The 56044-nt window shown below is 66.6% G+C and carries 61 protein-coding genes (2 of these 61 running past the window's edge); 41 read left to right on the top strand and 20 right to left on the bottom strand.

Annotated features, from left to right (window positions below):
* The 11 genes from OG716_RS13065 to OG716_RS13015 form a co-directional block, all read left to right on the top strand.
* Positions 1-163 carry the end of an aromatic ring-hydroxylating dioxygenase subunit alpha gene (locus OG716_RS13065; RefSeq protein WP_405137911.1) on the top strand. 1124 nt of this gene lie to the left of the window's left edge, so only the last 163 of its 1287 coding nucleotides appear in the window; the start codon falls outside the window, past its left edge; it ends in the stop codon at positions 161-163.
* Positions 160-495 carry a hypothetical protein gene (locus OG716_RS13060; RefSeq protein ID WP_405137910.1) on the top strand — a complete coding sequence of 112 codons (336 nt, stop codon included), beginning with the start codon at positions 160-162 and terminating at the stop codon, positions 493-495. Before OG716_RS13065 ends, OG716_RS13060 begins: the two co-directional genes overlap by 4 nt.
* Entirely contained in the window at positions 492-1331 is an 840-nt protein-coding gene (locus OG716_RS13055) for a TauD/TfdA dioxygenase family protein (RefSeq protein WP_405137909.1), read from the top strand. The genes OG716_RS13060 and OG716_RS13055 overlap by 4 nt, the downstream gene beginning before the upstream one ends.
* Positions 1332-1368: 37 nt before the next feature.
* The gene (locus OG716_RS13050) at positions 1369-2640 is read left to right on the top strand and encodes an aromatic ring-hydroxylating dioxygenase subunit alpha (protein WP_405137908.1); all 1272 of its coding nucleotides are present in this window, start codon (positions 1369-1371) and stop codon (positions 2638-2640) included.
* Between the two features lie 26 nt (positions 2641-2666).
* Positions 2667-3002 (top strand): hypothetical protein, encoded by a 336-nt coding sequence (locus tag OG716_RS13045; RefSeq protein ID WP_405139659.1) that lies wholly within the window; start codon positions 2667-2669, stop codon positions 3000-3002.
* Positions 2999-4252 carry an amidohydrolase family protein gene (locus tag OG716_RS13040; protein WP_405137907.1) on the top strand — a complete coding sequence of 418 codons (1254 nt, stop codon included), beginning with the start codon at positions 2999-3001 and terminating at the stop codon, positions 4250-4252. The genes OG716_RS13045 and OG716_RS13040 overlap by 4 nt, the downstream gene beginning before the upstream one ends.
* Before the next feature lie 9 nt (positions 4253-4261).
* Positions 4262-5713, top strand: coding sequence for an aldehyde dehydrogenase (locus tag OG716_RS13035; RefSeq protein WP_405137906.1), 1452 nt, complete (start codon positions 4262-4264; stop codon positions 5711-5713).
* Between the two features lie 295 nt (positions 5714-6008).
* A complete protein-coding gene (locus tag OG716_RS13030; protein ID WP_405139657.1) occupies positions 6009-6503 on the top strand; it encodes a hypothetical protein in 495 nt (164 codons plus the stop codon).
* Positions 6504-6636: 133 nt separating this feature from the next.
* Positions 6637-6825 carry a ferredoxin gene (locus tag OG716_RS13025; protein WP_405137905.1) on the top strand — a complete coding sequence of 63 codons (189 nt, stop codon included), beginning with the start codon at positions 6637-6639 and terminating at the stop codon, positions 6823-6825.
* Positions 6826-7042: 217 nt separating this feature from the next.
* Positions 7043-8320 carry a cytochrome P450 gene (locus OG716_RS13020; RefSeq protein ID WP_405137904.1) on the top strand — a complete coding sequence of 426 codons (1278 nt, stop codon included), beginning with the start codon at positions 7043-7045 and terminating at the stop codon, positions 8318-8320.
* A 50-nt stretch (positions 8321-8370) separates the two neighbouring features.
* Complete coding sequence (locus OG716_RS13015; RefSeq protein WP_405137903.1) at positions 8371-9207, top strand: mycofactocin-coupled SDR family oxidoreductase; 837 nt, start codon at positions 8371-8373, stop codon at positions 9205-9207.
* Positions 9208-9287: 80 nt separating this feature from the next.
* Here OG716_RS13015 and OG716_RS13010 read toward each other — a convergent pair whose 3' ends face one another.
* The 12 genes from OG716_RS13010 to OG716_RS12955 all read right to left on the bottom strand — a co-directional run bounded on the left by OG716_RS13010 (position 9288) and on the right by OG716_RS12955 (position 18966).
* On the bottom strand, positions 9288-10430 hold the full coding sequence (locus OG716_RS13010; RefSeq protein ID WP_405137902.1) for a thiolase family protein: 1143 nt from the start codon (positions 10428-10430) through the stop codon (positions 9288-9290).
* Between the two features lie 33 nt (positions 10431-10463).
* Complete coding sequence (locus OG716_RS13005; RefSeq protein ID WP_405137901.1) at positions 10464-10880, bottom strand: Zn-ribbon domain-containing OB-fold protein; 417 nt, start codon at positions 10878-10880, stop codon at positions 10464-10466.
* 63 nt (positions 10881-10943) lie between these two features.
* On the bottom strand, positions 10944-11981 hold the full coding sequence (locus tag OG716_RS13000; protein ID WP_405137900.1) for a 2Fe-2S iron-sulfur cluster-binding protein: 1038 nt from the start codon (positions 11979-11981) through the stop codon (positions 10944-10946).
* Between the two features lie 32 nt (positions 11982-12013).
* Positions 12014-12862 carry an acyl-CoA dehydrogenase family protein gene (locus OG716_RS12995; RefSeq protein ID WP_405137899.1) on the bottom strand — a complete coding sequence of 283 codons (849 nt, stop codon included), beginning with the start codon at positions 12860-12862 and terminating at the stop codon, positions 12014-12016.
* Between the two features lie 3 nt (positions 12863-12865).
* Complete coding sequence (locus OG716_RS12990; protein WP_405139655.1) at positions 12866-13954, bottom strand: acyl-CoA dehydrogenase family protein; 1089 nt, start codon at positions 13952-13954, stop codon at positions 12866-12868.
* A gap of 14 nt (positions 13955-13968) precedes the next feature.
* A complete protein-coding gene (locus OG716_RS12985) occupies positions 13969-14385 on the bottom strand; it encodes a nuclear transport factor 2 family protein (RefSeq protein WP_405137898.1) in 417 nt (138 codons plus the stop codon).
* Positions 14372-15583, bottom strand: coding sequence for an amidohydrolase family protein (locus tag OG716_RS12980; protein ID WP_405137897.1), 1212 nt, complete (start codon positions 15581-15583; stop codon positions 14372-14374). The genes OG716_RS12985 and OG716_RS12980 overlap by 14 nt, the downstream gene beginning before the upstream one ends.
* The gene (locus OG716_RS12975; RefSeq protein ID WP_405137896.1) at positions 15580-15900 is read right to left on the bottom strand and encodes a DUF1330 domain-containing protein; all 321 of its coding nucleotides are present in this window, start codon (positions 15898-15900) and stop codon (positions 15580-15582) included. The genes OG716_RS12980 and OG716_RS12975 overlap by 4 nt, the downstream gene beginning before the upstream one ends.
* A 32-nt stretch (positions 15901-15932) precedes the next feature.
* Positions 15933-16262: a hypothetical protein gene (locus OG716_RS12970; RefSeq protein ID WP_405137895.1), complete on the bottom strand. Its 330-nt coding sequence runs from the start codon at positions 16260-16262 to the stop codon at positions 15933-15935.
* Complete coding sequence (locus tag OG716_RS12965) at positions 16243-17514, bottom strand: aromatic ring-hydroxylating dioxygenase subunit alpha (RefSeq protein WP_405137894.1); 1272 nt, start codon at positions 17512-17514, stop codon at positions 16243-16245. Before OG716_RS12965 ends, OG716_RS12970 begins: the two co-directional genes overlap by 20 nt.
* A 4-nt stretch (positions 17515-17518) precedes the next feature.
* Complete coding sequence (locus tag OG716_RS12960; RefSeq protein WP_405137893.1) at positions 17519-18049, bottom strand: carboxymuconolactone decarboxylase family protein; 531 nt, start codon at positions 18047-18049, stop codon at positions 17519-17521.
* Between the two features lie 86 nt (positions 18050-18135).
* Positions 18136-18966: an SDR family oxidoreductase gene (locus OG716_RS12955; RefSeq protein ID WP_405137892.1), complete on the bottom strand. Its 831-nt coding sequence runs from the start codon at positions 18964-18966 to the stop codon at positions 18136-18138.
* Positions 18967-19040: 74 nt separating this feature from the next.
* Here OG716_RS12955 and OG716_RS12950 point away from each other — a divergent pair, with 74 nt between their 5' ends.
* From OG716_RS12950 to OG716_RS12915, 8 genes are read left to right on the top strand one after another with little or no spacing between them, the layout of a single operon-like run.
* On the top strand, positions 19041-20618 hold the full coding sequence (locus OG716_RS12950) for a methylmalonyl-CoA mutase family protein (RefSeq protein WP_405137891.1): 1578 nt from the start codon (positions 19041-19043) through the stop codon (positions 20616-20618).
* A complete protein-coding gene (locus tag OG716_RS12945; protein WP_405137890.1) occupies positions 20618-21055 on the top strand; it encodes a cobalamin B12-binding domain-containing protein in 438 nt (145 codons plus the stop codon). Before OG716_RS12950 ends, OG716_RS12945 begins: the two co-directional genes overlap by 1 nt.
* Complete coding sequence (locus OG716_RS12940) at positions 21040-21996, top strand: LLM class F420-dependent oxidoreductase (protein WP_405137889.1); 957 nt, start codon at positions 21040-21042, stop codon at positions 21994-21996. Before OG716_RS12945 ends, OG716_RS12940 begins: the two co-directional genes overlap by 16 nt.
* Complete coding sequence (locus OG716_RS12935; protein ID WP_405137888.1) at positions 21993-23039, top strand: CaiB/BaiF CoA transferase family protein; 1047 nt, start codon at positions 21993-21995, stop codon at positions 23037-23039. Before OG716_RS12940 ends, OG716_RS12935 begins: the two co-directional genes overlap by 4 nt.
* 9 nt (positions 23040-23048) lie before the next feature.
* Complete coding sequence (locus OG716_RS12930; protein ID WP_405137887.1) at positions 23049-24452, top strand: class I adenylate-forming enzyme family protein; 1404 nt, start codon at positions 23049-23051, stop codon at positions 24450-24452.
* Entirely contained in the window at positions 24430-25335 is a 906-nt protein-coding gene (locus OG716_RS12925; RefSeq protein WP_405137886.1) for an acyl-CoA dehydrogenase family protein, read from the top strand. Before OG716_RS12930 ends, OG716_RS12925 begins: the two co-directional genes overlap by 23 nt.
* Complete coding sequence (locus OG716_RS12920; RefSeq protein WP_405137885.1) at positions 25322-26410, top strand: acyl-CoA dehydrogenase family protein; 1089 nt, start codon at positions 25322-25324, stop codon at positions 26408-26410. Before OG716_RS12925 ends, OG716_RS12920 begins: the two co-directional genes overlap by 14 nt.
* 2 nt (positions 26411-26412) lie before the next feature.
* Entirely contained in the window at positions 26413-27180 is a 768-nt protein-coding gene (locus OG716_RS12915; RefSeq protein WP_405137884.1) for an enoyl-CoA hydratase/isomerase family protein, read from the top strand.
* A 111-nt stretch (positions 27181-27291) separates the two neighbouring features.
* On the opposite strand, the gene OG716_RS12910 is transcribed toward OG716_RS12915, so the two are convergent.
* Complete coding sequence (locus OG716_RS12910) at positions 27292-28056, bottom strand: SDR family NAD(P)-dependent oxidoreductase (protein ID WP_405137883.1); 765 nt, start codon at positions 28054-28056, stop codon at positions 27292-27294.
* A 51-nt stretch (positions 28057-28107) separates the two neighbouring features.
* Between OG716_RS12910 and OG716_RS12905 the strand changes: the two genes are divergently transcribed.
* The 3 genes from OG716_RS12905 to OG716_RS12895 are packed head-to-tail and all read left to right on the top strand — an operon-like array spanning position 28108 to position 31583.
* Positions 28108-29544, top strand: coding sequence for a class I adenylate-forming enzyme family protein (locus OG716_RS12905; protein WP_405137882.1), 1437 nt, complete (start codon positions 28108-28110; stop codon positions 29542-29544).
* Complete coding sequence (locus tag OG716_RS12900; RefSeq protein WP_405137881.1) at positions 29537-30682, top strand: thiolase family protein; 1146 nt, start codon at positions 29537-29539, stop codon at positions 30680-30682. Before OG716_RS12905 ends, OG716_RS12900 begins: the two co-directional genes overlap by 8 nt.
* Positions 30683-30695: 13 nt before the next feature.
* Entirely contained in the window at positions 30696-31583 is an 888-nt protein-coding gene (locus OG716_RS12895; RefSeq protein ID WP_405137880.1) for an ArgK/MeaB family GTPase, read from the top strand.
* Positions 31584-31689: 106 nt separating this feature from the next.
* Here OG716_RS12895 and OG716_RS12890 read toward each other — a convergent pair whose 3' ends face one another.
* Both OG716_RS12890 and OG716_RS12885 read right to left on the bottom strand, forming a co-directional pair.
* Complete coding sequence (locus tag OG716_RS12890) at positions 31690-32508, bottom strand: acyl-CoA thioesterase (RefSeq protein ID WP_405137879.1); 819 nt, start codon at positions 32506-32508, stop codon at positions 31690-31692.
* 46 nt (positions 32509-32554) lie between these two features.
* Positions 32555-33211, bottom strand: coding sequence for a TetR/AcrR family transcriptional regulator (locus OG716_RS12885; protein ID WP_405137878.1), 657 nt, complete (start codon positions 33209-33211; stop codon positions 32555-32557).
* 175 nt (positions 33212-33386) lie between these two features.
* Here OG716_RS12885 and OG716_RS12880 point away from each other — a divergent pair, with 175 nt between their 5' ends.
* From OG716_RS12880 to OG716_RS12810, 15 genes are all read left to right on the top strand, one after another.
* The gene (locus tag OG716_RS12880; protein WP_405137877.1) at positions 33387-34385 is read left to right on the top strand and encodes an acyl-CoA dehydrogenase family protein; all 999 of its coding nucleotides are present in this window, start codon (positions 33387-33389) and stop codon (positions 34383-34385) included.
* A complete protein-coding gene (locus OG716_RS12875) occupies positions 34369-35544 on the top strand; it encodes an acyl-CoA dehydrogenase family protein (protein ID WP_405137875.1) in 1176 nt (391 codons plus the stop codon). Before OG716_RS12880 ends, OG716_RS12875 begins: the two co-directional genes overlap by 17 nt.
* 13 nt (positions 35545-35557) lie before the next feature.
* Entirely contained in the window at positions 35558-36073 is a 516-nt protein-coding gene (locus tag OG716_RS12870; protein ID WP_405137874.1) for a hypothetical protein, read from the top strand.
* Between the two features lie 61 nt (positions 36074-36134).
* Entirely contained in the window at positions 36135-37502 is a 1368-nt protein-coding gene (locus OG716_RS12865; protein WP_405137873.1) for an ABC transporter substrate-binding protein, read from the top strand.
* The gene (locus OG716_RS12860; RefSeq protein WP_405137872.1) at positions 37502-39622 is read left to right on the top strand and encodes an ABC transporter permease subunit; all 2121 of its coding nucleotides are present in this window, start codon (positions 37502-37504) and stop codon (positions 39620-39622) included. The genes OG716_RS12865 and OG716_RS12860 overlap by 1 nt, the downstream gene beginning before the upstream one ends.
* The gene (locus OG716_RS12855) at positions 39600-40313 is read left to right on the top strand and encodes an ABC transporter ATP-binding protein (RefSeq protein ID WP_405137871.1); all 714 of its coding nucleotides are present in this window, start codon (positions 39600-39602) and stop codon (positions 40311-40313) included. Before OG716_RS12860 ends, OG716_RS12855 begins: the two co-directional genes overlap by 23 nt.
* Positions 40310-41017, top strand: a complete 708-nt coding sequence (locus OG716_RS12850) for an ABC transporter ATP-binding protein (protein WP_405137870.1) — start codon at positions 40310-40312, stop codon at positions 41015-41017. The genes OG716_RS12855 and OG716_RS12850 overlap by 4 nt, the downstream gene beginning before the upstream one ends.
* The gene (locus OG716_RS12845; protein WP_405137869.1) at positions 41014-41385 is read left to right on the top strand and encodes a hypothetical protein; all 372 of its coding nucleotides are present in this window, start codon (positions 41014-41016) and stop codon (positions 41383-41385) included. Before OG716_RS12850 ends, OG716_RS12845 begins: the two co-directional genes overlap by 4 nt.
* A complete protein-coding gene (locus OG716_RS12840; RefSeq protein ID WP_405137868.1) occupies positions 41357-41668 on the top strand; it encodes a hypothetical protein in 312 nt (103 codons plus the stop codon). The genes OG716_RS12845 and OG716_RS12840 overlap by 29 nt, the downstream gene beginning before the upstream one ends.
* A 32-nt stretch (positions 41669-41700) precedes the next feature.
* On the top strand, positions 41701-42879 hold the full coding sequence (locus OG716_RS12835; protein ID WP_405137867.1) for an acyl-CoA dehydrogenase family protein: 1179 nt from the start codon (positions 41701-41703) through the stop codon (positions 42877-42879).
* A complete protein-coding gene (locus tag OG716_RS12830) occupies positions 42880-43647 on the top strand; it encodes an SDR family NAD(P)-dependent oxidoreductase (RefSeq protein WP_405137866.1) in 768 nt (255 codons plus the stop codon).
* Positions 43647-44897 (top strand): CaiB/BaiF CoA transferase family protein, encoded by a 1251-nt coding sequence (locus OG716_RS12825; RefSeq protein ID WP_405137865.1) that lies wholly within the window; start codon positions 43647-43649, stop codon positions 44895-44897. Before OG716_RS12830 ends, OG716_RS12825 begins: the two co-directional genes overlap by 1 nt.
* 39 nt (positions 44898-44936) lie before the next feature.
* Positions 44937-45773, top strand: a complete 837-nt coding sequence (locus OG716_RS12820; RefSeq protein WP_405137864.1) for an enoyl-CoA hydratase/isomerase family protein — start codon at positions 44937-44939, stop codon at positions 45771-45773.
* Positions 45766-46911: a thiolase family protein gene (locus tag OG716_RS12815; protein ID WP_405137863.1), complete on the top strand. Its 1146-nt coding sequence runs from the start codon at positions 45766-45768 to the stop codon at positions 46909-46911. The genes OG716_RS12820 and OG716_RS12815 overlap by 8 nt, the downstream gene beginning before the upstream one ends.
* A 10-nt stretch (positions 46912-46921) precedes the next feature.
* Complete coding sequence (locus OG716_RS12810) at positions 46922-48070, top strand: acyl-CoA dehydrogenase family protein (protein WP_405137862.1); 1149 nt, start codon at positions 46922-46924, stop codon at positions 48068-48070.
* 21 nt (positions 48071-48091) lie between these two features.
* On the opposite strand, the gene OG716_RS12805 is transcribed toward OG716_RS12810, so the two are convergent.
* From OG716_RS12805 to OG716_RS12785, 5 genes are read right to left on the bottom strand one after another with little or no spacing between them, the layout of a single operon-like run.
* The gene (locus tag OG716_RS12805) at positions 48092-48937 is read right to left on the bottom strand and encodes an NAD(P)-dependent oxidoreductase (RefSeq protein WP_405137861.1); all 846 of its coding nucleotides are present in this window, start codon (positions 48935-48937) and stop codon (positions 48092-48094) included.
* A gap of 11 nt (positions 48938-48948) precedes the next feature.
* Positions 48949-49770: an NAD(P)-dependent oxidoreductase gene (locus tag OG716_RS12800; RefSeq protein WP_405137860.1), complete on the bottom strand. Its 822-nt coding sequence runs from the start codon at positions 49768-49770 to the stop codon at positions 48949-48951.
* A complete protein-coding gene (locus OG716_RS12795) occupies positions 49770-50333 on the bottom strand; it encodes a DoxX family protein (protein ID WP_405137859.1) in 564 nt (187 codons plus the stop codon). Before OG716_RS12795 ends, OG716_RS12800 begins: the two co-directional genes overlap by 1 nt.
* 19 nt (positions 50334-50352) lie before the next feature.
* Positions 50353-51072 (bottom strand): SDR family NAD(P)-dependent oxidoreductase, encoded by a 720-nt coding sequence (locus OG716_RS12790; RefSeq protein WP_405137858.1) that lies wholly within the window; start codon positions 51070-51072, stop codon positions 50353-50355.
* Positions 51069-51875 carry a TauD/TfdA dioxygenase family protein gene (locus OG716_RS12785; RefSeq protein ID WP_405137857.1) on the bottom strand — a complete coding sequence of 269 codons (807 nt, stop codon included), beginning with the start codon at positions 51873-51875 and terminating at the stop codon, positions 51069-51071. Before OG716_RS12785 ends, OG716_RS12790 begins: the two co-directional genes overlap by 4 nt.
* 268 nt (positions 51876-52143) lie before the next feature.
* On the opposite strand from OG716_RS12785, the gene OG716_RS12780 reads away from it, so the two are divergent.
* The 4 genes in view from OG716_RS12780 to OG716_RS12765 are tightly spaced (at most 34 nt apart) and all read left to right on the top strand, a layout consistent with a single transcriptional unit that may run on beyond the window.
* On the top strand, positions 52144-53604 hold the full coding sequence (locus tag OG716_RS12780; protein ID WP_405139653.1) for an aldehyde dehydrogenase family protein: 1461 nt from the start codon (positions 52144-52146) through the stop codon (positions 53602-53604).
* On the top strand, positions 53601-54806 hold the full coding sequence (locus OG716_RS12775) for a CaiB/BaiF CoA transferase family protein (RefSeq protein WP_405137856.1): 1206 nt from the start codon (positions 53601-53603) through the stop codon (positions 54804-54806). The genes OG716_RS12780 and OG716_RS12775 overlap by 4 nt, the downstream gene beginning before the upstream one ends.
* A gap of 34 nt (positions 54807-54840) precedes the next feature.
* The gene (locus OG716_RS12770) at positions 54841-56022 is read left to right on the top strand and encodes a Zn-ribbon domain-containing OB-fold protein (RefSeq protein ID WP_405137855.1); all 1182 of its coding nucleotides are present in this window, start codon (positions 54841-54843) and stop codon (positions 56020-56022) included.
* Positions 56019-56044, top strand: partial view of a thiolase C-terminal domain-containing protein gene (locus OG716_RS12765; protein WP_405137854.1) — the start only. Its footprint extends 1135 nt past the window's final position; only the first 26 of its 1161 coding nucleotides appear in the window; the start codon lies at positions 56019-56021; the stop codon falls past the right edge of the window. Before OG716_RS12770 ends, OG716_RS12765 begins: the two co-directional genes overlap by 4 nt.

Here is a 56044-nt window from a genome sequence, read left to right as displayed (position 1 = left end):
CGGCATGCTGACCGGCACCCAGACCGCGCTGGAATCGGCGTACCGCACCGCGGGATTGACCAGCTTCCCGGTCAACGACCAGGAAATCCTGGTCAAGCATTTCCACAAGGCCGTCGCCGACTGGGTCGATGAGCACCTGCGCGAACAGGAGGCGCGGCGATGAGCGGCCCACTGCTACCGCCGGCTTTCGCCGATCTCGAGGGGTTCGCCGAAACCTGGTGCCTGCCTACCGAAACCGAACGCTACGCCCGCCGGATAAGCAGCTCCATGCCGGAGCTGATCACGTTCTACGACGCCTTCTTCCCACGTCTGGAAGAAGCCATCTCCTACTGCGACAAGTTCCCGCTCGACGATCTGCCCGAGGACGCCCTGGCGCTGCTGCGGTTGATCTACTCGCTGGTCATGGTCGCCATGGCGGTCGAAATCTTTCAGCAGCCCACGCCGGTCGACAGTGCCGACGCCGAACTCGAACGGATCAAGGAGCCGCACCCGTGACCATCACCATAGACAAGCTCGGACACGAGGTGGGCGCCGAGATCACCGGCCTCGATCCGGCGCGGCTGCTGTCGGACGACTCGATCCCCGCCGCCGTCATGGGAGCCCTGGAAGAGCACGGTGTGCTCGTGTTCCGGGATCTGCACCTGGATCCGGAAACCCAGGTCGCCTTCTGCCGCAAGCTCGGCGAGGTGGACACCTCTCCCGGTCACCATCCGGTCGAGGGCATCTACCGGGTCAGTCTCGACACCACCAAGAACTCCTCGGCCGGTTATCTGCGCGCCACCTTCGACTGGCATATCGACGGCTGCACCCCCGAGGACGACGCCTACCCGCAGATGGCCACGATGCTCACCGCCAAGGCGGTGGCCGCCAGCGGCGGTGAGACCGAATTCGCGAGCACCTACAAGGCTTACGAGAATCTCGCCCCCCAGGAGAAGCTCTCGCTGGCCCCGTTGCGCGTAGTGCATTCGCTCGAGGCATCTCAGCGCCTGGTCACGCCCGATCCCACGCCAGAGCAACTGGCGGCTTGGCGCAAGCGCCCCACCAAGGAACATCCGCTGATCTGGACCCATAAATCCGGGCGGCGCTCGCTGGTGCTCGGCGCATCGACCGACCACGTTATCGGGATGGCAGGGGACCGTAGCCGTGCAGTGCTGGATGGCCTGCTGGCGCGCTGCACGGCGGCCCCGCGTGTCTACACACACGAGTGGTCCGTCGGGGACACCGTGATCTGGGACAACCGTGGCGTCATCCATCGGGCCGCTCCCTATCCGACCGACTCCCCCCGAGAGATGTTGCGCACCACCGTGCTCGGCGAGGAACCGATCCGGTAGCAGCGGCCCGTCACCCATTCATACCCCAGGAGTACTCATGCCTCGTTGGCCCAAGCCCGCCGAGGGCAGCTGGACGCAGCACTATCCCGAACTGAGCACCGAGCCGATGTCCTACGAGGACTCGATCGCTCCGGAATTCTTCGAACTCGAGCGAGACGCGATCTTCAAACGCGCGTGGCTCCATGTCGGGCGCATCGAACAACTACCGCGCACCGGAAGCTATTTCACGAAGGAGATTCACGCCGCCCACACCTCGGTGATCATCTCGCGTGATCGGGACGGCGAGATCAACGCCTTCCACAATATCTGCCGCCATCGCGGGAACAAGCTGGTGTGGAACGATTTTCCGCGCGAGGAGACCTCCGGAACCTGCCGGCAGTTCACCTGCAAGTACCACGGCTGGCGCTATGGGCTCGACGGCTCGCTGGCGTTCGTGCAGCAGGAGGAGGAATTCTTCGACCTCGACAAGAGCAGTCTCGGACTCGCGAAGGTGCACTGCGAGGTGTGGTCGGGATTCATCTTCGTGAACCTCGCGGCCGAACCGCGGCAATCCCTGCGAGAGTTCCTGGGCCCCATGGTCACCGGGCTCGAGGGGTATCCCTTCGACAAGCTGACCGAGCGCTATTCCTACAAATCGGAGGTCGGCGCCAACTGGAAGCTGTACATGGACGCTTTCCAGGAGTTCTATCACGCGCCGATTCTGCACGGGAAACAAACTCCGGACAATTTCTCGATCGCCGCGCAGCAGGCGGGTTTCGAGGCGCCCCACTATCAGCTCGACGGTCCGCACCGTCTGGTCAGCACCTCCGGGGTGGTCACCTGGGAGCTCGATCCCTCGATGCGCAAACCGATGGAGGACATCACCCGCGGTGGGCTCTTCGGGCCTTGGGACACACCGGATCTGGGGGAGATGCCCGCGGGTCTCAATCCGGCCGGCTGCGAGCCGTGGGGTTTGGATTCGTTCCAGCTGTGGCCGAACTTCGTGATCCTCATCTGGTCCGGCGGGTGGTATCTGACCTATCAATACTGGCCGACCTCCCATAACACCCACATCTTCGAGGGCAATCTCTATTTCCCGCCGGCCCGCACCCCGCGCGACCGGATCGCACAGGAGATGTCCGCGCTGACCTTCAAGGAATACGGACTCCAGGACGCGTCCACGTTGGAAGCGACCCAGATGATGCTCGAATCGCGTGCGGTCAGCACCTTTCAACTCAACGACCAGGAAATTCTGCTGCGGCACCTGCACAAGGTGGCCGCCGACTGGGTCGGCGACTATCAGCGCGAGCGCGCGGAGGCCCGGCAGTGAGCGATGCGACCATGAGCGAAGAAACCATGACCGAACCACTGTTGCCCGGCGAATTCGCGGATCTGGAGCCGTACGCGACGGTGTGGTGCCTGGCCGGGGAACCCGAACGCTACGACCGGCGCCTGGCCAGTTCCATGGCCGATATGCAGCGGTTCTACGACGCGATCACGCCCCGGGCCGAGGCCGCGATCGCCTACTGTGACAAATTCCCGCTCGAAGACCTGCCCGAGGACGCCAAAAACCTGATGTACCTGCTGTATTCGATGATCATGGTGTCCTTCCCGGTGGAGGTGTGGCGCCAGCCGCGGATACCTGATTCGGGATCCTCCACACTGACCTGCGTCATCGAGCCGACCCTGTGAGCGAGAACATCACGGTCCTGCGTGCCGCGCGCTGGGTCGACGTCGACACCGGGCAGGTGCACACCCCTGCGGTCATCGTCATCGAAGGCAACCTGATCAGCGCCGTCGATCCCACGCGGCTGCCGCTCGATGCCGAGGTTATCGAGCTGGGCGACGTGACACTGCTGCCCGGATTGATGGATATGGAGATCAATCTGCTCATCGGCGGACCCGACACTCCCACGGGACTGCCCAATCCCATGCACGGGGTGCAGGACGACCCGGTGTATCGGACGCTGCGGGCCACCATGAACGCGCGCACCACGCTGCACGCGGGATTCACCACCGTGCGCAATCTCGGTTTGATGGTCAAAACCGGCGGCTATCTGCTGGACGTCGATCTGGGACGCGCGATCGAGCAGGGCTGGGTCGAGGGCCCGCGCATTGTCGGTGCGGGACATGCCATCACACCGACCGGCGGCCACCTCGACCCGACGATGTTCCAGCGGCTCGCACCCCACATCATGCCTCTGAGCGTGGAGGAGGGCCGTGCCAACGGCGTCCCGCAGGTGCGTGAATCGGTGCGCTACCAGATCAAGTACGGTGCCGGAGTCATCAAGATCTCTGCCTCCGGTGGGGTGATGTCGCACGGTACCGTCGCCGGTGCGCAGCAGTACTCCGACGAGGAACTCGTGGCGATCGTGGACGAAGCCCATCGCGCCGGGGTCCGGGTCGCGGCGCACGCTCATGGTGACGCCGGTATCCGAGCCTGCATCAACGCGGGCGTGGACTGCATCGAGCACGGCTCACTGGCCAGCGACGACACCATCGCCATGATGGTCGAGCACGGCACCTTCCTGGTGCCGACCAGCTATCTGTCCGAGGGGCTCGATGTCTCCAAAGCCGCTCCCGCACTGCAGAAGAAGGCCGCCGAGGTCTTTCCGCGGGCACGGGAGACGCTGCGTAAGGCGATCCGGGCCGGAGTCAAAATCGCCTGCGGCACAGACGCTCCCGCGGTGCCGCACGGTGACAATGCCAAAGAGCTCTGGGCGCTCGTCGACCGCGGGATGACACCCCTGCAAGCCCTGCGGGCGGCGACCGTCACCGCCGCGGAACTGCTGGATGTCGATGACCGCGGCCGGCTCGCACCCGGGCTGCTCGCCGACATCATCGCGGTACCGGGTGATCCCACCGCTGATATCACCACCGTCCAGGACGTCCGCTTCGTCATGAAGGACGGCCGGATCCACAAGCACATCCCGTCCGTATGAGGTAACCAGATGCGCGGTACAGACAAGCTTTTCATCGGCAACGAATGGGTCGTTCCCAGCGCCACCGGCACGATCGAGGTGATCTCGCCACACACCGAACAGCCGATCGCACGGGTTCCGGCACCCGGTCCCGCGGACGTCGATCGTGCGGTCTCGGCCGCCCGCGCGGCCTTCGACACCGGACCGTGGCCGCGCCTGGACCCGGGTGAGCGCGTGGCGCTGGTGCGCAGGCTGGCTGAGTTCTACAGCACCCGCGTGGACGATATCGCCGAGTTGATCACCACGGAAATGGGTGCGCCGCTGACCTTCTCGCGCTCGGCGCACGCGCGGCTGCCCGGGGCGATGATTCGCGCCTTCGCCGATATCGCCGCAGAATACCCGTGGAGCGAGTCCCGGCCGGGCTTCCTCGGCTCGGACGTACTGGTATGCAAGCGACCGGTCGGTGTGATCGGCGCGATCATTCCCTGGAATATGCCGATGTTCCTGACGGTGGCCAAACTGATTCCCGCCCTGCTGGCCGGATGCACCATCGTGCTCAAACCGTCCCCGGAGACTCCGCTGGACGCGAACCTCATGGCCGAGCTGATCGAACAGGTCGGTCTGCCACCGGGGGTGGTCAGCGTGCTGCCCGGCGACCGCGAGGCCGGCCGGTATCTGGTCTCGCACCCGGGCGTGGACAAGGTGTCGTTCACCGGATCCACCGCCGCGGGAAGACAAGTCGCCGAAGCATGTGGATCCGCGCTGCGCAAGGTCGGTCTCGAACTGGGTGGCAAATCCGCCGCGGTGGTCCTGGACGATGCCGACCCGCAGGACTTCGCGACCGGTATGATCGTGGCCGGCCTGATGAACAGCGGCCAGGCCTGCGTCGCGCAGACCCGGATTCTGCTGCCCCGCAGCCGCTATGGCGAATTCGTCGACGCACTGGTCAGCATGATCGAAAAGCTCACCGTGGGAGACCCTTTCGATGCGGCGACCCAGATCGGTCCCATGGTTTCGCACCGTCAGCAGCAGCGCGTGCGCGGATACATCGAGCAGGGACAGCGCGAAGGCGCTCGGCTGTTGGTCGGTGGAACCAGCCTGCCCGACGGCATCGAGACTGGCTGGTATGTCCGCCCGACGCTGTTCGTCGATGTGGACAATGCCATGCGCATCGCACAGGAGGAGATCTTCGGGCCGGTGCTGAGCGTGCTGCCCTATGACGACGACGCACATGCCGTCCGGCTCGCCGACGCCACCGAATATGGCCTGTCCGGCTCGGTCTGGACCCCCGATATCGACCGAGGTCTGGCGGTGGCCCGCCGGATCCGCACGGGAACCCTCGGTATCAATCAGCCCTACAGCATGGATCCCTTCGCACCCTTCGGTGGTGTGAAGAGCAGCGGTATCGGCCGCGAGTTCGGCCGCGAAGGGCTCGATGGTTTCCTGGACACCACCTCGATTTCGATCCGATCCGCACCCTGAGATGTGACGGCCCGAGTGGGGTCGAAGGCCCGGCGAAAGGCCACCGTTAGTGGGAGCGTGTCGTGATTGTTTCTCTTGTTGACCTTCTGCCGAACCCGGTGTTAAGTAAATCACGCTATAGCCCAGCACGCGGTCTGATATCCGTTTCAGGAGATTCTCATTTCCGCTGATATCGACCCAGCTCATCGATGAGATGGAGACTCACATGGCTACCCGATTGGTGAACTCCTTTGCGCCGCAGGAAGACGACATGGCGTCGGTGAATGCTGCGCTGGAGTACGTTCAGGCCCGCGAGCTGCGCTATCGCCTGGCGATTCTGGGTCCGAATCCGCTGGCGGTGGTGCGCAATGCGGGCGGCTGGATCTTCGACCGGGTACTGGCGGGGTGGGAGGTGTGGGTCGTGGTGGCCGAATGCGACGATCCCCGCCCGGTCCAGATTCTCGGTGCGGAGGTGCTGGGGCTCGAATCCTGCCTGAACTCCAATCCGGAGGCGCGGCCGCACTCGCTCGCTGTGGACACGGCGCTGTTCGATACCGACGCGCGCATCAGGTCCGGTCTGCTGGACAGCCTCGACGCCGCGCAGTTCGAAGTCGCCCTGTGGGGCGAGCAGTGGCCCGCGGAACTCGATTGTCGCGTCGGGAGTCCGGTGCAGTACCGGATGAGTTCCGCTGCAAGGGCTTTCAAGCAGCGGGCGTATTCGGCCGCGCTGTTATCGGATCCGGTGGGCACCGTGGAGACTTTCCGTGTCGGATCGCCTTCCCTGGCCGCCGATCTGCTTCCCTCCTGTTGATCGCACCGGCCCTTCGGCGTTGACGCGCAGCCCACTGTGTGGAACTCTCACACTCGAATATGAGAGTGTAATTCTCGCACACGGTCGCCGCAAGGCCGCAGTGCTGCGGGGACGGCGCGGAGGAGGGTGTTCTGTGAAGGTCAGCATCGATACGGATCGTTGTCGTGGCTTCGGTGTTTGTGTGTCGCTGTGCCCGGAGGTGTTCACCCTCACCGACTATGGCTACTCCGAGGTGAAGGTGGAGGATGTGCCCACTGAACTGCAGGGCGCGGTGACCGAGGCCGTGCAGGCGTGCCCGGAGCATGCGATCGAACATACGTGAGGCCCTGAGGTCTGGGTTTTCCTCCGGCATCCGGCCGGGACGGCACGCCGTCCCGGCCGTTTTTATGTGCCTATCGGCGGGTTATGGGCTGGTCGGGCCCTGTTTTTCTGTGCTCGGCGCGGTGTCGCTACGCCTTGCGAGAATGCTATTCTCAACTGAGAAGATGAGGGTTACCATAAATTCGAATCTCCCTTACCGATGGCAGGAGCTGCCCAGGATGACTGATTTCGACACAGTCGACTACTTCACGGACCAGGCGTTGGTTCCCGATCCCCATCCGTATTACGACCACCTGCGCGCGCAATGCCCGGTGACCCCGCTGCCGCACCGCGGGGTATACGCGGTGACGGGATACGAGGAAACGGCCGAGGTGACGAAGGATGCGGGCACGTTCTCGTCGATCATCGCCGTCGGCGGCCCGTTCCCGCCCCTGCCGTTCGAGGTCGAGGGCGATGATCTGGGTGAGCTGATCGACCGGCATCGGGACAAGATGCCGATGTTCGAGCACATGGTGACCATGGACCCGCCGCAGCACACGAACGCGCGGTCGGTGCTGAACCGGTTGCTCACCCCCGCACGCCTGAAGGAGAACGAGGAGTTCATGTGGCGGCTGGCCGACCAGCAGCTGGACGAATTCCTCGCCGACGGGAACTGTGAATTCGGCGCCGCGTACGCCAAGCCTTTCTCGCTGCTGGTGGTCGCCGACGTGCTCGGAGTTCCGGAGGAGGATCACCAGAAGTTCCGGGTCGTGCTGGGTGCGGACCGGCCGGGGTCGCAGGTCGGCGCGCTGACCGACGACACGTTGTCGAGCAATCCGCTGGCGTGGCTGGACGACAAATTCTCCTCCTATATCGAGGAGCGCCGCGCCGCGCCGCGTGATGATGTGCTCACCCAGTTGGCGCTGGCGAAGTATCCGGACGGATCGACACCCGAGGTCATCGACGTGGTGCGTTCTGCGACCTTCCTTTTCGCAGCAGGGCAGGAGACCACGGCCAAACTGCTGACCTCCGGTATTCGGTTCCTGGCCGACAATCCGGAGATCCAGCAGCAGCTGCGTGCGGATCGCAGCAAGATTCCGTTCTTCGTCGAGGAGACGCTGCGGATGGAGGCTCCGGTGAAGAGCATGTTCCGCTTGGCGAAGAAGGCCGGGCAGGTGGGCGGGGTGGACGTGCCGATCGGCACCACGGTCATGATCTGCCCCGGTGCCGCCAACCGCGATCCCCGGCGCTTCGAGGATCCGCACGAATTCCGCCTCGATCGCCCGAATGCCCGGGAGCACATCGCCTTCGGGCGCGGTGCGCACACCTGCCCCGGCGGCCCGCTGGCTCGTGTGGAGGGACGGGTGTCCTTCACCCGGATTCTGGACCGCATGCTCGACATTCGCATCGACGAGAAGCAGCACGGTCCCGCCGGCGCGCGCAGCTACGACTACGAGCCCACCTACATTCTGCGCGGGCTTCAGAAACTTCACATCGAATACACCACCGAGGCTTGAGTTTCACACTCCGGCAAGTCAATTCGGCGACACAATGAATAGAGGAACCAATGACCGGACGGGTCGAAGGAAAGGTCGCATTCATCACGGGTGCGGCGCGTGGTCAAGGCCGCAGTCATGCGGTGCGATTGGCGCAGGAGGGTGCGGACATCATCGCGGTCGATGTCTGTAAGCAGCTCGACAATGTGCCGTTCGCGATGTCCACGCCCGAAGATCTCGCGACCACCGCGGAACTGGTCAAAGCCGAGGGCCGGCGTGTCGTCACCGCCGAGGTCGATGTGCGTGAGTACGCGGCGCTGAAGGCGGCGGTGGACAGTGGCGTCGAACAGCTCGGGCGATTGGACATCGTGGTCGCCAATGCCGGGATCGGCAACGAGGGCGGACAGCTGAGCGAACTCGACGAAACCCTCTGGCAGGACATGATCGACGTCAATCTCGGAGGTGTCTGGAAGAGCGTGAAAGCCGCTATCCCGCACCTGGTCTCGGGTGAGCGAGGTGGTTCGATCATTCTCACCAGTTCGGTCGGTGGTCTCAAGGCCTACCCGAATGTCGGGCATTACGTCGCGGCCAAGCACGGCGTGGTCGGTCTGATGCGCACCTTCGCGGTCGAGCTGGGGCACCATGCGATTCGCGTCAACTCGGTGCATCCGACGCATGTGAATACCCCCATGGTCATGAACGAGGGCACCTATAAGCTCTTCCGCCCGGACCTGGAGAACCCGGGTCCGGCCGACCTCGAACCCATCTGCCGGATGTTCCACGTCCTGCCCGTGCCGTGGGTGGAGTCGGTCGACATCAGCAACGCGGTGTTGTTCCTGGCCTCCGACGAATCGCGCTACGTCACCGGTGTCCCGCTGCCGATCGATGCGGGGAGCATGCTCAAATAGCCTGCGCTACTGCAGTATTGAACAACGCTGCCGCCGCCCGGAATGGGGCGGCGGCAGCGTCGTGTAGTGCCGGGGCGGGCTCAGAGGGACAGAATCGATGCCGCGGCAGTGCCGGGCGCACCGTAGACCTGCGCGTAACCGACCTTGGGCTTACCCGGTACCTGATGATCGCCCGCCTGGCCGCGCAATTGCAGCACCAGTTCGTAGACCTGGCGAATACCGGACGCGCCGATCGGTTCGCCGTTGGCGATGAGGCCGCCGTCGGTATTGACGGGCAGTCGTCCGCCGATCTCGGTGGCTCCCTCGGCGATCAGCTTCTCCTGGTCGCCGTCCGCGCAGAAGCCGTTCTCGGCCATATGGATCACCTCGGCGCCGGCATCGGTGTCCTGGAGCTGGATGACGTCGACGTCCTCCGGGCCGATGCCCGCGGCCGCATAGGCGTCGCGGGAAGCGTAGACGGTAGGTGAGACATCCTCGTCGACGGCGGCCCAGGTGCTGTGCACCTCATAGGCCCCGTACCTGCGGGTCCGGATCGCGGAGGACCGCAGGTACACCGGGGTGGAGGTGTAGCGCTTGGCGATGTCGGCGCGGCACATGATGACAGCGGCGGCCCCCTCGTCGGGGGTGCAGAACATGTAGTGCGTCAGCGGATAGTTCAGCATCGGCGAGTTCAGGATCTCGTCCTCGCCGATCGGCTTGCGCCGGAACGCATTCGGGTTGAGCGCCCCGTTGCGGTAGTTCTTCGCGGCGACCTTGGCGAGGGTCCGCTGGGAAATGCCGTGGTCCTGAAGGTACCGGTTCGCCTTGATGCCGAAGAACTTCGTGGTGACGAACTGCCCGTTCTCGGCGTACCACCCGGGCAGGCCGAGTTTGGCCGGGTCGTCGGTGAAGGCGCCGCGGGGATGCTTGTCCATGCCGATCGCGATGCCGACGTCGTAGCGGCCCGAGCGGATCGACTCGGCGGTCTGCTCGATCGAGCTGGCCGCGGTGGCGCAGGCATTGAACACATTGGTGAACGGGATCCCGGTGAGCCCGACCAGGCGGGTGACGGCATCGGGGTTGCTCACCTCGTAACTGCCCCCGAATCCGAATTGAATGTCTTTCCAGGCGATTCCGGCATCGGTGAGGGCGGCCTGGATGGCCTCCGCACCCATTTCCATCGCTGTCTTGGGGAAACGGCCGAACGGGTGGATACCGATGCCGATGATGGCAACGTCGTTCATGGGGATACTCCTCTACTCATCCGAATGCCGCGGTCATACCGGTGCGAAGGCCACGGTCATGACCTCCGTCCCGTCGGTCTCGGCATACAGCGGCACGAATGCCAGCTGGACGGCCATTCCGGCACGGAGGCGGTCTGGATCGGCTTCGGTGAGCCGGGCTTCGACGCGTACCTCGTCACCGAGCTGCACCAGCCCGACGCCGAACGGCTCGAACGATTCGCCCGTCTCCTGGCCGGCATAGGGCAGCTTGGGTACGAATCCCTGTGTGGTCCAGGCGATCAGCGTGCCCCGCCGAGGCAGCAGCCGATCGGTCATGTCCGGGCCGCTGCATCGGGGGCAGCGCTGCTGGCGGGGCCAGGTCACCGCCTCGCAGCTGCCGCAGCCGCTGCCGATGAGTTGCGGATCGTCGTCGGGCCACGTGGAGACCCCGGGTGCGAGTGCCTTGGCCATGTGCCGTCCTCCATTTCTCGTGAAACTTCGAATGCTGTTCAACGTCAAGTGGTTTCGGGGTGGTTACTCGTACCGGACCGTGACCGCGGGCCCGTCCGGGACGGCCTGGCAGGTGAGCACGTAGCCGTCGGCGACCTCGTCCTCGGTCAGCGCGTCGTTCACCGCCATCGTGGCGGTGCCTTCGGTGACCCGGCCCATGCAGGTCGCGCAATTGCCCTGCTCGCAGGAGAACGGCGGGGTGAGCCCGGCCCGTCGTGCGGCTTGCAGCAGCGTCTCCCCGGCGCGTCTGGGCACCGATACCTTCTTGCGGTCGAGCAGGATCGTCACTGTTCCGGTCTGGGCGGCCGCGGCGGAGCGGGTGGTCGAGTCCGCGAGCTCCGCGACCTCGGGGGCTGATGCCGGTATGGCCGGGGCGGGGGCGCCGAATCGCTCGCTGAAGATGAGACCCGGCCCGGGCAGGGCATTCTCGATCATCTCCATGAAGGCTTCCGGCCCGCAGATGTAAGAGTCGGCGCCGGTGTCCGCACCCACGAACGCGCGCACCAGATCCGGGGTGAGGAAGCCGCGATCGGAGTCGAGATGGCGGATGACCTCCAGTCGCCCGGGATAGCGCTGGGCCAGTGCGCCGAGCGTCGCCTCGAAGATCACCGAGGGCTGGTCGCGATCCGCGCACAGCAGGCGAACTCGGCGCTCGGTGGTCGCCAGCGCACTCTTGGTCAGCGACAGGACCGGGGTGATGCCGCTGCCGCCGCTGAAGCCGAGCAGCGGGACCTGGGCCGGGCGCAGGCAGAATCGGCCCGCCGCCCTGCTCATCTCGAGCTCGTCACCCTCGGAGACGTTGTCGTGCAGCCAGTTCGACACCTGGCCGCCCGGTACACGCTTGACGGTCGTCATGAGTTCGCGGTCGGTGTCCGGGGCACTCGACATCGAGTAGGACCGGTACAGGTTCGTGCCGTCCACCGGCACCCGGAACGTGCAGAACTGACCGGCCTGGTAGTCGAGCGGTTCATCGTGTGGGGCCAGGACGAAGGTGCGGGAGTCCGCGCTCTCCTTGATGATCCGGGTGACGGTCGCCCGCTGGAACGAGGGGGGTCGGGCCATGGGAACCAATTCCTCCGCTATCGATGGTCGTATTACAGCTGCGCCAGCCGGGGGGCTGCGCCCTCGGTGCGAATCATGAGCCCGGCCTCGCGCACGAGTTCTCTGGTACTTCCGAGCAATCCGTCCAGCACCAGGGTGCGGCGCAGGTGCCGGTGCAGGTCGTGCTCGGCGGTGAAGCCGACTCCGCCGAGCACCTGCTGGCTGTGCCGGGCCGCGAGGTGTGCGGCCCGCCCGGCCGCGGCCTTGGCCAGCAGTGCGCCGAGGTCGTCGTCGGCGACGGTGAGGGTTGCTTCCGCACCTTCGATCGCGACCAGGGCGTCGGCGAGGCGGTGGCGGACGGCTTGAAATGCGGCGACCGGCCGGCCGAACTGCGTGCGCTCCAACGCATGTCGGCGAGCCAGCGTCAGCATGGCGCGGCTGCTGCCCACGAGCCACCAGGCCAGGGCGCGGCGGCCGGCTGCCAGCGGGTCATGACGGGTGGGCGAATGGCCGTCGGCGCGGTCGATGGCCGAAGTGCCGGTAAGTTCCGCGAGGGAGATCGGATGCAGTGGAAGCTGCTCGTCGACGGTCCGCCCGGGCCGGTCGGTGCGTTCCCATACGAGCCAGGTGCCGCCGGTGAAAGGCAGCGGTGTGGTGCCGACCAGGGGCATTCCCACGGCGTGATGGATGACGTCGTTGAGAAGTGGTGCGTGCGCACCGGTCTCGCCCAGCAGCCGGAAAACCAGCGGTATCGCGATATTCGGGATATCGGTGAGCATGTCGAGCCAGCCGAGCTCGGCCAGCGCGTGATCGAGGTCGGCGCCCGAGGCGGCGAGCATGGTCTTGCGCACCGTCTGTTCGAGCAGCACGAGTTCGTCCCCGGCGGTGTCGAAATCTGGCATGGCTCAGTCCCTTCCGAGATCCAGCAGGCGGCGCGCGATGATATTGCGCTGGATCTCGGCGGTGCCGCCGTAGATGGTCGCTGCGCGCGAGTACAGGTACTCGGTGCGCCACTCGGGGTCGGACAGTTCCAGGACCCCGGGCAGCAGATCGCGTGCGGTATCGAAGAGTCGCTGTTCGGCGGTGGCCAGCAGCACCTTGTCGATGGAGGTCTCCGGTCCGAGCTGCGCACCGTCCGCGAGTCGCCGCTGCGTGGTGCGGGATCGGCAGCGCACGGTGTGCAGCGCCAGATACGCCTCGCCGAGTTCGGCGTCATCGGGTATGGCGGTGTGCGCCAGGACGCGATCGAGGCGGGTGAACAGGTAGGTGATTCGATGCCAGAAGCAGGCCGAGCGCTCGTGGGGGAGCAGATCCATGGCCACCCGCCACCCGTCGCCGGGCTTGCCGAGCATCCGATCGGCGGGTACGACCACATCGTCGAAATAGACCTCGGCGAATTCGTCGATGCCGTGCATGGTGCGCAGCGGCCGCACGGTGATGCCGGGGGAGTCCATGTCGACGAAGAAGGCGGTGATGCCGTCATGGCCCGGTGCGGTGCGGGTGAGCAGGACACAGCGCGACGAGTACTGCGCCAGGCTGGTCCAGACCTTCTGGCCGTTGATCACCCAGTCCTGTTCGCGGGGAACCGCTTTCGTGGTGATCGAGGCCAGGTCGCTGCCGGAGCCGGGTTCGGAGAAGCCCTGGCACCACTGTTCGCGGCCGGACAGCAGTCGCGGCACCATGTCCGCGGCCAACTCGGGGCGGGCATAGGAGATCATGGTCGGGGCGAGTACCTCGATCATGGAATAGATTCCGGGCTCGGCGAGGTCCCGTGCGGCGACCTCCTCGCCGAGCACCGCGCGCAGCACGGCCGGCCCGCCGAGCCCGCCGGCCGCGGTGGGCCAGCCGTAGCGCATCCACCCCGCGTCGTACAGCGCGCCGCGCACGCGGGCCAGCTGCGCGACCTGTCCGTCGAGCGAATGATCGGGCCCGGGGGACAGGTCGTTCGCTGCGAGCCAAGCCTGTAGGCGCGTGCGAAATTCGTTGATGGTCATGAGATTCGGACCGCTCATGTCCTCGAACGCTCGAAGGCGTGCGGAATGCCGGAATCGTGGACGCCGCTGCGGCGGATGAAGGTCATTCTGCGGGTGCGGATTCGCCACCCGTCCTCGGTCCGCACGAGCGCATCGGTGTAGTAGCCGATGCGCATGTCGTGGGTGCTCTGGTCGATGAAGCACAGTGGTTGGGTGCCCTCGGCGGTATCGCCGTCGATGTCGAGAACCGCTGTGCCGGTGAGGAACAGGCCCTTGGGGGCGGCGGCCACCAGTTCCGGGAACAGGTCGAGGGTGTAGGTGTCCCCGAAGGCGCTGTAGGTGCCGTCGGGGGTGAACACCGCCAGCACGCCCGCGATATCGCCCTTGGTGATGGTCACCGCGTAGCGGGCCAGCACCTGCTGGATCTCGAGGAGGTCCTCAATTCTGGACATAGACCTTGCCGCCTTTCATGACGAATTGCACCCGCTGGGTAACGGTGATGTCCTGCAACGGATCTCCCGGCACGCCGATGATGTCGGCCAGCAGTCCCTCGGCGAGCCGGCCCCGGTCGGTGACGCCGATCAGCTCGGCCGCGCGGACGGTCCCCGCACGGATGACATCCAGCGGGGGGAGCCCACGGTCGACCAGTGCGACGAGCTCATCGGCATTGCGGCCGTGCGGGATCGCGGGCGCATCGGTGCCGACCGCGATCTTCACACCCGCTCGGTAGGCGGCCAGGACCGACGTGCGGGCCTTGGGGAACATTTCGGCGGCCTTGGCCTGCAGGGCCGGGGCGGCCTTGGACACATCCATGGCATCGGCGAGCCGGGTGGTGGGAACCAGCCAGGTCCCGGCCGCCACCATCGCCTTGATCGCCTTGTCGTCGATGAGGAAACCGTGTTCGATACAGTCGATTCCGGCTGCGACGGCGTGTTCGACCGCCTCCGCGCCGTGGGTGTGCGCGGCCACCTTCAGCCCGCGCCGGTGTGCCTCGTCGACGATCGCGCGCAGTTCCTCGTCCGAATAGTGCTGTGCGCCCGGCGCTCCGGTCAGTGACATGACGCCGCCCGAAACACAGATCTTGATCAGCTGCGCACCGTGCTTGATCTGGTACCGCACCGCCTTGCGCACCTCGTCGACGCCATTGGCGATGCCCTCCTCGAGGGTCAGGTTCAATACGCCGGGCGCGAAGGCGGCGAACATGGTCGGATCCAGATGGCCGCCGGTCGGGGTGATGGCATGCCCGGCGGGCACGATCCGCGGCCCCTCGATCCAGCCGCCGTCGATGGCGCGGCCGAGCGCGACATCCAGGAGATAACCGCCGGTTTTCACGAACAGGCCGAGATTGCGCACCGTGGTGAAACCGGCGCGCAGGGTGCGGCGGGCATTGCCGACCGCCCGCAGCATGCGCAGTGGCGGATCGTCCTGCACGCTGGAGGCCAGGCCGGTTTCGCCGCGCCCGCCCATCAGGAGGTTGACCTCCATGTCCATCAGTCCGGGCAGCAGAATCAGCTCACCGAGTTCGAGGATTTCGCCCTCGGGCTCGCCGCCCACGCCGGCGATGCGCTCGCCGTCGATGCGCAGAATGCCGGGCCGGACGATCTCGCCGGTGTCGACATCGAGCAGTCCCGCTGCCCGCACCGTGATCATGGTTGTGACGCTTCGCGTTTCGGCGGTTCGAAACCGGCGACGATGACGACATTGGTGTCCGCCGCCGCCCGACGCAGCTTCGCCGCGTGCTGATAGTCGGGGGACTCGTACCAGGTACGGGCCGCCTCGACCGAATCGAATTCGAGGATGACGGTCTGGTTGCCGTGCCATTCACCCTCGAGCACGCTCGGTGCGGTATCGACCGCCAGGGGGCGCAGGCCGCCACCGCGCATGGCCGACTGTGCGGCGCGGGCGTATTCGGCCATACCCGCCTGGTCCTTGATGTCCTCGGTGAAGATCACATATCCCTTGGGCATTCTTTTCTCCTTGTGTCGGACGATTGGTCCGCTCAGACCACCGGCTCGTTGATCAGCGTGGCCCAGGCCGCGCCGCTGTCGGGTACTCGTGGCTGCTTCCACACCTCGATCGGGAACGAGGCCATCACCAGCGACTGCATGAGGTGGAACAGAGCCCGCGCGTCCTGGGGCAGGTCCGGCCACTCGTGTTTGTCGCAGTAGTTGAGCGCCGCCTCGAGCCGGGGAAACGCGGCGTCGTAGAACTCCTGCATCTGTGGCATGGTCGAGGCCAGCCGCTTGGCGTAACGCTCCGGTTCGGTGGCCAGGCACCACTCGGCCGCGAAGGGCTCGAGATCGGCGAATTCAGCTGGCAGCAGCGGCATCTCGGTACTCCTTGACTTTGTTCTGTGCGATCACGTGCAGATGACGAAGCAGAATTTCCTGATCGTTGAGCGGGAATTCGGAGACGGTGCGGGTCTCGAGCATGGTCTGGGTGGCTTCGAGGGTGTTGGCGTCCTGCAGCGCGTATTCCTTGAAGGTCACCGCGGCCAATTCCTGGGCCATGCGATCGCGCGCGTTCTTCGGCGGAACGAAGTAGAGGTTCGCCTCGAAGATGTGCTTGTTCACCGCGGTCGGCCAGTAGTGATAGGTGATATACCAGCCCGGCGCCCAGAACAGCAGGGAGAAGTTCGGGAATATCTCGAATTCGTCCACGCCCCAGGCCTTGTGCTGGGCCGGATTGAGACCGGCGGGCAGTTCGTCGAGGCCTTCGATATCGGGCCGGTCCCACGGGCCGAACAGTCCGCTGCGCAAAACCCGCTCGATCGGCTTGACCATGTTCAGATCCTTGGGCGGCGCCATACCGCCCCAGGACGAGATCATCGAATGCGGTGAGGACAGCTCGTAATGCAGTGCCTCGTAGCCGAATCCGGCGAGCTTGTCGGCCTCCTCCTTGGTCGCCTGCTTCATGTGCAGGATCGGTGCGTGATAGAACTCGGCGAAGGCGTCGATGAACAGCTTCCAGTTGCTGCCGATCTCGGCCTTGTAGGTGTAGACCTCTGTCATCTCGTGGAACGGATAGCCCTCGACGCCCTTGAGCATCGGCCCGAGATATTCCTCGAGCGGCGCGGCCTCCGGGTCGAGGTTGACGAAGATGAACCCCTCCCACACCTCGCAGCGCGCACTCTTGAGCCCATAGTCGTTCTTGTCGAGATCGAAGAATTCCTTCTCCTGCTGCACGAAGGTGAGATCGCCTTCGAGGCTGTAGCGCCACGCGTGGTACTTGCAGGTGAATTGCCGGCACGAGCCCGCGGTTTCCTCATTCGGAAAGTCGTTCCACACCAGCTTGTTTCCGCGATGGCGGCAGATGTTGTGGAAGGCGCGGATCTCCTGATCGGAGCCCCGGGAAATGATGAGAGAGGTACCCACGCAGGACAATTCGCGAGTGAAGTAGCTGCCTACGCGCGGTAGCCGTTCGACGCGGCCGACATTGAGCCAGCTCTTTTTGAAGATGGCATTGCGCTCGTCCTCGTAGAAGGCCGGATCGATGGAGTCGGTGTAATCGATGGGGCCGGTGCCGAGCTGTGGATACTGCTCGGTCCAGCTACCCGATTCGGGCTTGGTGAAATGGGCCACCGGGTTACCTTTCGTGTTCGGGCGTGACGCCGAAGGTGTTGAATGCCATGGCGAGCAGGCTGTACCCGCCGACGGTGAAGACGAGATCCATGCGCTGGCGGTCGCTCAGCTGTTCGCTCAGCGCTGTCCAGGTGTGGTCCGACAGTGTGGATTTCTCGAGCAGCTCGTCCGCCGCAGCAATGACGACACGATCGAATTCTGCTGCGGCGGTGCCGTTCTGGACCGCAGCGATATCCGCTGCGGTCAGTCCCGCCGTCGCCGCGAACCCGGCGTGGTGTTTCCACTCGTACGCGCAATTGGTCTGATGCGCGACGCGCAGGATCGCCAGTTCGCGGATCCGGGCCGGCAGGCTGGACTGGAACAGCAGATACACGCTGAAGCCCAGGAACGCCTCGGTCAGGTCCGGGTGGTTCGCCAGAACCGACATTGCGGGCCCGGCGCCCTCGGGATTCCGGCGTGCCATGGGAAGCAGTCGCCCGAACGCGGCGCGGGTCCGGTCGTCCCAGCGGTCGGCCGGTAACGGGGGCAGGCGCATTCGTACCCTCCTGTCATGAGAATGGGATTCTCCTAAACTGGATAACAGATTTCCATGTCGGTGGAAATTAGTCAACGCGCAGTGGTTCAGTCGAGGAACATGTCCGGGATCGGCCGGTCGCCGCCGCCGTACCCGGACAGCTCCGCTACGCCGGAATCGATGAGCACGCGGGCGTCGACGTAGCAGTTGCCCGTGGTGTGTTCCGCTGGGCGGGAGAGGATTTCGGCCGCGGCGTCGCCCATGATCCGCGGGTCGCGTGCGGAAGCGAGTAGTTTCTGGCCGTCAGGCATATTGGCCACGGCCGAGGTGGCGATGTAGGTCTGCGGCCAGAGGCAGTTCACGCCGATCTTGTCGGCGGCGAACTCGGCGGCCCAGCCGAGCGACAGCAGAGTCATGCCGTATTTGGATTGGGTGTACGCCGGGTGCGCACCCAGCCAGCGCGGACTCAGGTTCAGTGGCGGTGACACCGTGAGCACGTGCGGGTTCGGGGCGCGGCGCAGGTGCGGCAGGCAGGCCCGGGTCAATAGGAAAGTGCCGCGAATATTGACCTCCTGCATGAGGTCGAACCGCTTAGCCGTCAACTCGGCGGTGGGGGCGGTGGTGATCGCGCTGGCGTTGTTGATGCAGAAGTCGACGCCACCGAAGCGGTCCACGCCGGTCTCTACCGCGCGTCGTACATCGTCTTCGTTGCGCACGTCCCCGACGACCGCGACCGCCTTGCCGCCGGCGGCCTCGAGCTCGGCCACCGCTGTGTGCACCGTGCCGGGCAGGCGCGGGTGGGGTTCGGCGGTCTTGGCCAGTACCACCACATTGGCCCCCTGGCGCGCCGCCGCCAGCGCGATGGCCAGTCCGATGCCCCGGCTGCCGCCGGATATGACCATGGTGCGGTCGGTGAAAAGTTGCTGCTTGCCGGTCATTATTCTCCTCGCGCCAGTCCGTTTGCGCTTGATGGTATTGGCATTCTCCATTTCTGCAAGTACGGTATTCAACAATGAACGACCATGTCACCACCGCATCCGGCATCCCGCTGCGGCCGGTCTACGGACCGGACGACCGGCGTGCCGACCCGCCCGCACCGGGCGAGTTTCCCTACACACGCGGCAACTTCGCCTCCGGCTACCGGGGGCGGCTCTGGACGTTCCGCCAGTACTCCGGCTTCGGGACCGCTGAAGAGTCCAATCGCCGCTACCGGTATCTGCTCGAACAGGGCGGCACCGGACTGTCGGTGGCACTGGACCTGCCGACCCAATGTGGTTACGACTCCGACGATCCGGAAGTGGGGGAGGAAGTGGGCCGGGTCGGTGTCGCCGTCGACACCCTCGCCGACGCCGAGGTGCTCTTCGCCGGTATTCCGCTGGAGAAGATCAGCACCAGTTTCACCATCAATGGCACCGCCGCGATCCTGCTGGCCATGTACGTCGCCGCGGCGGAGAAGAAGGGCGTGCCACGGGAAAAGCTCACCGGCACGATCCAGAACGACATTCTCAAGGAGTACGCCTCACGCGGCACCTGGATCTGGCCTCCGGAGCCGTCGCTGCGCCTGATCGCCGACACCATCGAGTTCTGTGCCGCGGAGGTGCCGCGCTTCAACGCGATCTCGGTGGCGGGCGCGCACTTTCGCGATGCGGGCGCGAACGCGGTGCAGGAGATGGCCTTCACCCTCGCGGACGGCGTGACCTACTGCGATACCGTGGTCGAACGCGGGCGCATGACCATCGACCAGTTCGCGCCGCAGATATCGTTCTTCTTCTACACCCACGGCGACTTCTTCGAAGAGATCGCCAAATACCGTGCGGGACGCCGCCGTTGGGCCACCATCGTGCGCGAACGGTACGGCGCGCAAGCGGACAAGGCTTCGATGTTTCGCTTCGGCTGTGTGGCCGGCGGAGCGTCACTGTATGCCCCTCAGGCCCAGAACAATCAGGTCCGGGTGGCCTACGAGGCCATGGCCGCGGTACTGGGCGGGGTGCAATCGATGTTCACCGCCGCTTGGGACGAGCCGTTCGCGCTCCCCAGTGAAGAGTCGGCGACCATGGCGCTGCGCACCCAGCAGATCCTCGCCTACGAAACCGGGGTCACCCGCGTCGCGGACCCGCTGGGCGGCTCCTACTTCATCGAGGCCCTCACCGACGCGACCGAGGAACGCATCATCGAGATCATGACCGACCTGGAAAACCATGGCGGCATGGTGCGTTCGATCGAGGACGGCTACCTGCAGGGCATGATCGCCGACGAGGCGTATCAGCTGCACCGGGAGGTCGAAGGTGGGGAGCGCCCCGTCGTCGGGGTGAACCGCTTCGTCTCCGAGGAACCCGCACCCGAGATTTCCACCTATGAACTGGACGCGGAAGGGCGGGATCTGCAACTGAAGCGGCTCGCCCGGGTGAAGGCCGAACGCGATCCCGCGGCCGTTCGCACCACCCTGGCCACGCTGGCGCGCGCCGCGGAAGGAACAGAGAACCTCATGCATCCGCTCATCGAATGCGTCAACGCCTACTGCACGGTCGGGGAAATGACCGCTGCGCTCAAACACGTCTGGGGCGAATTCCAGCAGCCGGTGGTGTTCTGATGGCCGCGCGCGTACTGGTCGCCAAGCCCGGTCTGGACGGGCACGATCGCGGCGCCAAGATCGTCGCCCGCACCCTGCGCGATGCCGGATTCGAGGTGATCTATACCGGGATCCGCCAGCGGATCGAGGACATCGTGTCGATCGCGATGCAGGAGGACGTCGCGGTGGTGGGCCTCAGCATTCTGTCCGGCGCGCACGTGGCGCTGACCACCCGGGTGGTGGACGCGCTGCGCGCCGCCGGCGCCGGCGATATCGCGGTGGTCGTGGGCGGCACCATCCCGGGTAGCGACGTATCCAAACTGCTGGAAGCCGGTGCGGCAGCGGTATTTCCGACCGGAACCGCGCTGGAGGTCCTCGTCACCGAGATGCGAGTACTGACCGGGAGCACCGACCCCGAACACGGACAGGCAGTGGAGGAATCGTGCGTATCGGAGTAATGATCGGTCCGGAGAAGGGCGACTCCGCGCGCAAGCTCTCCCGCATGCTGGCCGATATCGAATGGGCCGAATCGGCGGGCCTGGACACCGCCTGGATCCCGCAGCTCCCGACCGACTTCGATGCCCTGATCACCGTGGCTCTCATGGGAATGCGGACCAGCCGCATCGAATTGGGCACGGCCGTGGTGCCGTTGCAGGCGCAGCACCCGATAGCGCTCGCGCGGCAGGCGCTTTCCGCGCACGCCGCGGCCGGTGGCCGGCTCGCGCTCGGGGTCGGGCCGTCGCACCACTGGATCGTGCGGGACATGCTCGGGTTGCCGTACGACAGGCCCGCGGCCTACACCCGCGATTATCTCGAGGTGCTGAGGGCGGGCCTGAGCGGTCCGGGCCAGGTCGAGGTGGAGAACGAATCGTTCACGGTCCACAATCCGCTCGATCTCGGACCGGTCGCACCGCTGCCGGTGCTGATCGCCGCGCTCGGTCCGGTCATGCTGCGCATCGCGGGCGAACAGGCCGACGGCACCATTCTGTGGATGGCGGACGAACGCGCGATCGCCGACCATGTGGTCCCCAAGATCACCAAGGCGGCCGCCGACGCGGGACGCCCCGCGCCGCGCATCGTCGCCGGTCTTCCCGTATGCCTCTGCCGCCCAAGTGAAGTCGACGAAGCTCGCGCTCGCGCCAACCGCATCCTGGGCGAGGCAGAGGTGTCGCCGAACTATCAGCGGCTGCTCGAGCAGGGGGCCGCCGATGATATCGGTGACCTCTGCATCGCGGGCGACGAGGAGGCCATCGCGGCAGGACTGCGCCGCTACGCAGCGGCCGGCGCGACCGATCTTTCGGTGCGGCTGCTGCCCCTGGGGAACGATCGTGACGAACTGGTGGCCTCCAAGCGCCGCACCCGGGAGATGCTCGCGACCTTGGCAAAGGAATTGCGGTGACCGCACCCCTGGCCGGTATCCGGGTGCTCGAGGTCGGCACCATGCTGGCTGGGCCCTATGCCACCTTGATGCTGGCCGATCTCGGCGCGGAGGTCATCAAGATCGAACCGCCGGCGGGCGATATCTCCCGGCAGGTCGGCGACTCCTACTTCGCCAGCCTCAACCGAAGCAAACGCAGCGTCCGCTTGGATCTCAACGACCGGGCGGGGCAGGAGGCGCTGGGTGCGCTGGCAGCGGCATCCGATGCGCTGCTGGTGAATCTGAAGCCGTCGGCGATCCACCGGCTCGGGCTCACCTACGATGCGCTGCGGCGGTGGAACGAACGCCTCGTCTGCGTCGCCATCACTGGCTTCGGCCTCGACGCGGGCGATCATCCGGCATTCGACTACGTCATCCAGGCGGCAACCGGCGTCGCGGCATTGACCGGCGATCCGGCCGGGCCGCCCACGCTGCCGGGGTATTCGGCGGCCGACAATTCCACTGGACTGACTGCGGCGCTCGGCCTGCTTGCCCAGATTGTGTCCGGCCGGGGTGGACAGGTGGAGGTGTCACTGCGCGATGTCATGCTCTCGCAGCTGAACTATCACGCCTCCGCCTATCTGAACGCCGGTGCCGAACCGCAGCGCAGGCCGTTCGGCGCGCATTCGTATTACGTTCCGGCGCAACTGTTCCCGACTGCGGACGGTTACCTTGCGCTGTTCATCACGCACGACGGGTTCTGGAAATCCTTCGCCGGTGAGACCGGAATCGAGGGCTTCACGACGATGACCGAGCGCTCCGCCCGCCGCGCGGACGTCCTCGACGTCGTTACCACGGCATTGGCCGGCGATACCGCCCATAGCTGGGAGAAAAGACTACGGCCGCTGGGTGTCCCGGCCGCGGCGGTGCGCACGCTTCCCGACGCGCTGAAGCTCGCCCCCGACGCTGTCGTGACAGCGGGCGATTACCGGTTGATCGGCAGTCCCATCCGGATCGGCGGCTATCGCCCCGGGTACGGACCACCGCCACGCCTGGGCGAGTACAGCGATTCGCCGGCGGAGTAGGTCCGGAACATGAAGGATTCGGTGGCGCTCGTCTACGAGGAGCGCGAGTACACCCTGCCGGAACTCGAGGCACTGGCCGGTGGGCTCGCCGCGACCCTGCGGGCCCGCGGTGTCCGACGCGGGCACCGCGTCGCGCTGATGTCCTCGAACCGGCCGGAATTCGTGATCGCCGTGTACGCGGTCTGGCGGATCGGAGCGGCGGTCGTCCTGCTCAGTCCGGCGTGGAAGCGGGCCGAGGTGGAACACGCGCTGGCGATCGCGCAGCCCGCGCACGCTCTGGGCGATCACCCGGTACTGGCCGGACTGATGCCGATGCTGTCGTTGGACGATTCGATATATCCCGCTCACGCGATCTATCGCGCGCCCGATCCCGGCACTGACGCGGTTCTGGTGTTCAGTTCCGGCACAACAGGTTTACCGAAAGCGGTGCGCCATACGCATGCTTCGCTGAGCGCGGCCGTCGAGCACTGGCGCGACGCATTGCGATTCACCGCGCAGGACCGCATTCAAGTGCTCACCCCACCGTCCCACATTCTGGGTTTGCTCAATATTCTGCTGGCGCTGCGGACCGGAGCCCGGGTGCGCCTGCATCGGCGATTCGATGTGGATCTGATGCTCAGGCACATCGAAAAAGACCGCATCACAGTGGAAATGGCCGTTGCGCCGATCGCTTTGGCACTGGCCGCTCACCCTGATCTGGAGTCCTACGATCTGTCCTCGCTGCGCTACATCATGTGGGGTGCGACTCCGGTCTCGGCGAGCATCGCCGAGATTGTCACACTCCGCACCGGAGTCGGATGGGTACCTGCCTACGGGACCAGCGAGCTTCCCGTGATCGCGTGCAATCCGATCGAGCGACCGCGCCTGGACAGTGTCGGCCGGCCGGTACCCGGAGTACGGGTGCGGGTGGTGTCGCCGGAAACCGGAAAAGTGCTGGGGCCGGACGAGATCGGGGAGATTCACGCGCGATCGGCGGCGCTGATGGCCGGATATCTGCCCGACTCCGCGACCGACTCGGTCATGAGGGACGGCTGGTACCGCACCGGTGATATCGGGTCCCTCGATACCCGTGGCTGGTTGCGACTCACCGATCGGCTCAAGGAAATGATCAAGGTGCGCGGCTTCCAGGTCGCGCCCGCCGAAGTGGAAGCCGTGTTGCACACGCATCCCGCCGTGGTCGACTGCGCGGTGTTCGGGATACCCGATACCGCCGACGGTGAGGCGATCGTCGCCGTCGTCACGGCGTCGGGGGCGATCGGCTCCGACGAGCTCGTCGCCTTCATCGGCGCGCGGCTCGCTTCGTACAAACGGCCGCGCCGAGTGGTGTTCGCGCCGGAGATTCCCCGTCTTCCCTCCGGCAAGGTTCTGCGCCGGGTTCTGAAGGAGCGCTATGGATGTACGTCTGACGAGTGAGCAGCGACAGCTGCGCGATGCCGCCGCCAAACTCGCCGATGATCTCGGTCCCGGATCTGTCTCGGATCTCGAGGACCGGGCCCGGATCGCCCGACTGGAGAAGGCCCTCGATACGGCGGGGTGGCGAGCATTGCGCTCGGACGGCGCCTCCGGCATCGAAATCGCCCTCGTGGCAGAGGAATTCGGCCGGAGGCTGGTCGATGTGCCGTTCCTGGGCCCGGTCCTGGCCGATGATCTGCGCGGGCACGGGCTCGGCGATGATCGGCGCTGGACCATTTCGGTCGGCGACCGGGCCGTGGACGCTCGCGGCAGCCACAGCGTGCTGGTTCTCGACGAACGGAACCTGCTCGCGGGTGAGGTGGGCCCGCTCTACGCGGGGGCCGACCCGACTCGCACCGACGCCGAGATCCGCCGGCCGCTGCGCCCCATCGGTGAACTGTCCGAAGGGCAGGCCGGACAGTGGCACGCGCTGGCCCTGGTGGCCACCACCGCCGATCTGGTCGGCGTCGCCCGCGGTGCGCATGCGCTGGCCACCGAGTACGCGAAAGTCCGTGAGCAGTACGGCAAGACGATCGGCTCCTATCAGGCCGTCGCGCATCTGCTGGCAGAAGGGCTCGCGCTCATCGAGGGATCGATCAGTGTGCTGCGCCACGCCGCGTGGGCGGTGGACGCGCTTGCTCCGAACGAGGCGGTCCGTGCCGCGCGCATCGCCAAGGTGTACTGCGCCCGTGCCGCGCGCACAGTCTGCGAGACCTCGATCCAGGTGCACGGTGGCATCGGCAATACCTGGGAGTGTCTCGCACACCTCTATCTACGGCGTGCTCTGGTCTCGACCGAACTGTTCCCTGTCCGACTGGAGGAAATCGACTGTGGACTATCGTGATTCGCCGCAGGAGGCGGCATTCCGGTCCCGGCTGCGGGACTGGCTCGGCGAGGTTGCGGGACGGTTCCCCACCTCCGGTGACGAATACTGGGCGAAACAGGGGGAGTGGCATCGTGCCCTGTACGAGGCAGGCTTCTTCGGGCTGTCCTGGCCGAAAGAGGCTGGCGGGCAGGAGTTGCCGCCGGTGTACGACGTCATCCTCGACGAGGAGCTGACCGCCGCGGGCGCGCCACCGCGTCCCAGCCTCGGTTACCTGGTCAGCGGTTTGGGGCGGCACGGCAGCATCGAGACCCAGCGGCGCTTCCTGCCGGGCATGATCAATGGCACCGAACGCTGGTGTCAGGGCTTCAGCGAGCCCGGTGCGGGCTCGGATCTGGCTTCCCTGCGCACCACCGCGACCCGCGCGGGTGACCACTACGTCATCCACGGTCACAAGATCTGGACCAGCTACTCCGATGTCGCGGACTGGTGCTTGCTGCTGGCCCGTACCGACGCGCAAGCGCCACGGCACAGGGGCATTTCGGCGTTCGTCATCTCCATGAAGCAGGCGGGTGTGCGGCAGCGGCCGCTGCGCATGATCAGCGGTATCACCACGGAGTTCGGCCAGGTCGAGTTCGACGGTGCGATCGTTCCGGCCGACCAGATGGTCGGCGCGCCCGGCGAAGGCTGGAAACTGGCCATGACCGTGGTGGGCCACGAACGCGAGCCCGCCACCCTGGGCTATGCGGCGCGATACGGAAAACTGGTGCGCCAGCTGGCTTCCCGCGTCGAGGGCGCGCCGCCTGCCGAACTCGCCTGGGCGACAGTCGAAACCGAGATGCTGCGCCTGCACGTGCGGCGGCGCCTGTCCGAACAGCTGGACGGCATCTCGCACGGCCCCGAAGGATCGTTGGACAAGCTGCTCATGACCTGGGTCGAGCAATCGGTCGGACACGCCGCGCTCGCCGTCACCGGAACCGGCGACCCCGAACTGTTCGGGGCCTACCTGTACAGCCGTGCGCAGTCCGTCATGGGCGGTACCTCGCAGATTCAGAAGAACATCATCGCCTCGCGCATTCTCGGATTGGAAGTCTGACCGTGTACGACATGCCTGAAGAAATCACCGTCACCGCGGACGGCCCGCTCCGCGTCATCACCCTCAACCGGCCGGACGCGCTCAATGCCGTCAACGACGCCCTGCACACCGGGCTGGCCAAACTCTGGCCGCAACTGTCCGACGACCGCGACGCGCGCGCGGCCGTGCTCACCGGCAGCGGTACCGCCTTCTCGGCCGGCGGTGACTTCAACTATCTCGCCGAGCTGGCCCATGATTCGCGATTGCGCTCCAAGACCATCGCGCACGGCCGGGACATCGTGCTCGGCATGGCACGCTGCCGGATGCCGATCGTCACGGCCGTCAACGGTCCGGCAGTCGGCCTGGGGTGCAGCCTGGTGGCACTCAGCGATGTCGTCTATATCGCCGAGACCGCCTATCTGAAGGACCCGCACGTGCAAGTCGGTCTGGTGGCGGCCGACGGCGGTCCGCTGACCTGGCCGCTGCACACCAGCCTGCTGCTGGCCAAGGAGTACGCGCTCACCGGTGCGCGCATCCCCGCCGAGCGGGCCCGCGAGATGGGTCTGGTCAATCATGTGGTGGCGGACCCGTTGTCGGAGGCACTCGCCTGCGCCAAACGCATTCTGGGACTGCCGCAGCAGGCGGTCGAGAGCACCAAGCGGCTGTTGAACCTGCATCTGGAACGTGCGGTGCTGGCAGCCCTCGACTACGCGACCACCGCCGAGGAGATCTCGTTCCAGCACCCGGATTTCCACGCCATCATCGAGCAGCTCGCCGCCGAGAAGGGCTGACGCGACGCCGGACAGATACCTGTGGCCCAGGGATGGATTCCCGGGGCCACAGGCCGTGGTGATGCACGCCCGCCAGGAGAGGGTGCGACGCGCATCACGTTCTTTCGGCGCCTACTTCGGCGGGAATCGCAGCGCACCGTCGAGGCGGATGACCTCGCCGTTGAGGTAGTCGTTTTCGACGATCGACTGCACCAGCAGTGCGTACTCGGGCGAGCGGCCCATCCGCTGCGGATGCGGAACCAGTTTGCTCCAATAGGCTTCCAACTGCTCGGCAGCCTTGCCGTAGGCCGGGGTGTTGAAGGTGCCCGGTGCGATGGTGACCACACGAATACCGAGCGGGGACAGATCACGAGCTGCCACCAGTGTCATGCCGACCACACCACCCTTGGCGGCGGCGTAGGGCAGCTGCCCGATCTGGCCCTCATAGGCGGCGATGGAGGCGGTGTTGACGATGACACCTCTCGAACCCTCCTCCAGCGCTTCGGTTCTGGCGATGGCTGCCGCGGAGAGCCGCAGGACGTTGAAGACCGCGGTCAGGTAGTACTCGACGGTCGTGCGAAAGCCGTCGAGCGGCAGCGGTGAGCCGTCCCTGCCGACCAGGCGGCCGCCGGTGGCGGGGCCGCCGTGGGTGTCGATCGAAATACGCAGCGGCGCCAAGGATTCCGCGAGCGCGATAGCTGCGAGTACCGATTCCTCGCTGGTGGCGTCGGTATGGATGAAGTGAATGCCGAGCTCCGCCTCGAGCTCCTTGCCCTTGTCGTCGGCGACGTCGGCCACGACTACCTCGGCCCCGGCCGCATGCAGCCGCCGCACGGTGGCCTCACCCAAACCGCCGGTACCACCGACCACCAGCGCCGAGTTTCCCTTGATCTGCATCCCACATCCTCCTTGCAATTACTGCTCTCTCTCGGAGAGAATAGCATTCTCATGAACATCAACATGATTCTCGACATGGCGTCCGCGGCCGATGATCGCGCGGTAGTGACGGCCGCGGGCCGGTCCCTCACCGCCTCCGAGCTATCCGCGCTGGCCCGGCGTGCGGCGGGGCGATTCCGGGGCTGTTCGGCGGTGCTCTACCTGGGCGTGAACCATCTCGCCTACCCGGTCGCACTGTTCGGATCGGTGTTGGCCGGCGTGCCGTTCGTGCCGCTCAATTACCGGCTCGGCGCGGACCAGCTGGGAGCGCTCGTGGACCGGCATCCCGGTGCCCTGGTGCTGCGGCCCGAAGACCTGGACGGTCTGGTGGAAGCTACTGGGGGACAGGATGATACGCAGGCCGCCGACCTCGATTGGGACGGCGAGAGCGTGGCGGTGATCATCTACACCAGCGGCACCACCTCCGCGCCCAAGGCGGCTCTGCTACGTCACCGTCACCTGATGGCCTATGTGCTCAATACCCTCGAATTCGGTTCCGCCGCCGAGTCCGATGCGACGCTGGTGTCGGTGCCGCCCTACCACATCGCGGGCTTGACGAACCTGCTGTCGAACCTCTACACCGGCCGGCGCATCGTGTATCTCACGGCGTTCGACGCACAGGAGTGGCTCGAAACCGTTCGGGCCGAAAGCGTTACGCACGCCATGCTGGTCCCGACCATGCTCGCGCGGATCGTTGATGCCGTCGACGGCGCCGATGCGCGGACCCCGAGTCTGCGGAGCCTGGCGTACGGCGGATCACGCACTCCCCGTCCTGTTCTGGAGCGGGCGCTGCGTGCCTTCCCGGACACCGGTTTCGTCAATGCCTACGGGCTCACCGAAACCGCTTCGTCCATTGCGGTTCTCGGTCCCGACGACCACCGCACGGCCTTCGAGTCCGATGATCCGGCCGTACGTGATCGGCTCGGGTCGGTGGGTCACGCACTGCCCGGTATCGAGGTCCAGATTCGCACGGAAGCGGGGGAACTCGTCGCACCGGGTGAGACCGGCCTGGTGTTCGCGCGCGGTACCCAGATCTCCGGAGAATACGGCGGTCGCAGTGTCCTCGATGCCGAAGGCTGGTTCCCCACCAGGGATCTGGGCCGCTTCGACGCCGGCGAGTACCTGTTCATCGAGGGTCGCGCCGACGACACCATCATCCGTGGCGGCGAGAACATCGCGCCGGCCGAGATCGAGGACGTGCTGCTCGAGCATCCGGGTATCACCGAGGCCGCCGTCATCGGGGTGCCGGATCCGGAATGGGGGCAGCGATTGGTCGCGGTCGTGGTCGGTGCCGGTGACCCGGAGGAGATCAAACGCTGGGTGAAGGCGCGGCTGCGCTCGTCCAAGACGCCCGACGCCATTGTGTTCCGTCCCGACCTGCCCAAGACCGAAACCGGAAAGCTGTTGCGCCGCAACCTGGTCACAGAAGTGGAGAGCTCCAATGCCTGAAGCCGTCATCGTATCCGCGCTGCGCACCCCCATCGGCACCGCCCGCCGGGGGACACTGCGCGATACCAATGCCTTCGACTTAGCCCACCACGTGGTGGCGGCTGCCGCCGCCACGGTGGGGGGCCGCCCGATCGACGACGTGATCCTCGGCGAGGGCCGCTACGGCGGCGGCGTTCTGGCGCGGCACGCGGCCCTCACCGCGGGTCTCGACGCTGTCCCGGGTCTGGCCCACAACCGGCACTGCGCCGCGGGGATGGCGGCGGTGCAGAGCGCGGCAGCCTCTATCCGCGCGGGCATGGACGAGGTGATCATCGCCGGTGGTGTGAACTCCGATTCCACCGCGCCGAAGGCACGATTCCAGATCGGACCGGACGAGTGGGCGGATCCGTGGGTCTCGCCCTCCCATCCCGATCGCCCCGACGCGCCGAACCTGGACATGTCGATTACGGTCGGCTGGAACACAGCGGTGAAATACGGTCTCACCCGAGAAGAGATGGACGCCTGGGCATTACGTTCGCACCGCAATGCGATCGCGGCCATCGACGAGGGGCGTTTCGACGCCGAGATCCTCCCCATCGACACACCACACGGGCGGTTTGCTGTGGACGAGCATCCGCGCCGCTCCACCACCGCCGAGAAGCTGTCCTCGCTCAAACCGTTACATCCGGAGATCGAGGGCTTCAGTATCACGGCGGGCAATGCCTCCGGGGCCAACGACGGGGCGGCCGCACTGGTGATCGCCAGCGATACGGCCGGCCTTCCGGCGCTGGGCACCATTCGGTCATGGGCCTCGGCCGGTATCGATCCGGCACTCACCGGCCTGGCCCCGATCGCCGCCATCCGCAAAGCCCTTGCGCGCGCGGGAGTCTCGATCGGCGATATCGACCTGTTCGAGATCAACGAGGCGTTCACCTCGGTGCCCGTCGCGATGATCAAGGAGTTCGACCTCGATCCCGATCGGGTGAACGTGAACGGCAGCGGCTGCTCGCTGGGGCATCCGGTAGCGGCTACCGGCGCACGCATGATCGTCACCATGGTGCACGAATTGCGCCGTCGCGGTGGCGGACTGGGCATCACGGCGCTGTGCGCGGGTGGCGGAATGGGTTCCGCGACTCTGATCGAGGTGCCCACCCGGTGACAGACAAGAACCGATGAACGTCATCGAACTGGTGGCCGCCGCGCGCGACGGATCGGTCCGCGCGGCGGGGCGCCTGCTGAGTCTGGTCGAAAGCCCCCGCCGCGCAGAGGTATTGGCGGTGCTCGAGCACGCCCCCGTGCGTGTCATCGGTATCACCGGTCCGCCCGGCGCGGGCAAATCGACCACCATCGCCGCCCTGGTCGGGGTCTATCGGGAGCAGGGGTTGCGGGTGGCCGTGCTCGCGGTGGACCCGTCCTCGCCCTACAGCGGCGGCGCGTTGCTCGGCGACCGTATCCGGATGGCCGCGCACATCAACGACCCCGATGTCCTGATCCGCTCTGTGGCCACGCGCGGCCACCTGGGTGGCCTCGCCGAGGCGGTTCCCGCCGCCATCCGGCTGCTGGCGGCGCTGTCCTACGATCTGGTGCTGGTGGAAACGGTCGGCGTCGGTCAATCGGAGATCGAGATCGCCGCACTCGCGGACCCCACCCTTGTCATTCTGAATCCCGGTGCGGGCGACGCCATTCAGGCAGCCAAGGCGGGCCTGCTCGAGGTCGCGGACCTGATCGTGGTGAACAAGGCCGACCGTGCGGGCGCCGAGCAGACCGTCCGAGACCTGCACGCCGAGACCGACGTCCCCATCTTCACCCTGAGTGCCGTGCGTGGTGTCGGGCTGCCGGCGCTCGTGCAAGCCATCGAGGCGCACCACCGCACCGACACCCGCGCGCGGCGGACCGCACGCGCACGAGCGCAGATCCTGTCACTGGCCCAGACTCGCTTGCGCGTGCACCCGGACCTGGACCGGCTGGCCGCGGCCGTCGCCGCCGGTCGCAGCGATCCGTACACCGCCGCGGAGCTGCTGCTGCCGGCCTCCAACGAGATCGAAGCGCTGCACCTGTAGCGCGCGTCGGCCCGGCGCAGTGCTGGGCCGACGCAGTGTTGTCGCGCTGAGCGTTACTCGGAATGGTTCCGCAGCAAGGGGTTTCAGCGGGGAAGGTGTCCCGGCATTACGGCCGGAAGCGGAGCAGGGCTTCCTGCGCGAAAGAGGCCACTAGTGTTCCGTCGGCGGTGAGGACGTCACCGCGGCCGAAGCAGCGGCCGTGGGCGAGCACCGGACTGTGGTGGCGCATGAGCAGCCAGTCGTCTGCCCGGAAGGGGCGATGAAACCAGACGGTGTGTGAGGTTGTGGCGGAGGTGAAGGCGGTGCCGTTGCCACGCTGGCCGAAGCCTTCAATCGGCCGCAGTGCCGTGCCGATGAGATTGAGATCGGTGGCGTACGCGATCAGGGCCTGAGCGAGCTCCGGGCCGACCTCGGGGGTGCGCATCCACAGGTCGTAATCGGGGGCGTGCGCGGCGGCGGCATCGAGATCGCCGATCGCGCGGGTCTCCCATGGGATGAGGTCGAGGCGCACCCGATGTTCGGCGTCGAGCACCGGCGGCACCTCGCCGACGGTTTGGTGTTCGGGTCCGTTCTCGGTGGCATGCATGGACGCCGCAGCGGTGGCGATCACGTCGCCATTCTGCCGGGCAGTGATCGCCAGGGTCGCGAAAGAGCGTCCCTGGTGCTGGATCTGGACGATATACCGCACCGGCGCATCGCTTTTGCCCTCGCGCGCGAAGAGCACATGCATGGACTTGACCGCCTTGTCAGGACAGGCGATGTCCGCTGCGCGGAGGAACTGGGCCAGCAACTGTCCGCCGAACAGGCGGTGATATTCCAGCTGCTGGTTGGGACCTTCGAAAGTAGAGAGGGTGCTCGGGCGCGTCGTGGCGGCACTCGGGCGCAATTCGAGGCAGGCGAGCAGATCGGTCCACAGATCGGGCATAGACCGATGTAATCATAATTGTCACAAAATGAGAATATGGTTCTCGCTACTTGCCGCCCGCGAACCCGGTCGAGCAGAATTCCCAGACCTCACTGGCGGTGATGGGGTGGATGGTCTCCTCGTCGGTGCTGCCGCTGGATTGCGCGGTGAACATGACGGTCTGCATGACGATCGCCGCCATCCGCCGCGGGTCGATGCTCTCGCGTAACTCGCCTGCCGTCTCTGCTTCGGTCATCAGTTCGGTCAACAACTCGAGCAGTGGTGCGTGTGCGACCTTGACCTGTGCCGGATGCGAAACCAGTAGGCGCGGTGCGAAATCGGTGAACAGCGGGCGCTGTGCGATCGGGTCCGGGCGGCACAACTCGAACAGCAGCTCGACGGCTATCTGGAGCCGGTCCAGCGGATCCTTCTTGGCTGCCGCGGCGGCGCGGATCTGCTCGGAGGTGCGGGCCAGGGCGTCCTCGAACAGGGCCAGGAGCAATTCGTGCTTGCCGTCGAACTGCAGATAAAAGCTGCGCAGTGACTGGCGGGAGCGCTCGACGATCTCCTGGACGGTGAAGTCGGTGGTGCCCTTCTCGGTGATGATCGCCTGCGCGGCATCGAGAAAGCGTTGAACCCGCTCTTCGGCGCGCAGCTTCGCGCTGCGCAGCGAGCGCTCCACGGCGCGCTGCTTCCAGGCCGGCTCGTCATTGGGAAGGGTCACGGCGCGACCGGTCCGCTGTCATGTGTGGAGAACATGATTGCACCTTACCGGAAATACCACATTTCCTGACCCGCGGGGTGCGTGTCGGCTACCGCTATCGAGACTCTTACTTTCCGCAAATGAGAATGCTATTCTCATCGAAAGTGTGCACCGAGGCATAGCGAGGGAGGCCGGGATGATCTTCGAGTTCGACTCGGATCAGCGACTGTGGCAGGAGACGGTTCGCGGCATTGTCGCGAAGCGGTGCCCGCCGACGGTGATCCGCGAGATTGTCGACAAAGGCACGGACTCGGCCCCGGTGTGGCAGGCGTATATCGAGCACGGGTGGACCGCACTGACGGATCCGGAGAACGCTGTCGAGCTGGCAATCGTGCTCGAAGAACTGGGGCGGGCCACCGATCCCACCCCCTATCTCGCGACCATGACGCAATTCGCCCCGCTGGCACCGGATTTCGTGCACGCGGGCGAAACCGGGGCGACCGTCTACGACGGCGTTCTCGCCCGCAGGGAGGGCACCCGGTGGCGATTGAACGGGACCGCCCGGCAGGTACTGGATGGTGACCGCGCCGACCGTCTGGCCGTGGTCACGGCGGCCGGGGTCTTCGTGGTCCCCTCGACGGCTGTCACGGCCGCCCGCACCGAGACCTTCGACCCCGTCTCGCACCTGGCCGAAGTGTCCTTCGAGAACGTGTGGGTCGGCGACGCCGACCGCAGCCCGGTGCAGGTGCGCGATGCGCGCCGATTGGCACTGACCGGACTGGCTCTGACCATGGTGGGGGCCTGTCAGCGCATTCTCGACCTGGTGCTCGAGCAGGTGCGTACCCGGCAGCAGTTCGGTGTGCCCATCGGCTCGTTCCAGGCGGTGAAGCACAAGGCCGCCGATATGCATGTGGCCGTCGAAAGAGCCCGTGCGCTGGCCTATTACGCGGCGCTGACGATTGCCGAGCAGGATCCCGGGCGTGAGCTCGCCGCATCCATGGCCAAGGCGGCAGCCGGTGAATGCCAGTCGCTGGTGTTCCGCCACGGGGTGCAGTTGTTCGGCGCCATGGGTTTCACCTGGGAAAACGATTTGCAATTCGCGCTCAAGCGGGCCAAGTTCGGCGAGCTGCTGCTCGGCGGCGCGGCCGTGCACCGGGCGCTGATCGCCGAGGAGTACCGTGCAACTCACCTTTGACGCCGACATCGAGGCCTTTCGCGGCGACTTCGTCGCCTTCCTGACCGAGCACCTGCCCGGCGCGGCCGACGTCGCACAGCGATCCCGTTCCAGCGCGGATGTTCCGGAGTGGGCCCGGAGCTGGCAGCGGGTGTTGTTCGACAACGGCTGGCTGCTACCGGCCAATCCGCCCGAATTCGGCGGGCGCAACGCGACTCTGCTGCAGCAGTACGTCCACCTTCAGGAACTGTCGAAGCGGCGCATCTATCACAGTTTCAATCCGCAGGGCCTCGGCATCATCGCGGCCTCGCTGCTGACGTTCGGCACACCGGAGCAGAAGAAGCGCTGGGCCGCACCGATATTGCGTGCCGAGATCACCGCGGCGCTCGGTATGAGCGAACCCGGGGCCGGATCGGATCTGGCATCGCTGCGCACCCGCGCGGTCCCCGACGGCGAGCATTTCGTGGTGAACGGGCAGAAGGTGTGGACCTCCGGCGCGCATAACGCGGATGTGCTGCTCACTTTCGTCCGCACCGATCCGGATGCGCCCAAGCACAAGGGCATCAGTGTGCTGCTCATCCCCACCGACACCCCGGGCGTGACCCGGCGGCCATTCGCCTCCGCCTGTGCCGCAGACGATCTCGACTTCAACGAGGTCTTCTTCGAGGACGTGCGGGTGCCCGCGGCGAATCTCGTCGGGGAGCTGCACGGCGGCTGGAAGGTGGCCAACGGCTCGCTCGGTCACGAGCGCACGCTCCTGTGGCTCAGTTTCGCCGACCGGCTCGAGGAACTGGCCGCCGACTCCCGGCCCCGCACCGAGCTGGACCGAGATCGCTACGCGACGCTCGTCATGGACCTGCAGGCGCTGCGGCTGCTCGGGTCGGCGGCCTTGGCCCGCGAAGCCCGCGGGCAGCAAAATGTTCCGGCACTGTCGGTCCTCAAACTCCTCGGGTCCGAGGCGGTGCAGTCCGCAGCGGAGGCAGCGCTGAACGCCGCCGGGCCCGAGGGTCTGCATCATCCAGCCATGACCGGGCCCTACACCCCGATGAGTCTGGAGCACTTCACGAGTAGCTGGTTCGAGCGCTATTTGCGCAGTTTCGCCGGAACGATCGCCGGCGGCACCTCCGAGATACAACGCAATATCATCGCCGAGCGCGTGCTCGGTCTTCCTCGAAGCTGAAAAGGGTTCCACCATGCGCCTCACATCCCTCCGGCAGACCGTCGTCGCATGCTGTCTCGTCGCACTCACCGGTACGTCGATCGTGGGCTGCAGCAGCTCCGGCGATTCGGCCTCGCCGACCACTTCCGCGGCGGCATCCGCCGCGACTTCCGCTGCGGCGAAGAGTGATTCGACGAGCTCGGCCGCAGACACCAAGGCCGTCACCGACACCTATGTCACGTTCTTCGACGGGAAGACACCCGCGGCCACCCGCGCCGGACTGGTCGAGAAGGGCGCCGCCTTCCAGCAGGCCCTCGACGGTATGGCCGTCAACCCGCAGGCCACCGGCACCAGCGTCACGGTCGCCGAGGTGAAACTCAGCGACACCAGTCACGCCGACGTCAAATACACCCTGCTGCTCAACGGCACTCCGGTGCTGCCCGATCAGTCCGGTCAGGCGGTGAAGGACGCCGGTCAGTGGAAGGTCGCGGCCGCCACCTTCTGTGCCCTGCTGGCCATTCAGAGTGGCGGCCAGACCACAGCCTGCTGAGCTGGGCGGCCCGGCGCATCCGCTGAACCAGGAAATCGATTGTGAGAGTGAAGGAACCAGCGTGAAGACGCAGCGAATACTGGTCGGACTGGTGGCGGTGCTGCTGCTGGTCACCGGATGTGGCGGCCGCAGCGGGCCCGGCGCCGAGGAAACGACGGTGGCACAGGGTGTGACCTCGGGCGACTTCGGCGATCTGAAAGGCGTGTGCGGACCGGGCGCGCCGAGCGGTACTCCCGCGCAGGGCGTCACCGCTTCGGAGATCAAGGTCGGTGTGTTCACCGATATGGGATTTACCAAGAACTCCGAATTCGTCGACGCGGCAAAGGTGTTCGCCTCCTGGTGCAATGCGGCGGGCGGCATCGGCGGCCGCAAGATCAGCACCACGACCCGTGATACCAAGCTGATGGAAGTTCGCCAGCGCATGCTCGACGCGTGCCGCGAGGATTTCGCGCTCGTGGGTGGCGGCGCCGCGCTCGACGCCCTGGGCGCCAAGGAACGGCTCTCCTGCCTGCTGCCCGATTTCCCGGGCCAGATCTCCCAGCAGCAGAACGTGCAATCGGATCTGCAGTACAACGCCTCGGCCAGCGCCTACGTCAACTACTTCCAGTACACCGGGTACTACCAGTGGCTGCTGAAAGAGGCGTATCCGGCATCGGCGGGCGCGGTCGGCATGATCAACGGCGATTCACCCGTCACCAAGGTGATGGGTGACAAGTTCGCGGAGGCGATGACCGCCGGCGGTGCGACCTTCATCTACAACGATCTGTATCCGGCCAGCGGTGTCGCGGACTGGACGCCGTACGCACAGTCCATCAAGAGCAAGGGCGTCAAAGGGCTGATGTTCCTGGGTGATTGGCGGCAGCTGGCCAAGCTGGAGGACGTCCTCACCGGTATGGACTACAAGCTGGACTGGATCGACGCGAACAACAGCGCGTACAACAAATCCTTCCTGGAGACCGCGAGCAAATCGATCGGCTTCCAGAACAACTACGCCGACCTCGGCGGTACCGTTCCGGTCGAGAGCCCGGGCCCGGCCACGCAACAGTTGCTCGATCTGTACAAGAAGTACGCCCCGCAGGCAGACATCACGATGGCGGCGCTCCGGGCGTTCTCAGCTTGGCTGCTGTTCGCCAAGTCGGCGGCGAGCTGCGGTGATCAGCTCACCCGTGCCTGCCTCATCGCGGCGGCGACAAAGGAGACCGCGTGGACCGGCGGCGGGTTGAACGCACCCAATGTCGTCGCGGGCCGGGACGCGCCGCCCAAGTGCTTCAACGTGGTTCAGGCCTCCGCGCAGGGCTGGAAGGCCGCCGATTTCAAGCCGGATCAGGGGCAGTTCCGCTGCAATATCACCGCCTACCGCTACACCGGTAGCTACGACCGCCCCTTCACCCTCGCCGATGTCGGCAAGAGCCTGAGCGACGTCAAGTAATGGAACAGTTCATCACCTTCGGGCTCGTAGGCTTGAGCACCGCGGCCATCTATGCCGTGATCGGCAGTGGGCTGGTGCTCACCTACACCACGACCGGCGTCTTCAATTTCGCGCACGGCGCGGCGGGGATGATGGCGGCCTTCACCTACTGGCAGCTGACCATCGGCTGGAATGTTCCGGTCGCGGTGGCGCTGCCACTCGTATTGCTGGTGCTCGCACCGCTTTCCGGGCTGGCGGTGGAGCGCGCGATGCGCTCGGTGCAGCGACTCGGTGAAGCCGAGCGACTGGTGATGACCGTGGCGCTGCTGAGCGGTCTGATCGCCGCGGCGCGGTGGATCTGGGATCCGAACAAGGCGCGCACCCTGCCGGCCTTCTTCGCCGGCGTGAAACCCGTGCACCTGGGTTCGGCCACCATTACCTGGCACCAGGGGCTCACCATGGCGGTCGCCGTCGCGGTCGCGATCGGCCTGCGGCTGTTGCTGTTTCGCACCCGCACGGGTGCGGAGATGCGCGCCGGGGTGGACGATCGGGCACTGGTCGGACTGACCGGCGCCGATCCGGTGCGGGCCAATCGAGTCGCCTGGATCCTGGGCATCGAACTGGCGGCGGTGGGCGGAATTCTCATCGCGCCGATGGTGAACCTGGACGCGGCACAGCTGTCGCTGCTCATCGTAAGTGCTTATACCGCAGCAGTGTTCGGTCGGCTGCGGAGTCTGCCGATGACCTTCCTCGGTGCGGTGGTGGTCGGTTGCCTGGAGAGCTACCTCGCCGGATACCTGCCACAGAACGCCTATCTGCCCGGACTGCGGCTGGCCGCCCCCGCCCTGCTGCTGTTCCTCGCCCTGCTGGTGTTTCCGCACGGGCGGTTGCGCGGGCGGGACCGTCAGTTGAGCCAGGTGCCCACTCCGACACTGCGCGGCACATTGTTGTTCGGTGCGGTGGTGGTGTTGGTCGGCCTCGTACTGGCCACTGTCCTCGGAGAATCCGACCTGATCAGCTACGGGCGCATCTTCGCCTTCGGCGTGATCGCGCTGTCGTTCGTGCCCCTGGCCGGATACGCCGGTCAGCTGTCGCTGTGTCAGCTGAGCATGGCGGGTATCGGTGCGATCGCCTACGCACATCTCGGGTCGCACGGGCAAGCCTGGGCGCTGCCGGCCGCGGTGCTCATCGCGGCGGCGGCAGGGGCGGTGATCGCCCTGCCCGCACTCCGTCTTTCGGGTGTCTACCTGGCCCTGGGCACTGCGGCCTTCGCGGTGGTGCTGGACCGCTGGATCTTCACATTGCCGTCGTTCGAGCTACTGGGCGTCCGGATCTCGTTGTTCGATCAGGGTTCGATCGAGCTGACCGGCCCGGGGATGTTCGGCGTGCACCTGGACACCGCCGCGGAGATCACCGTGTTCGCGGCGGTCTGCCTGGCCTTGGCCGGCCTCGGCGTCGCGCTGCTGCGGCGCGGCCGGTTCGGCCGCCGGCTCATCGCCCTGCGCGACAGCGAGGCCGCCTATGCCACGCTGGGCGGAAATCTGCTGCTGGCCAAGGTCTCGGTGTTCGCCCTGTCCGCGGGCATCGCCGGACTCGGCGGCGCGCTGTACGGCATGCAGTTGCAATCGGTCACCGCCGATCAGTTCGGTTTCGTTGCGGGCCTGCCGATCTTCCTGGTCGCGGTCTTCGCCGGACTGGGCGCGATCGGCACCGGATTGTTCGTCGGCGTGGCGCTGTTCGGCCCGCTCACCGCGGTCACGGTGCTGTGGTCCTCGACCCAGAACCTCGTCGAGGTGGTACCCGCGCTCGCCGGGATCGCGTTCGGCGGCGGTGTAGTTCGCGCCGGAGCGGTGGCACGCCTGCGTGCGGACTGGAATGCGGTACTGCGCGAACGGCTTTCGCTGGGACTGCTGCTCGGTGTGCCCGCACTGCTGTGGCTGCTGCGGCTCGCCGACGTCATCGACGGCTGGATGCTGTTCTTCGGCTCACTGATCGCCGTGCTGATGGTCCGGAGCTGGGCTCAGTCCCGGCAGCGCCCGATCGGGGAACCCGATGTGCCGGTGGAGTGGTGGGGTGTGCGCCGCCCGTGGCGGCCACAGGACCGGGAGGTGCTGGACCATGCCGTCACTACTGCAGGTTGAGGGGGTGCGCGTCACCTTCGGTGGCCGGCACGCCCTGGACGGCGCCGGGTTGACCGCCGAACGTGGCCGGATCACCGGCCTCATCGGTCCGAACGGCGCGGGCAAGAGCACGCTGTTCGACGTCGTCTGCGGGCTGCGCCGGCCGTCCGCGGGCACCGTCCGGCTCGACGGGCGCGATATCACCCGGATGGGCCCCACCCCGCGCGCCCGCCACGGGCTGGCTCGCACCTTCCAGCGCCTGGAACTGTTCGGCCGGCTGACGGTGCGCGACAATCTGCTCGTCGCAGCGGAATTGGGGCCGCGCCGCCGCCAGGCCGCGGCCACCGTTACCGGCATTATCGAGCGGCTCGGACTCGGCGCCGTCGCCGATACCTGCGCCGACGACCTGCCCACCGGTTCCGCCCGCCTGGTCGAGGTGGGTCGTGCCATGGCGACGCGGCCCAGCCTGCTGCTGCTCGATGAACCCGCCGCCGGGCAGGACAGCGCGGAGACCGAGCGTTTCGCGAACCTGTTGCGCGAGTTGGCTGCTGACGGCACCGCGGTCGTGCTCGTGGAGCACGACATGGGATTGGTCATGAACGTCTGTGACGAGGTGTTCGTGCTCGACCTCGGCAAGGTCATCTCCTCGGGCCCGCCCGAGGTGATCCGCCGCGACGACACCGTGCTGGCCGCCTATCTGGGGGACGTATGAGCGCACTGCTCGAATTGCGCGGTGTCCGTGCCGCTTACGACACCATTACGGTGCTGCACGGCGTCGACCTCGCGGTGTCGCCGGGGCAGGTGGTGGCGCTGCTCGGACCCAACGGCGCGGGCAAGACCACCGCGCTGCAGGTCGCCGCAGGCGTGCATCCGGTCGCCTCGGGGCAACTGCTGCTCGGCGGCCGCGACGTCACCGGGGCGAGCCTGCGCGATCTGGCGCGCGCCGGAGTCTGCCTGATACCCGAGGGGCGAGGCGTGTTCCCGAATCTGACGGTCCGGGACAACCTGCTGATGATGACCTTCACCGGTCGCCCGCTCGATCGGATCGAGGAGATCGCGTATACCCGATTCCCCATTCTCGCCCAGCGTGCGAGTCAGACCGCGGGCACCATGTCCGGCGGTGAACAGCAGATGCTCGCCCTGGCTCGCGGCCTGGCTACCGAACCCGCCGTGCTGCTGCTGGACGAATTGTCCATGGGCTTGGCCCCGCTGGTGGTCGGGCAGCTGTACGAACAGGTCGCCGAGATCGCGCGAACAGGCGTGGCCGTCCTGGTCGTCGAACAGTTCGCGGCCGCCGTTCTCAATATCGCCGACCATGCCGCCGTACTGGTGCGCGGGCAGATCGAATACCAGGGCAGTCCGGGGGCCGGACTGCGCGAGGAATTGGCCGCTCTCTACCTAGGAAGTCCCGTATGACCGACACACGCGCGGATCGTTTCGTCCGTGAGATAGCCGAATTGAAGATTCCGGATCCGGCCGCCGGCCGCAGCGGCCTGTGGCTGCGCCTGGGCGTCGCGCTGCTGGTGGGTGGGCCGGTACTGACCGTGCTGGCATATCTGCTGTCTCACAACACTTCTGACGCACTGGTTCAGCGTGATGCGCTCACCATCGCGCTCGCGGGCGTGTCGGTGAGCGTGGTGGGGGCCGCGGTGTTCCTGCGCTATTCGCTGACCGGCGTGCTGCGCTTCTGGATGGCACGCCAGTCTTTCGACCTGGCTCAGCTCGCGGATCGTTTGCCCGGAAAGGAGATCGAGCATGACGGCATCGCAACTGCGTCCCGGTGAGCAGCTCGCCAGCACCGTGTGCGGTACCCGCGTGGTCGCCGTGCGGGTGCCCGCGGGTGGAGCTCCCACGCTGACCTGTGGCGGCGCACCGATGGTCCCGGCCAATGGCGCCCCCAAAGCCGAGCCGGACTCACGCGCGGCGGTGACTCTCATCGGCAAACGCTATGTCAATGCCGACGAGTCGGTCGAAGTGCTGTGCACCGCATCCGGATCGGGTGCGCTGAGCTGTGACGGTGAGCCGATGACCATCAAGGCGGCCAAAGCCTTGCCCGCATCGGACTGACGGGCTGCGATGATGACAGTGGAGGAGCGAGTATGTCCGGGGGCATGAGTTTCGAGCTGACCGAGGATCAACAACTGATCCGGAAGTCCGTCGGCGAAATGCTGAAGAAGTTCGACGACCGGTACTGGTCGGAAAAGGATGCGGCACACGAATTTCCGACGGAGTTCTACGACACCGTCGCGCGTGGCGGTTGGCTGGGCATCACCATTCCGGAGGAATACGGCGGGCACGGCCTCGGTATCACCGAGGCTTCGCTGCTGGCGGAGGAGGTATCGCGCACCGGCGGCGGCATGAATGCCGCGAGCTCCATTCATATGTCGATCTTCGGCATGCAGCCGGTAGTGGTGCACGGGTCCCAGGAACTCAAGCAGCGCACGCTGCCGCGCATCGCACGCGGAGAGCTGCACGTGTGTTTCGGCGTGACCGAACCCGCCGCCGGTCTGGACACCACCCGGATCGCGACCTTCGCGCGCCGTGATGGTGACAGCTATGTCGTCAACGGCCGCAAGGTGTGGATATCGAAGGCTCAGGAGTCGGAGAAGATCCTGCTGCTGACACGTACGCAGCACTACGACGAGGTGGTCAAGAAGACCGACGGGATGACGCTGTTCCTGACCGATCTGGACCGCAGCCACATCGATATCCGGCCGATCGCGAAAATGGGCCGCAATGCCGTCAGTTCCAATGAGCTGTTCATAGACGATCTGCGAATTCCGGTGGAGGACAGAGTCGGTGAAGAGGGTCAGGGATTCAAATACATCCTCGACGGCCTGAACCCGGAACGGATGCTGATCGCGGCCGAGGCGCTGGGCCTGGGCCGGGTCGCGCTCGATCGGGCCGTGAAATATGCCGGTGAACGCGAGGTCTTCGGCCGGCCGATCGGCATGAATCAGGGCATCCAATTCCCGCTGGCCGATTCGCTGGCCCACCTCGACGCGGCGGAATTGATGCTGCGCAAGGCGACCTGGCTGTATGACAACGGAAAGCCGTGCGGGCGTGAGGCCAACACGGCGAAATATCTGTGCGCCGACGCCGGATTCACCGCGACCGATCGCGCCCTGCAAACACACGGCGGTATGGGTTACGCCGAGGAATACAACGTGGCCCGGTACTTCCGCGAGGCCCGCGTCATGAAGATCGCGCCCATCAGCCAGGAAATGATCCTGAACTATCTGGGATCGCACACTTTGGGAATGCCGAGGAGCTACTGAATGGCCAGCAGGAACGGACTTTTCGATCTCACGGGGCGCTCGGCGCTGGTGACCGGCGCGGCGGGCGGCATCGGTTCCGCAGTGGCCGCGGCACTGGCCGAGGCCGGGGCGGCGGTGCTGGTGACCGATTTGAACGGAGCGGGGGCGGCGGCCGTCGCGGAGAAGATCGTCGCGAACGGCGGTGTGGCACAGAGCTTCGCGTTGGATGTATCCGATCGGGCCGCCGCAGACGCGGCGGCCGCACAGGCCGCGGCCCTGGCGGACGGAACACTGCACATCGTGGTCAACAACGCCGGCGTGACCGATCCGGCCATGTTCGCCGCCACCACCGCGGATTCGATGCGCCGGCTGTTCGATATCCACGCGCTCGGTACCTTCACCTGTTCGCAGGCCGCGCTGCCCTACCTGCCGACCGACGGCACCGGGCGCATCATCAATGTCACCTCCTCCGCCGGCATCGTCGGCACACTGGGCCAGATCAACTACTCCGCCGCGAAGGCCGCCATCATCGGCATCACCAAATCCTTGGCGCGGGAACTGGCGCGCAAACAGATCCTGGTGAACGCGCTCGCGCCGCTGGCGGCCACGCCGATGACCACCACCATTCGCACCGACGAGAAGTTCGCCGCCCAGATGCTGAACCGAATCCCGTTGCGGCGCTGGGCGGAACCGCAGGAGGTCGCGGGGGCGTTCGTCTTCCTCGCCTCCGATGCCGCCTCCTTCATCACCGGCCAGGTGCTGCCGGTGGACGGCGGCATGGTGATGTGATGGGCGCACCCGACCCTCCGGCCGGACTACGGTCACCGCGCTCCGATGCGCGCGGCCCCCTGGCCGGCGTCACCGTGATCGCCTTGGAACAGGCGGTTTCCGCGCCCATGTGCACGCGCACCCTCGCCGATTTCGGGGCGCGGGTGATCAAGATCGAGAACCCGGACGGCGGCGATTTCGCCCGGCACTACGACGACGTGGTGCACGGGCAGGCCGCACATTTCGTCTGGGTCAACCGAGGTAAGGAATCGGTGACCCTGGATCTGAAATCGGTTGCGGGAGCAGAACTTCTGCATCGGCTGCTGGCCGGCGCGGACGTGCTGGTATCGAATCTCGCGCCGGGTGCGACGGGCCGCCTGGGTATCGGGGCCGCGGAGCTGACCACCCGGCACCCCCACCTGATCTCGGTCGAGATCGACGGTTTCGGTGCGGGCGGGCCACTGTCGCACAAGCGCGCCTACGACCTGCTGGTGCAGGCCGAGGCGGGGGTGTGCGCGGTGACCGGTTTCGCGGGCGCTCCCGCCAAACCGGGGCCGCCGGTCGCGGACGTCACGACGGGACTGTATGCGGCGCTGACGATTATGGCGCAGCTGTGCGAACGCATGCGGTCCGGACCCGGGGCGGGGTCGCGCATCGCGGTGAGCCTGTTCGACACCATGGCCGAGGTGATGGGCTATCACCTCACCTACGCCCGGCACGCCGGGGTGGACCAGCAGCCGCTGGGCATGAGTTCACCCGCGGTCGCGCCCTACGGCTCGTACGCCACCGCCGACGGGCAGACGGTGGTGCTCGGCACCACGAACGACCGGGAATGGCAGCGCCTGGCGCACGAGATACTGCGCCGCCCCGATCTGGCCGGCGACGAACGGTTCCGCACCAATCCCGGCCGGGTCCGGCATCGTGCGGAACTGGACACGGCCATCGGCGAGTGGTGCGCCCGGCACGAACTGGCCGAGATACAGAAGGCGGCCGACGCCGCGAGCATCGGCAACTCCCGCTACAACCTGCCCAGCGAGGTGCTCGAACATCCGCAACTGGTGGAGCGGGACCGATGGCGCACCATCGACACGCCCGCCGGGCCCATTCCGTCGCTGCTGCCGCCCGCCATCGTGGCTGGCTACGACCCGCCCATGGGTGCGGTCCCCGGCCTGGGGCAGCACACCGATGCGGTGCTGGCCGAATGGGGTTGCGGCAGTGCGGAAATCGAATCACTGCGAGCGCTGGGCGCGATCGGCCCGGCTTACCTCTGAGCCGGATGGCCCTCGACATCGACTGTGTGAGAAGAGATTATGACCGATGAACCCGACCTGCTGGTCGACGACCGCAACGACATCCGGACGCTGACTCTGAATCGGCCGCACCGTAAGAACGCCGTCACCTGGGATATGTGGGCGCGGCTGCGCGATGCCCTGATTGCCGCGGGCGACGATCCCGGTGTCCGCGCGCTGGTGCTTACTGGTGCCGGCGGGGCCTTCTGCTCGGGCGCGGACGTCTCGGTGCTGACGGCCGGGCATCCGGCGCGAAAGATGCGGCTGCTGACGCAGGTGGCCTCGCAACTGCAGGAGCTGCCGATGCCCGCCATCGCGAAGGTGCGGGGCGTGGCCGTCGGAGCGGGCTGGAACCTGGCCCTGGGTTGCGATTTCATCGTGGCCACGCCGGAATCCACGTTCGCGCAGATCTTTACCCGCCGCGGCTTGTCGCTGGATCTCGGCGGCTCCTGGCTGCTGCCCAATCTCGTCGGCCTGCACCAGGCGAAACGACTCGCACTGCTGGCCGAGACGATCGACGCGAACCAGGCGCGGGAGTTGAACCTCGTCACCTGGGTGGTGCCGGGCGAGGAGATCGACCTCTTCGTCGACGACCTCGCCACCCGTCTGGCGTCCGGGCCGCCCGTTGCGCTCGCACAGACCAAAGCCCTGCTGAACGAAGGCGCGAGCGGCAGTCTGCGCGATGCGCTCGGCGCCGAGGCCAGGGCCCAGGGTGTCAATTTCGCGACCGTTGATGCTCCGGAAGCCTTCTCGGCCTTCACCGAGAAGCGAGAACCGCGCTTCTCCGGCGGCTGGGCGCTGGACGACCTCCCGAGCAAAACCATGGCCGGTTCCCGAGCAGGAGAGAACAATGCGTGAAGTCGTTATCGTCGAGGCGGTCCGCACCCCGGTGGGTAAACGCAACGGTGGACTGTCGGGTATGCACGCGGCGGACCTGTCCGCGGTCGTGTTGAACGCGCTGGTCGATCGGACCGGCATCGATCCGTCCGTGATCGACGATGTGGTGTGGGGCTGCGTATCCCAGGTCGGCGATCAATCCAGCAATATCGGCCGCTACGCGGTACTGGCTGCGGGTTGGCCGGAGAGTATTCCGGGCACGACCGTCAATCGCGCGTGTGGATCCAGCCAGCAGGCACTGGATTTCGCGGCACAGGCGGTCATGTCCGGCCAGCAGGATGTGGTGGTGGCCGGTGGCGTCGAGGTGATGAGCCGGGTGCCACTGGGCGCGGCCAAAGCCGGCGGAAGTCCCTACGGCCCGAAAGCGCTTGCGCGGTACGAGGACTTCTCGTTCAATCAGGGTCTGTCCGCGGAACTCATCGTCCGCAAATGGGGTTTCTCCCGAACCCGGCTGGACGAGTTTTCGGCGCTGTCGCACGAACGGGCCGCTGCCGCCCAGGACCGCGGTGCGTTCGAATCTCAGATCGTGCCCGTCGTCACCGATTCCGGGACCGTCACCGTGGACGAGGGCATTCGTCGCGGCACCACGGTGGAGAAGCTGGCGGGGCTGAAGCCGGCTTTTGACGAGGACGGAACCATTCACGCGGGCAACTCCTCCCAGATTTCGGACGGTGCGGCGGCATTGCTGGTCACCACGCCGGAGCGGGCCCGGGCGCTGGGACTGACGCCCCTGGTGCGGTACCGCGCGGGCGCCGTGGCGGGTTCGGATCCGATGCTCATGCTCACCGGGCCGATTCCGGCGACCGAGAAAGTGCTGGGTAAAGCCGGAATCGGGCTGGCCGAGATCGGCGTCTTCGAGGTCAACGAGGCGTTCGCTCCGGTCCCGCTGGCCTGGCTCGCCGAAACCGGCGCCGATCCGGTGATGTGCAATCCGCTGGGCGGGGCGATCGCGCTGGGTCATCCGCTGGGCGGCTCCGGTGCGGTGCTGATGACCCGCATGATCAATCACATGCGCGACAACGGAATTCGCTACGGCTTGCAGACCATGTGCGAGGGCGGCGGCACCGCCAATGCCACCGTCGTCGAACTCGTGTCCTGAAAGGGGCGACATGCGCAGGGATATCTATACCCCCGATCACGAGGCTTTCCGGCAGCTGGCCCGCGACTTCATCGACAAGGAAGTGGTGCCGAACTATCCGGCCTGGGAGAAGAGCGGGCAGATGCCGCGCGAGATCTTCCAGCAGCTCGGTGCGCTGGGCCTGCTGGGCACCGCTATCCCGGAGGAATTCGGGGGAGCGGGGCTGCCGGACTACCGCTACAACGCGGTGCTGCAGGAGGAGGCGCAGCGCGCGCTGGTCACCTTGAGCACGGTGCGGACCCAGATCGACGTCATCCTCCCGTACTTCCTGGAATATGCGAATGCCGAACAGCGGCAGCGCTGGTTCCCCGGCCTGGCGGCGGGCCGATTGCTCACCGCGGTGGCCATGACGGAGCCGGGGACCGGGTCGGATCTGGCGGGCATGCGCAGCACCGCGATCCGGGACGGCGACGACTACGTGCTCAATGGTGCGAAGACGTTCATCACCGGTGGCTTGCTCGCCGATCTGGTGGTCGTGGTCGCCCGCAGTTTTACCGACCCGGATAACCGCCGTACCGGGCTCACCCTGCTGGTGGTCGAGGACGGCATGCCCGGTTTCGAGAAGGGCCGGGTCCTGGAGAAGATGGGCTGCAAGGTGCAGGACACCGTCGAGTTGTCCTTCGACGATGTCCGGGTGCCCGTGGCCAATCGACTGGGCGAGGAGGGCGCGGCATTCGGCTACCTAGGGCATAACCTGCCCCAGGAACGGATGACAGTGGCCGTGGGATCGGTGGCCCAGGCCCGCGCGGCGCTCACTGCCACCATTGAATATGTCAAGGAGCGCAAGGCTTTCGGCACACCGGTGGCCTCGTTCCAGAACACCAAATTCGAACTGGCCGCCATGTCCACCGACATCGAGGCGGCCCAGGCTCTGGTCGACAACGCGGTCCTGGAACTGGTCGAAGGCAAGCTTTCCGGTGCGGATGCCGCCCGGGCCAAACTCTTCGCGACCGAGGTACAGGCCCGGGTGGTCGACCGCTGCCTGCAATTGTTCGGTGGCTACGGTTACATGATGGAATACCCCATCGCCCGCCTGTACACCGATGCCCGCGTGGCCCGAATCTACGCCGGGACAAGCGAAGTCATGAAGGTCATCATCGCGAAGTCGCTGGGCGTCTGAAGGAGTGCCGAGCCTCCGAAGTTACCGGAGGTCCGCGGGGAGGACGCCGAGATCCACTCGGTGACCGGGGCGCTCGAGCGCGCAGGAGTCGATGAGCGGGTCCAGCGCGCCGAGCTCCCCGCCGAGGTCGGCGAGCGCAGCTCGGACCTGTGCGACATCCTTGGCGAGGAAATCGCCGACCGCCGAGACGAATTCACCGATCGAACCCCGGGTAGCGGCACCCGAGAGTGCGTGGCTACACGCGCTGCCGTGCGACAGCGCGCGCAGTACGATCGCCTCGTCGAGTCCGATTCGGGCGGCGAGACGGACGATTTCGGCGACTACGCCGAGTTGTGCAGCGAACGCGGCGTTGTTGAGCAGCTTCACCCGCTGGCCGTTGCCGAGCGGGCCGACATGCAGAATCGGATCGGCGTAGCACGCCAGCATCGGCCGCACGCGCCGCACGGCGTTGTCAGTGCCGCCGACGAAGACGGTCAGCGTACCTGCCGCGATATCGTGCGGTCCGCCGCTGACCGGGGCGTCGAGCACATCGACTCCGTGCAGCGCCGCTTGCTCGGTTACCGCCGTCATAGCGGCCGGTCCGGCGGTTGTATGCACCACGAGTACCGATCCGGACGGCATGCTGGACAGCAGATCGCCGTCGAGGCATACCGCCCGCACCTGCTCGTCGGTGAAGACACAGAGCACCACCACCTCCGCGCCCGCACCGATCTCGGATAGTCGCGATGACACCGTGGCGCCCGATTCCTTCAGTGCCGCATACGTTTCGGAGTCTCGTGCCAATACCTGGACCTGGTGGCGCGCGGCAATCAGCCGCCGGACCATGGGAGCGCCCATCCGCCCGGCTCCGACGAATCCGACTCGCATCAGGCTTCCCTTCAGTTGCCGAGCAGTCGATCCATGACCGACAGGGTGTCCTGCGCGGCATCGAAGACGATGCCGTCCTTCGACCCGGCTCGGACGGCCAGGTCGGTGGCCAGGTCGACGTCCTTGCGCAGTAGTCCGGCCGCGTGTTTGGCGATGCTGTCCAGCCCTCCGCCCGCGACGACGCGGCCTAGCGCGAAACTATTGGCGGTGCCGTGAGAGATGAGTTCTCCCAGGCGTCGCGGATCGAGTCCGAGGCTCTCCCCGAGCCGCAGCGTGCTCACGGCGGTGGCGAGGTTGGCGGTGAAGAGGAGATTATTGATGATCTTGCTGACTTGGCCCGCGCCGACCGCGCCGAGGTGGACCACCAGTCGTGCATAGCTGTCGAACACCGGCCGGCAGCGCTGGACGACCTGGTCGTCGCCACCCACCATGACCAGCAGGGTCCCGACGGCCGCGGCCGGACCGCCGCCGCTGACCGGCGCGTCGATCAGTGAAATCCCTTGGACCTGAGCCTTTTCGGCGAGTTCGGCGCAGGTGTCCGGATGGACGGTACTGTGCACGGCGATCACGCCCCCGGCCGCGAGTCCGGCGAGAATGCCGTCGGGCCGGGTGATGATGTCGCGGACATCATCATCGGAGACCACGCACACGCAGACCAGATCGCTGGCGGCGGCGAGTTCGGCGGGGGAGCCCGCGAAGGCCGCCCCGCTGTCGCGGAACGGTTCGAGGGCTTGCGCCCGCCGGGCCCACAGGGTGGTGGGGTGGCCCGCCTCGATGATCCGGCGGGCCATGGGCGCGCCCTGGATTCCGAGCCCGATGAATCCGACCCGCATCAGTACTCCTCCGTAATCGTCTCGATCTGTGGCGCACCGGATTCAGCGGGGGTGCCCTGCTCGCATTCGGGTGCGTCGGCTTCGGGCCGCCAGCACACCGCCAAAAGCGCTGCTGTCGCGGCAATTCCGACTCCGAGCGCGAGCGCGCCTCCGCCCCACCCGGTGATCTCGATTCCGGCGAGCCGATCCACGGACCAGCGCCCCGGCCCCAGAACTCCGACGGCGAGCGCGGCCGTTCCGAGTATCAGCACGTACTCGTATCCCTCACGGAAGACGAAGAATCCATTGGCTCGGTGCGCGAGCAGCCCGGCGACCAGCATCACCGAGATCACCGCCGCACACGCCAGCGGGGTCAGCAGCCCGAGCGCGAGCAGTGCGCCCGCGCCGATCTCGGTGATCACGCTGAACCACGCCTGAGCGGTCGGGTAGCGCAGCCCGAGTCCGCCGAACCAGCGGGCGGTACCGGCGATCCGGCCTCCCCCGAGCCAGTGATTGACCCCATGTGCGGCCATCGTGCCGCCCACGACCAGCCGCACCAGCAGCAGTGCGAGATCCGGTGCCATTGGTTCTCCTCCGCTCACCCTAGGTATTCCGGCCGCCGTTGACCCCGAGGATCTGTCCGGTGATGTACCCGGCCTCCTCCGAGATCAGGAAGGCGCAGGCGGCAGCGATGTCTTCCGGCTGGCCCACCCGGCGTACCGGGGTGCGCCGGATATGGTCCTCAACGCTGCCGCCGAGCAACCGCTTCTCTTCCGCCCCACGCAACATCGGAGTATCGATGAAGCCCGGCGGCACCGCATTGACGGTGATGCCGGACGGACCGAGTTCCAGCGCGAGCGCTTTGGTCAATCCGTTCACCGCCGATTTGGCCGCGACGTAGTGCGCCATGAACGGCTGCCCCGAATGTGCGCTGGAGGAAGAGATATTGACGATTCGGCCCCAGCCCGTATCCAGCATGTCCGGCAGCACGGACTGGGTGCAGTGAAAGACGCCGTGCAGGTTCACGTCGATCACCCGCTGCCACTCCTCGAGCGTCAGATCGGCGAAACGCTTGAAACCCTCCATCCCCGCCGCGTTCACCAGAACCGTGACCGGGCCCAGCTTGTCGCGGATGGCGGCGTGCGCGGCGAACACCGCGCCGGCATCGGTGACATCGGCGGTGAAGGCCAGATCATCGTCGTGGACGGGGCGTAGATCCAGCGTGGCCACCGAATAGCCGTCTGTGCGAAGCCGTTTCGCGACGGCCAGCCCGATGCCAGATCCGCCGCCGGTGACGATCGCGGTCTTCGATGATGTACTCACGCCCATGCCTCCTGGCCGGCGATGGTGGTGCGGTGCATGGTGCGCCGCGAGGCCGGGTCGTAGGGCAGCGCACGATGCAGCATGCCGGTGTTGTCCCAGACCACCACGTCGTCGACGGCCCATTCGTGGGTATAGCGGAAACGTTCCTGGGAGGTCCACTCCAGCAGTTCGTCCAGCACGGCACGGCCTTCGCCGGCGTCCATGCCGACGATGTGGTCGGCGGTCGCGCCGATCACCAGTGAGCGGCGCCCGTCGCGGCGCTGCCAGACCAGCGAGGTCTCGTGGCTGGGCAGCCGCCGCCACGCCGCGACTTCCTGCTCGGAGGGGTCCGGATGCGTAAGCCGTTGGGACGCTTCGAAACTGTGCACCACCCGGAGCTGTTCGTAGCGCTTCTGCTCCTGTTCGGGCAGGGCTTCGAACGCGGCGTAGGTGCTGGCGAATTCGGTCCCGCCGCCGACCATGGCCAGGTGCCGGGCGGTGAGCATGGTCGCCTTGGCGGGCACGTCGTTGGTGGTGTCATCGATATGCCAGTGGAATGTGCTCTTGAGGTATTCGGCCGAGGGCTGCACAGCCGGGTCGAGAGAGATCTTGAAGATCTCCTTACCCGCCGGTGCGAGGACCGGGCCGAGTCGCCGGCTGAAGGCCAGCTGCGCCGCGTCATCGAGGTGCAATCCTCGGATAAGCAGGACGCCCCGCCAGGTCAAGGCCTCCAGGCAACGGCTGATCACGGCTTCGTCGAGCAGGTCCTCGACGCCGGTGACCTCGACGCCCAGAGCTGGGCTGAGCGCTCTCGTCTGAATCACAAGAATCTCCCTTCCATCATAAGAGAACGGTACTCTCGCAATTCTGCGGACGGCAAGCCCCCTGCCGCTCACCACCTATCGGCCGGTCGCGGGGTGTGAGCCCGCGACTGTCGCCGACTGTGATGGGGGTTACGAAAAGCTTGTTTGCTGGCTAGAGTTCTCAAAAGTGATCGGAATATTCTCTGCACAGGAGAATCTAGTTTTCAAGGATTGAGGAGACGGGATGCACGCTCAGGACCAGGCGCCGTCGGGCACGGACACCGAGCACATGGACGGGGAGTCGACGGGGCTGGGGCGGAGGCTCCTCATCAACGGGCGTCTGGTGGAGGCCGAGCGCACCTTCGTATCCCTCGATCCCGCCACCGGTGAGGTGCTCGGCCATGCGCCCGATGCGACGGTCGCCGACGCCGAAACCGCGATTGCCGCCGCCCGCCGAGCCTTCGACACCACCGAGTGGGCCACGAACACCGACCTGCGTGTGCGCTGCCTGGAGCAGTTGCATCAGGCGCTGGTCGACCATCGGGAAGAGCTGCGTGAGTTGACGATCGCGGAGGTCGGCGCGACCCGCACCCTCACGCTCGGCAATCAGCTCGACATTCCGATCGGCCTGGTCAGTTATTACGCCGAACTGCTGAAGAACTATCCCCTGACCGAACAGCTCCCCGAGATCGAGGTCCGGGGGCAGCGGCATCGGCGCTGGGTCGAGAAGGAAGCGGCCGGCGTCGTCTCGGCGATCGTGGCCTACAACTACCCGAATCAGCTGGCACTGGCCAAGCTTGCCCCCGCGCTCGCCGCGGGCTGCACGGTCGTACTCAAAGGTGCGCCGGACACCCCGCTGATCACCCAGGCACTGGGCGAGCTGATCGCGCGATACACCGACATTCCGGCGGGGGTGGTGAATGTCCTTTCCTCTTCGGAAGTTTCGGTGGGCGAGCTGATGACCACCCATCCCGAGGTGGACATGGTCACCTTCACCGGCTCCACCGCCGTGGGCCGCCGCATCATGGCCGCGGCCGGCGAAACCCTCAAACGGGTCTTCCTGGAATTGGGCGGCAAGTCGGCCATGATCGTGCTCGACGATGCCGACTTCGACCTCACCGCGATGTTCGCGGCCTTCAGCGTCGTCACCCATGCCGGGCAGGGCTGTGCTTTGACCACCCGGCTGCTGGTGCCCCGAGCCCGCCACGACGAAATGGTCCAGAAGGTGGCGGCCAACTTCGGGCATGTCCGCTACGGCGATCCAGGCGACCCGAAAACCTATATGGGACCACTGATCAGCGCACGTCAGCGCGACAAGGTCGACGGCATGGTGCAGCGGGCCGTGGCCGTGGGCGCGACGCTGGTGACCGGCGGTACGAAGGTCGACCCCGGCTTCTTCTATACCCCGACGCTGCTGGCCGGAGTGGACCCCGACAGCGAGATCGCGCAGGAGGAGGTCTTCGGCCCGGTGCTCGTGGTGATCCCCTACGAAGGCGACGACGAAGCGGTGCGCATCGCCAACAACTCCATCTACGGACTCTCCGGCGGCGTTTTCAGCGCGACCGATGAACGCGCGCTCGCCGTCGCCCGGCGTATCCGCACCGGCACCATGAGCATCAACGGTGGCAACTATTTCGCCCCCGACGCACCCTTCGGCGGCTACAAGCAATCGGGGATCGGCCGCGAATCCGGCGTGGCGGGACTCGAAGAGTTCTTGGAGCGCAAGACTTTCGCGGCGGTGATCCGATGAAACCGCTGCAGGGCATCCGGGTGCTCGAGGTCGCGATGTACGGGTTCGTCCCGTCGGCGGGCGCGGTGCTCGCCGAATGGGGCGCGGAAGTGATCAAGATCGAGCACGCGGTGACGGGCGACCCACAGCGCGGGCTACGCCGCACCGGCGCGTTCGAGGTGCAGGGCGATCCGAATCCCAATTGGGAGCACGCCAACCGCGGCAAACGCAGCGTCGGGCTGGATATGTCCAATCCCGAAGGGCTCGAGGTGCTGTACGAGCTCGCCCGGCGTTCGGATGTCTTCCTGACGAGCTTCCTGCCCGGCCATCGGCGCAAGTTCGGGATCGACGTCGACGATATCCGTGCGGTGAATCCGGCGATCGTCTACGCGCGCGGCAGCGCGCTGGGTCCGCGCGGCGAGGAATCCGGAAAGGGCGGCTACGACATGACCGCCTTCTGGGCTCGCGGCGGGATCGCAGCCAGCCTCACACCCGCCGGCGTGGAGGGGATGGTTCCGCCGCCCGGTCCTGCTTTCGGTGACACCATTTCCGGGACCAATCTCGCCGGGGGGATCGTGGCGGCCCTGCTCCAGCGTGAGCGCACCGGCGAAACGTCGATCGTCGATGTGTCATTGCTGGGCAGCGGTATCTGGGCGATGGGGCACGGGGTCGCGCTGTCGCTGCATCTGGACAAGCCGATGGTGCCGCCGCCGCTGGGGGCACATGGTTCCCCGACCAATCCACTGTCGGGTCTGTACGCCACCGCCGACCGTCGTTATCTCTCATTCGTCATGATGCAGCCGTCGAAGTTCTGGGCCGATGTGTGCAAGCACATCGACCGCCCGGAGCTGGCACAGGATCCGCGGTTCGCCACTGGTCCGGAGCTGGCCGCCAATACCGCTGCGGCCGTGCAGATTCTGCAGGAAGTGATCGCCACGCGCACGCTGGCCGAATGGTCCGAACGCTTCGCCACGCTGGCGGGACCGTGGGCCCCGGTACAGGATTCGCGGCAGGTCGCCGACGATGCGCAGGTGCGCGCGAACGAATACCTCGTTCGCGCAGGCGAATTGGAACTGGTAGCCAATCCCGTGCAATTCGACGTCACCGCTCCCGTTATCGGGCCGGCCCCCGAATTCGCAGCCCAGACCGAGGACGTCCTGGTCGAGCTGGGACTGGATTGGGATCGCATCATCGCGCTGAAGACCGCCGGCGCGGTCACCTAGTAGTGCTGGCGCAGTTGGAGAATGGGAGAGGCCGATGCCGTATATCGCCGCGTTGGGAACATATCTGCCGTGCTGGGGTACCACCGGGCACCGGGTGCCCGGCGACGACGAGGATGCGGTGACGCTGGCCGTGGAGGCCGGGCGTGCCGTGCTCGACGCCGGGGCGGGCGCGGCGCACGTGGTGATCCTGGTCAGCCGGGACCTGCCCCTGCTGGAGGGTGGCAACGCGGCCGCACTGCTGGCGGGGCTCGGACTTGATCCGGAACTGGAGGTCGTCGAGCGGCTGGGCGGCGCGCCCGCCGCATTGGACGCGGTCAGCTCGGCCCGGCCGCGCACCCTCGTCATCGGCGTCGACCTGGAACCTGCGGGTGCGGTGGCGGTGCTGACTGCCGATCGCGGCCTGGAAGTGCGTACGGCGGCGCGGATTTCGCGCAGCTTGCCGGTGCGCACCCGCACCGCAGCGGGCGACGTGCACGACTACGGCGATCCGCGACTGCTGCACGCACGGGGACTGCTGGCCTCGTTCGAGGCGGCCTGGCTGGACGTACCCGTCGCGGTGGCCGGCGTCGAGCATGAGCGCGCGGTCGCGCTGTGTGCCGGAAATCCGGTGCCGCTGCCCACTTTCGGCGCCAGCGCGGGTTTGTTCGCGCTCGCGGCGCTGGCGGAAGCGGGCACCACAGGGCCGGTGGTCGGTGTGGAGCAGGGGAGCCTGTCCGCCGTCACGGTGGCGGGCGGTAGTGCGGTGGTTTATCGCCGCGAACCGGCCGCGCGTCCCAAACCCGAGGGTGTGGTGCGTCCCGGCGCCGAACTGCTGATCTCCCTGGCAGCCTACGAGCGGGCCTTCGAGGCCAAAGTGCGCTGGGTCGCCGGAAAGCACCCCGGCAGTACGGAATTGGACTTCCCGCCACGCTACCGCGTAGCCGACGACGGTGCGCTGAGCACCCAGTACAGCCTGGAGCCACTGCCGCGCACCGGCACCGTCTACACCGAGGTCACGGTGCACGTTCCGGTGCCCGGCCTCAAGACGCCCTACTCACTCGTCATCGTCGAACTCGACGAGGCCGGGGTCCGGGCACTGGCCAAGGTGACCAGCACCGAACCGGGCACCGTCGGCATAGGAGACCGCGGTCGCATGGTGCTGCGACGCGTGGCGGTCCGCTCGGGTGTACCCGATTACGGCTACGCGTTCGAACCGGATCGGGGTATCGCAGCATGAAAAGGGTTGCCATTGTGGGTGC

This window comes from Nocardia sp. NBC_01388 (genome assembly GCF_045040085.1).
In the GTDB taxonomy this organism is placed as follows: domain Bacteria; phylum Actinomycetota; class Actinomycetes; order Mycobacteriales; family Mycobacteriaceae; genus Nocardia.
This window is presented reverse-complemented; position numbering and strand designations above follow the sequence as displayed.

Coding starts and splice junctions, on each gene's coding strand:
- OG716_RS12835 (WP_405137867.1), top strand. CDS start 41,701: ATGTCCGGGGGCATGAGTTTCGAGCTGACCGAGGATCAACAACTGATC.
- OG716_RS12970 (WP_405137895.1), bottom strand. CDS start 16,262: ATGCCGCTGCTGCCAGCTGAATTCGCCGATCTCGAGCCCTTCGCGGCC.
- OG716_RS12950 (WP_405137891.1), top strand. CDS start 19,041: ATGAACGACCATGTCACCACCGCATCCGGCATCCCGCTGCGGCCGGTC.
- OG716_RS12890 (WP_405137879.1), bottom strand. CDS start 32,508: ATGCCCGATCTGTGGACCGATCTGCTCGCCTGCCTCGAATTGCGCCCG.
- OG716_RS13005 (WP_405137901.1), bottom strand. CDS start 10,880: ATGGCCAAGGCACTCGCACCCGGGGTCTCCACGTGGCCCGACGACGAT.
- OG716_RS12910 (WP_405137883.1), bottom strand. CDS start 28,056: ATGCAGATCAAGGGAAACTCGGCGCTGGTGGTCGGTGGTACCGGCGGT.
- OG716_RS12780 (WP_405139653.1), top strand. CDS start 52,144: ATGGACGGGGAGTCGACGGGGCTGGGGCGGAGGCTCCTCATCAACGGG.
- OG716_RS12850 (WP_405137870.1), top strand. CDS start 40,310: ATGAGCGCACTGCTCGAATTGCGCGGTGTCCGTGCCGCTTACGACACC.
- OG716_RS12905 (WP_405137882.1), top strand. CDS start 28,108: ATGAACATCAACATGATTCTCGACATGGCGTCCGCGGCCGATGATCGC.
- OG716_RS12795 (WP_405137859.1), bottom strand. CDS start 50,333: ATGGCACCGGATCTCGCACTGCTGCTGGTGCGGCTGGTCGTGGGCGGC.
- OG716_RS12985 (WP_405137898.1), bottom strand. CDS start 14,385: ATGTCCAGAATTGAGGACCTCCTCGAGATCCAGCAGGTGCTGGCCCGC.
- OG716_RS12770 (WP_405137855.1), top strand. CDS start 54,841: ATGCCGTATATCGCCGCGTTGGGAACATATCTGCCGTGCTGGGGTACC.
- OG716_RS13060 (WP_405137910.1), top strand. CDS start 160: ATGAGCGGCCCACTGCTACCGCCGGCTTTCGCCGATCTCGAGGGGTTC.
- OG716_RS12845 (WP_405137869.1), top strand. CDS start 41,014: ATGACCGACACACGCGCGGATCGTTTCGTCCGTGAGATAGCCGAATTG.
- OG716_RS12945 (WP_405137890.1), top strand. CDS start 20,618: ATGGCCGCGCGCGTACTGGTCGCCAAGCCCGGTCTGGACGGGCACGAT.
- OG716_RS13035 (WP_405137906.1), top strand. CDS start 4,262: ATGCGCGGTACAGACAAGCTTTTCATCGGCAACGAATGGGTCGTTCCC.
- OG716_RS13015 (WP_405137903.1), top strand. CDS start 8,371: ATGACCGGACGGGTCGAAGGAAAGGTCGCATTCATCACGGGTGCGGCG.
- OG716_RS12930 (WP_405137887.1), top strand. CDS start 23,049: ATGAAGGATTCGGTGGCGCTCGTCTACGAGGAGCGCGAGTACACCCTG.
- OG716_RS12870 (WP_405137874.1), top strand. CDS start 35,558: ATGCGCCTCACATCCCTCCGGCAGACCGTCGTCGCATGCTGTCTCGTC.
- OG716_RS12925 (WP_405137886.1), top strand. CDS start 24,430: ATGGATGTACGTCTGACGAGTGAGCAGCGACAGCTGCGCGATGCCGCC.
- OG716_RS12990 (WP_405139655.1), bottom strand. CDS start 13,954: ATGACCATCAACGAATTTCGCACGCGCCTACAGGCTTGGCTCGCAGCG.
- OG716_RS12855 (WP_405137871.1), top strand. CDS start 39,600: ATGCCGTCACTACTGCAGGTTGAGGGGGTGCGCGTCACCTTCGGTGGC.
- OG716_RS12880 (WP_405137877.1), top strand. CDS start 33,387: ATGATCTTCGAGTTCGACTCGGATCAGCGACTGTGGCAGGAGACGGTT.
- OG716_RS12860 (WP_405137872.1), top strand. CDS start 37,502: ATGGAACAGTTCATCACCTTCGGGCTCGTAGGCTTGAGCACCGCGGCC.
- OG716_RS13020 (WP_405137904.1), top strand. CDS start 7,043: ATGACTGATTTCGACACAGTCGACTACTTCACGGACCAGGCGTTGGTT.
- OG716_RS12805 (WP_405137861.1), bottom strand. CDS start 48,937: ATGCGAGTCGGATTCGTCGGAGCCGGGCGGATGGGCGCTCCCATGGTC.
- OG716_RS12955 (WP_405137892.1), bottom strand. CDS start 18,966: ATGACCGGCAAGCAGCAACTTTTCACCGACCGCACCATGGTCATATCC.
- OG716_RS12800 (WP_405137860.1), bottom strand. CDS start 49,770: ATGCGGGTCGGATTCATCGGGCTCGGAATCCAGGGCGCGCCCATGGCC.
- OG716_RS12815 (WP_405137863.1), top strand. CDS start 45,766: ATGCGTGAAGTCGTTATCGTCGAGGCGGTCCGCACCCCGGTGGGTAAA.
- OG716_RS13045 (WP_405139659.1), top strand. CDS start 2,667: ATGACCGAACCACTGTTGCCCGGCGAATTCGCGGATCTGGAGCCGTAC.
- OG716_RS12960 (WP_405137893.1), bottom strand. CDS start 18,049: ATGCGCCTGCCCCCGTTACCGGCCGACCGCTGGGACGACCGGACCCGC.
- OG716_RS12825 (WP_405137865.1), top strand. CDS start 43,647: ATGGGCGCACCCGACCCTCCGGCCGGACTACGGTCACCGCGCTCCGAT.
- OG716_RS12820 (WP_405137864.1), top strand. CDS start 44,937: ATGACCGATGAACCCGACCTGCTGGTCGACGACCGCAACGACATCCGG.
- OG716_RS12810 (WP_405137862.1), top strand. CDS start 46,922: ATGCGCAGGGATATCTATACCCCCGATCACGAGGCTTTCCGGCAGCTG.
- OG716_RS13050 (WP_405137908.1), top strand. CDS start 1,369: ATGCCTCGTTGGCCCAAGCCCGCCGAGGGCAGCTGGACGCAGCACTAT.
- OG716_RS12830 (WP_405137866.1), top strand. CDS start 42,880: ATGGCCAGCAGGAACGGACTTTTCGATCTCACGGGGCGCTCGGCGCTG.
- OG716_RS12900 (WP_405137881.1), top strand. CDS start 29,537: ATGCCTGAAGCCGTCATCGTATCCGCGCTGCGCACCCCCATCGGCACC.
- OG716_RS13000 (WP_405137900.1), bottom strand. CDS start 11,981: ATGGCCCGACCCCCCTCGTTCCAGCGGGCGACCGTCACCCGGATCATC.
- OG716_RS12995 (WP_405137899.1), bottom strand. CDS start 12,862: ATGCCAGATTTCGACACCGCCGGGGACGAACTCGTGCTGCTCGAACAG.
- OG716_RS12975 (WP_405137896.1), bottom strand. CDS start 15,900: ATGCCCAAGGGATATGTGATCTTCACCGAGGACATCAAGGACCAGGCG.
- OG716_RS12840 (WP_405137868.1), top strand. CDS start 41,357: ATGACGGCATCGCAACTGCGTCCCGGTGAGCAGCTCGCCAGCACCGTG.
- OG716_RS12980 (WP_405137897.1), bottom strand. CDS start 15,583: ATGATCACGGTGCGGGCAGCGGGACTGCTCGATGTCGACACCGGCGAG.
- OG716_RS12895 (WP_405137880.1), top strand. CDS start 30,696: ATGAACGTCATCGAACTGGTGGCCGCCGCGCGCGACGGATCGGTCCGC.
- OG716_RS12775 (WP_405137856.1), top strand. CDS start 53,601: ATGAAACCGCTGCAGGGCATCCGGGTGCTCGAGGTCGCGATGTACGGG.
- OG716_RS13010 (WP_405137902.1), bottom strand. CDS start 10,430: ATGAACGACGTTGCCATCATCGGCATCGGTATCCACCCGTTCGGCCGT.